Source organism: Pseudomonas sp. PSB18 (assembly GCF_014596565.1).
Taxonomy (GTDB): Bacteria; Pseudomonadota; Gammaproteobacteria; order Pseudomonadales; family Pseudomonadaceae; genus Aquipseudomonas.
Genome location: NZ_NOIN01000003.1, coordinates 1 through 56409 on the forward strand (window position 1 = coordinate 1; position 56409 = coordinate 56409).

General features: G+C 61.5%; 57 protein-coding genes. 20 read left to right on the forward strand and 37 right to left on the reverse strand.

Features of this window, described 5'->3' with window-relative positions; genetic code table 11:
• A partial coding sequence (locus CGA22_RS07655) for an OprD family outer membrane porin (RefSeq protein ID WP_188258534.1) occupies positions 1-593 on the forward strand: 593 nt, incomplete at its 5' end.
• Positions 594-652: 59 nt separating this feature from the next.
• Here the strand turns inward: CGA22_RS07655 and pcaC are convergent.
• From pcaC to pcaR, 11 genes are all read right to left on the reverse strand, one after another.
• Positions 653-1045: a 4-carboxymuconolactone decarboxylase gene (gene pcaC, locus CGA22_RS07660; RefSeq protein WP_041021408.1), complete on the reverse strand. Its 393-nt coding sequence runs from the start codon at positions 1043-1045 to the stop codon at positions 653-655.
• Positions 1046-1055: 10 nt separating this feature from the next.
• Complete coding sequence (pcaD, locus tag CGA22_RS07665) at positions 1056-1856, reverse strand: 3-oxoadipate enol-lactonase (protein ID WP_041021409.1); 801 nt, start codon at positions 1854-1856, stop codon at positions 1056-1058.
• A 12-nt stretch (positions 1857-1868) separates the two neighbouring features.
• Complete coding sequence (locus tag CGA22_RS07670; RefSeq protein WP_041021410.1) at positions 1869-3233, reverse strand: 3-carboxy-cis,cis-muconate cycloisomerase; 1365 nt, start codon at positions 3231-3233, stop codon at positions 1869-1871.
• Positions 3234-3292: 59 nt separating this feature from the next.
• Positions 3293-4588: an MFS family transporter gene (locus CGA22_RS07675; RefSeq protein WP_041021411.1), complete on the reverse strand. Its 1296-nt coding sequence runs from the start codon at positions 4586-4588 to the stop codon at positions 3293-3295.
• 185 nt (positions 4589-4773) lie between these two features.
• Complete coding sequence (gene pcaG / locus CGA22_RS07680) at positions 4774-5340, reverse strand: protocatechuate 3,4-dioxygenase subunit alpha (RefSeq protein ID WP_188258535.1); 567 nt, start codon at positions 5338-5340, stop codon at positions 4774-4776.
• Position 5341: 1 nt separating this feature from the next.
• Positions 5342-6046 carry a protocatechuate 3,4-dioxygenase subunit beta gene (gene pcaH, locus CGA22_RS07685; protein WP_041021413.1) on the reverse strand — a complete coding sequence of 235 codons (705 nt, stop codon included), beginning with the start codon at positions 6044-6046 and terminating at the stop codon, positions 5342-5344.
• Positions 6047-6083: 37 nt separating this feature from the next.
• Positions 6084-7289, reverse strand: a complete 1206-nt coding sequence (gene pcaF, locus CGA22_RS07690) for a 3-oxoadipyl-CoA thiolase (protein ID WP_174245331.1) — start codon at positions 7287-7289, stop codon at positions 6084-6086.
• Positions 7286-8065 carry a CoA-transferase subunit beta gene (locus tag CGA22_RS07695; protein ID WP_041021415.1) on the reverse strand — a complete coding sequence of 260 codons (780 nt, stop codon included), beginning with the start codon at positions 8063-8065 and terminating at the stop codon, positions 7286-7288. Before CGA22_RS07695 ends, pcaF begins: the two co-directional genes overlap by 4 nt.
• The gene (locus CGA22_RS07700) at positions 8062-8922 is read right to left on the reverse strand and encodes a CoA transferase subunit A (protein ID WP_041021416.1); all 861 of its coding nucleotides are present in this window, start codon (positions 8920-8922) and stop codon (positions 8062-8064) included. The genes CGA22_RS07695 and CGA22_RS07700 overlap by 4 nt, the downstream gene beginning before the upstream one ends.
• Before the next feature lie 284 nt (positions 8923-9206).
• Complete coding sequence (locus CGA22_RS07705) at positions 9207-10553, reverse strand: MFS transporter (protein ID WP_188258536.1); 1347 nt, start codon at positions 10551-10553, stop codon at positions 9207-9209.
• A gap of 115 nt (positions 10554-10668) precedes the next feature.
• Positions 10669-11511 (reverse strand): pca regulon transcriptional regulator PcaR, encoded by an 843-nt coding sequence (gene pcaR / locus CGA22_RS07710; RefSeq protein WP_024780244.1) that lies wholly within the window; start codon positions 11509-11511, stop codon positions 10669-10671.
• Between the two features lie 564 nt (positions 11512-12075).
• Here pcaR and CGA22_RS07715 point away from each other — a divergent pair.
• Both CGA22_RS07715 and CGA22_RS07720 read left to right on the forward strand, forming a co-directional pair.
• A complete protein-coding gene (locus CGA22_RS07715) occupies positions 12076-12276 on the forward strand; it encodes a hypothetical protein (protein WP_084213744.1) in 201 nt (66 codons plus the stop codon).
• Positions 12277-12630: 354 nt separating this feature from the next.
• On the forward strand, positions 12631-14106 hold the full coding sequence (locus tag CGA22_RS07720) for an inorganic phosphate transporter (RefSeq protein ID WP_041022120.1): 1476 nt from the start codon (positions 12631-12633) through the stop codon (positions 14104-14106).
• Positions 14107-14376: 270 nt separating this feature from the next.
• Here CGA22_RS07720 and ccoM read toward each other — a convergent pair whose 3' ends face one another.
• The 3 genes from ccoM to CGA22_RS07735 all read right to left on the reverse strand — a co-directional run bounded on the left by ccoM (position 14377) and on the right by CGA22_RS07735 (position 15240).
• A complete protein-coding gene (gene ccoM / locus CGA22_RS27285) occupies positions 14377-14493 on the reverse strand; it encodes a cytochrome c oxidase subunit CcoM (RefSeq protein WP_041020304.1) in 117 nt (38 codons plus the stop codon).
• A 148-nt stretch (positions 14494-14641) separates the two neighbouring features.
• Complete coding sequence (locus CGA22_RS07730) at positions 14642-14803, reverse strand: hypothetical protein (protein ID WP_003184513.1); 162 nt, start codon at positions 14801-14803, stop codon at positions 14642-14644.
• 95 nt (positions 14804-14898) lie between these two features.
• A complete protein-coding gene (locus CGA22_RS07735) occupies positions 14899-15240 on the reverse strand; it encodes a hypothetical protein (protein ID WP_041020305.1) in 342 nt (113 codons plus the stop codon).
• Between the two features lie 247 nt (positions 15241-15487).
• On the opposite strand from CGA22_RS07735, the gene rapA reads away from it, so the two are divergent.
• A complete protein-coding gene (gene rapA, locus CGA22_RS07740) occupies positions 15488-18334 on the forward strand; it encodes an RNA polymerase-associated protein RapA (protein WP_041020306.1) in 2847 nt (948 codons plus the stop codon).
• Positions 18335-18547: 213 nt separating this feature from the next.
• Here the strand turns inward: rapA and CGA22_RS07745 are convergent, their stop codons facing one another.
• From CGA22_RS07745 to CGA22_RS07755, 3 genes are all read right to left on the reverse strand, one after another.
• Positions 18548-19420, reverse strand: coding sequence for an ATPase (locus CGA22_RS07745; RefSeq protein ID WP_041023834.1), 873 nt, complete (start codon positions 19418-19420; stop codon positions 18548-18550).
• A gap of 107 nt (positions 19421-19527) precedes the next feature.
• Complete coding sequence (locus CGA22_RS07750) at positions 19528-20511, reverse strand: NAD-dependent epimerase/dehydratase family protein (protein WP_041023835.1); 984 nt, start codon at positions 20509-20511, stop codon at positions 19528-19530.
• Positions 20512-20589: 78 nt separating this feature from the next.
• Positions 20590-21495, reverse strand: a complete 906-nt coding sequence (locus tag CGA22_RS07755) for a LysR family transcriptional regulator ArgP (RefSeq protein ID WP_177329275.1) — start codon at positions 21493-21495, stop codon at positions 20590-20592.
• An 84-nt stretch (positions 21496-21579) separates the two neighbouring features.
• Here CGA22_RS07755 and CGA22_RS07760 point away from each other — a divergent pair, with 84 nt between their 5' ends.
• The 5 genes from CGA22_RS07760 to CGA22_RS07780 all read left to right on the forward strand — a co-directional run bounded on the left by CGA22_RS07760 (position 21580) and on the right by CGA22_RS07780 (position 27267).
• Positions 21580-21981 carry an ACT domain-containing protein gene (locus tag CGA22_RS07760; protein WP_041023837.1) on the forward strand — a complete coding sequence of 134 codons (402 nt, stop codon included), beginning with the start codon at positions 21580-21582 and terminating at the stop codon, positions 21979-21981.
• Between the two features lie 5 nt (positions 21982-21986).
• Complete coding sequence (locus CGA22_RS07765; protein ID WP_041023838.1) at positions 21987-22589, forward strand: LysE/ArgO family amino acid transporter; 603 nt, start codon at positions 21987-21989, stop codon at positions 22587-22589.
• Between the two features lie 174 nt (positions 22590-22763).
• Positions 22764-23360, forward strand: coding sequence for a superoxide dismutase (locus CGA22_RS07770; protein ID WP_024781210.1), 597 nt, complete (start codon positions 22764-22766; stop codon positions 23358-23360).
• Positions 23361-23669: 309 nt separating this feature from the next.
• The gene (locus tag CGA22_RS07775) at positions 23670-25721 is read left to right on the forward strand and encodes a putative bifunctional diguanylate cyclase/phosphodiesterase (RefSeq protein ID WP_041023840.1); all 2052 of its coding nucleotides are present in this window, start codon (positions 23670-23672) and stop codon (positions 25719-25721) included.
• A gap of 202 nt (positions 25722-25923) precedes the next feature.
• Positions 25924-27267: an imelysin family protein gene (locus CGA22_RS07780; RefSeq protein ID WP_041023841.1), complete on the forward strand. Its 1344-nt coding sequence runs from the start codon at positions 25924-25926 to the stop codon at positions 27265-27267.
• A gap of 226 nt (positions 27268-27493) precedes the next feature.
• On the opposite strand, the gene CGA22_RS07785 is transcribed toward CGA22_RS07780, so the two are convergent.
• The 4 genes from CGA22_RS07785 to CGA22_RS07800 all read right to left on the reverse strand — a co-directional run bounded on the left by CGA22_RS07785 (position 27494) and on the right by CGA22_RS07800 (position 30081).
• Positions 27494-28729, reverse strand: coding sequence for an RNA polymerase sigma factor (locus tag CGA22_RS07785; protein ID WP_041023842.1), 1236 nt, complete (start codon positions 28727-28729; stop codon positions 27494-27496).
• Complete coding sequence (locus CGA22_RS07790; protein ID WP_041023843.1) at positions 28729-29205, reverse strand: SRPBCC family protein; 477 nt, start codon at positions 29203-29205, stop codon at positions 28729-28731. Before CGA22_RS07790 ends, CGA22_RS07785 begins: the two co-directional genes overlap by 1 nt.
• Positions 29206-29234: 29 nt before the next feature.
• Positions 29235-29579 (reverse strand): YciI family protein, encoded by a 345-nt coding sequence (locus CGA22_RS07795; RefSeq protein WP_041023844.1) that lies wholly within the window; start codon positions 29577-29579, stop codon positions 29235-29237.
• A 67-nt stretch (positions 29580-29646) separates the two neighbouring features.
• Complete coding sequence (locus CGA22_RS07800) at positions 29647-30081, reverse strand: YybH family protein (RefSeq protein ID WP_041023845.1); 435 nt, start codon at positions 30079-30081, stop codon at positions 29647-29649.
• A gap of 141 nt (positions 30082-30222) precedes the next feature.
• On the opposite strand from CGA22_RS07800, the gene CGA22_RS07805 reads away from it, so the two are divergent.
• The gene (locus CGA22_RS07805; protein WP_041023846.1) at positions 30223-30726 is read left to right on the forward strand and encodes a GNAT family N-acetyltransferase; all 504 of its coding nucleotides are present in this window, start codon (positions 30223-30225) and stop codon (positions 30724-30726) included.
• Here the strand turns inward: CGA22_RS07805 and CGA22_RS07810 are convergent.
• Positions 30713-31201 carry a GyrI-like domain-containing protein gene (locus CGA22_RS07810; protein WP_041023847.1) on the reverse strand — a complete coding sequence of 163 codons (489 nt, stop codon included), beginning with the start codon at positions 31199-31201 and terminating at the stop codon, positions 30713-30715. The genes CGA22_RS07805 and CGA22_RS07810 overlap by 14 nt on opposite strands.
• Before the next feature lie 79 nt (positions 31202-31280).
• Entirely contained in the window at positions 31281-31943 is a 663-nt protein-coding gene (locus tag CGA22_RS07815; protein ID WP_041023848.1) for a LysE family translocator, read from the reverse strand.
• 198 nt (positions 31944-32141) lie between these two features.
• Between CGA22_RS07815 and alaC the strand changes: the two genes are divergently transcribed.
• Entirely contained in the window at positions 32142-33359 is a 1218-nt protein-coding gene (gene alaC, locus CGA22_RS07820; RefSeq protein WP_041023849.1) for an alanine transaminase, read from the forward strand.
• Positions 33360-33477: 118 nt separating this feature from the next.
• Here the strand turns inward: alaC and CGA22_RS07825 are convergent, their stop codons facing one another.
• Together CGA22_RS07825 and CGA22_RS07830 are read right to left on the reverse strand one after the other, a co-directional pair.
• Positions 33478-34830 (reverse strand): GntP family permease, encoded by a 1353-nt coding sequence (locus CGA22_RS07825; protein ID WP_041023850.1) that lies wholly within the window; start codon positions 34828-34830, stop codon positions 33478-33480.
• A gap of 91 nt (positions 34831-34921) precedes the next feature.
• Positions 34922-35455: a gluconokinase gene (locus CGA22_RS07830; protein ID WP_041023851.1), complete on the reverse strand. Its 534-nt coding sequence runs from the start codon at positions 35453-35455 to the stop codon at positions 34922-34924.
• Positions 35456-35669: 214 nt separating this feature from the next.
• Here CGA22_RS07830 and CGA22_RS07835 point away from each other — a divergent pair, with 214 nt between their 5' ends.
• The 3 genes from CGA22_RS07835 (at position 35670) to CGA22_RS07845 (ending at position 37968) form a co-directional block, all read left to right on the forward strand.
• Positions 35670-36701, forward strand: a complete 1032-nt coding sequence (locus CGA22_RS07835; protein WP_041023852.1) for a LacI family DNA-binding transcriptional regulator — start codon at positions 35670-35672, stop codon at positions 36699-36701.
• A gap of 166 nt (positions 36702-36867) precedes the next feature.
• Entirely contained in the window at positions 36868-37419 is a 552-nt protein-coding gene (locus CGA22_RS07840) for a hypothetical protein (RefSeq protein ID WP_041023853.1), read from the forward strand.
• Positions 37420-37545: 126 nt separating this feature from the next.
• Entirely contained in the window at positions 37546-37968 is a 423-nt protein-coding gene (locus tag CGA22_RS07845; RefSeq protein WP_041023854.1) for a GNAT family N-acetyltransferase, read from the forward strand.
• Positions 37969-38081: 113 nt separating this feature from the next.
• Here the strand turns inward: CGA22_RS07845 and def are convergent, their stop codons facing one another.
• Together def and CGA22_RS07855 are read right to left on the reverse strand one after the other, a co-directional pair.
• Positions 38082-38621, reverse strand: a complete 540-nt coding sequence (gene def / locus CGA22_RS07850; protein WP_024781194.1) for a peptide deformylase — start codon at positions 38619-38621, stop codon at positions 38082-38084.
• Positions 38618-39577: a YihY/virulence factor BrkB family protein gene (locus CGA22_RS07855; RefSeq protein WP_041023855.1), complete on the reverse strand. Its 960-nt coding sequence runs from the start codon at positions 39575-39577 to the stop codon at positions 38618-38620. Before CGA22_RS07855 ends, def begins: the two co-directional genes overlap by 4 nt.
• 236 nt (positions 39578-39813) lie before the next feature.
• On the opposite strand from CGA22_RS07855, the gene CGA22_RS07860 reads away from it, so the two are divergent.
• Entirely contained in the window at positions 39814-40191 is a 378-nt protein-coding gene (locus CGA22_RS07860; RefSeq protein ID WP_041023856.1) for a hypothetical protein, read from the forward strand.
• 201 nt (positions 40192-40392) lie between these two features.
• Here the strand turns inward: CGA22_RS07860 and fadD1 are convergent, their stop codons facing one another.
• The gene (fadD1, locus tag CGA22_RS07865; RefSeq protein ID WP_041023857.1) at positions 40393-42084 is read right to left on the reverse strand and encodes a long-chain-fatty-acid--CoA ligase FadD1; all 1692 of its coding nucleotides are present in this window, start codon (positions 42082-42084) and stop codon (positions 40393-40395) included.
• Between the two features lie 386 nt (positions 42085-42470).
• The gene (gene fadD2, locus CGA22_RS07870) at positions 42471-44159 is read right to left on the reverse strand and encodes a long-chain-fatty-acid--CoA ligase FadD2 (RefSeq protein WP_041023858.1); all 1689 of its coding nucleotides are present in this window, start codon (positions 44157-44159) and stop codon (positions 42471-42473) included.
• Positions 44160-44383: 224 nt separating this feature from the next.
• Here fadD2 and CGA22_RS07875 point away from each other — a divergent pair, with 224 nt between their 5' ends.
• Both CGA22_RS07875 and CGA22_RS07880 read left to right on the forward strand, forming a co-directional pair.
• On the forward strand, positions 44384-45328 hold the full coding sequence (locus tag CGA22_RS07875) for an alpha/beta hydrolase (RefSeq protein ID WP_041023859.1): 945 nt from the start codon (positions 44384-44386) through the stop codon (positions 45326-45328).
• Positions 45329-45372: 44 nt separating this feature from the next.
• Positions 45373-45843: a MaoC family dehydratase gene (locus CGA22_RS07880; protein ID WP_041023860.1), complete on the forward strand. Its 471-nt coding sequence runs from the start codon at positions 45373-45375 to the stop codon at positions 45841-45843.
• A gap of 127 nt (positions 45844-45970) precedes the next feature.
• On the opposite strand, the gene CGA22_RS07885 is transcribed toward CGA22_RS07880, so the two are convergent.
• From CGA22_RS07885 to CGA22_RS07900, 4 genes are all read right to left on the reverse strand, one after another.
• Positions 45971-46834, reverse strand: a complete 864-nt coding sequence (locus tag CGA22_RS07885) for an HlyD family secretion protein (protein ID WP_041023861.1) — start codon at positions 46832-46834, stop codon at positions 45971-45973.
• A gap of 10 nt (positions 46835-46844) precedes the next feature.
• A complete protein-coding gene (locus CGA22_RS07890) occupies positions 46845-47051 on the reverse strand; it encodes a DUF1656 domain-containing protein (protein ID WP_024781186.1) in 207 nt (68 codons plus the stop codon).
• Positions 47038-49038, reverse strand: a complete 2001-nt coding sequence (locus CGA22_RS07895; RefSeq protein ID WP_041023862.1) for an FUSC family protein — start codon at positions 49036-49038, stop codon at positions 47038-47040. The genes CGA22_RS07890 and CGA22_RS07895 overlap by 14 nt, the downstream gene beginning before the upstream one ends.
• Positions 49039-49233: 195 nt before the next feature.
• The gene (locus CGA22_RS07900) at positions 49234-49698 is read right to left on the reverse strand and encodes a ferritin-like domain-containing protein (protein WP_041023863.1); all 465 of its coding nucleotides are present in this window, start codon (positions 49696-49698) and stop codon (positions 49234-49236) included.
• A gap of 205 nt (positions 49699-49903) precedes the next feature.
• On the opposite strand from CGA22_RS07900, the gene CGA22_RS07905 reads away from it, so the two are divergent.
• On the forward strand, positions 49904-50140 hold the full coding sequence (locus CGA22_RS07905; RefSeq protein WP_041023864.1) for a DUF3820 family protein: 237 nt from the start codon (positions 49904-49906) through the stop codon (positions 50138-50140).
• 11 nt (positions 50141-50151) lie between these two features.
• Positions 50152-51339, forward strand: coding sequence for an aminotransferase class V-fold PLP-dependent enzyme (locus CGA22_RS07910; protein WP_041023865.1), 1188 nt, complete (start codon positions 50152-50154; stop codon positions 51337-51339).
• Positions 51340-51477: 138 nt separating this feature from the next.
• Here CGA22_RS07910 and CGA22_RS07915 read toward each other — a convergent pair whose 3' ends face one another.
• Genes CGA22_RS07915 through zwf form a run of 3 tightly spaced genes read right to left on the reverse strand, consistent with a single transcriptional unit; the run spans position 51478 to position 54330 of the window.
• Entirely contained in the window at positions 51478-52143 is a 666-nt protein-coding gene (locus CGA22_RS07915; RefSeq protein WP_041023866.1) for a bifunctional 4-hydroxy-2-oxoglutarate aldolase/2-dehydro-3-deoxy-phosphogluconate aldolase, read from the reverse strand.
• Positions 52144-52160: 17 nt separating this feature from the next.
• A complete protein-coding gene (gene pgl, locus CGA22_RS07920) occupies positions 52161-52874 on the reverse strand; it encodes a 6-phosphogluconolactonase (RefSeq protein WP_041023867.1) in 714 nt (237 codons plus the stop codon).
• Positions 52861-54330 carry a glucose-6-phosphate dehydrogenase gene (gene zwf / locus CGA22_RS07925; protein ID WP_041023868.1) on the reverse strand — a complete coding sequence of 490 codons (1470 nt, stop codon included), beginning with the start codon at positions 54328-54330 and terminating at the stop codon, positions 52861-52863. Before zwf ends, pgl begins: the two co-directional genes overlap by 14 nt.
• Before the next feature lie 196 nt (positions 54331-54526).
• Between zwf and CGA22_RS07930 the strand changes: the two genes are divergently transcribed.
• Positions 54527-55387, forward strand: a complete 861-nt coding sequence (locus CGA22_RS07930; protein ID WP_171057240.1) for a MurR/RpiR family transcriptional regulator — start codon at positions 54527-54529, stop codon at positions 55385-55387.
• Between the two features lie 154 nt (positions 55388-55541).
• On the opposite strand, the gene CGA22_RS07935 is transcribed toward CGA22_RS07930, so the two are convergent.
• The gene (locus tag CGA22_RS07935; RefSeq protein WP_041023869.1) at positions 55542-56396 is read right to left on the reverse strand and encodes a D-hexose-6-phosphate mutarotase; all 855 of its coding nucleotides are present in this window, start codon (positions 56394-56396) and stop codon (positions 55542-55544) included.
• Between the last annotated feature and the right edge of the window lie 13 nt (positions 56397-56409).

Genomic DNA, 56409 nt, shown 5'->3' on the forward strand with positions numbered 1-56409 from the left:
GCGTCTGGTACTCGGAACTGAGCGACATCTACCAGCAGCAGTATTTCAACCTGACCCACAGCCAGCCCATCGGCGACTGGACCCTGGGCGCCAACCTCGGCTACTTCATCGGCAAGGAAAACGGCAGCGCCCTGGCCGGCGACCTGGACAACAAGACCGCCTTCGCCATGCTCTCGGCCAAGTACGGTGGCAACACCTTCTACGTCGGCCTGCAGAAACTCAGCGGCGACGATGCCTGGATGCGCGTCAACGGCACCAGCGGCGGCACCCTGGCCAACGACAGCTATAACTCCAGCTACGACAACGCCAAGGAAAAATCCTGGCAAGTGCGCCATGACTTCAACTTCGCCGCCGTCGGCGTGCCGGGCCTGACCCTGATGAACCGCTACATCAGCGGCGACAACGTGCACACCGCCACGGTGGACGACGGCAAGGAATGGGGCCGTGAAAGCGAACTGGCGTACACCGTGCAGAGCGGTGCGCTGAAGAACCTCAATGTGAAATGGCGCAACTCGACGCTGCGGCGGGATTTCAGCACCAATGAGTTCGATGAGAACCGGTTGATTGTCAGCTATCCGATGAGCTTGTTGTAAGGCGGCTGGGGTGGGTCTGTCGTTCAGGTGGCGACTGACCCACCGGGATTACGGTGAGCCTACTCTCGGGACTCGACGCCCAACTCGTCCCACACCGACTCAGCCAGGTGGAACGTGGCGTTGGCGGCAGGAATGCCGCAATAGATCGCGCTCTGCATGATCACTTCCTTGATCTCGCCACGACTCACGCCATTGTTGGCCGCTGCGCGCAGGTGCAGCTTGAGTTCTTCGTTGCGGTTCATGCCGATCAGCATGGCGATGGTGATCAGGCTGCGGGTGTGGCGCGGCAGGCCCGGGCGGGTCCAGATGTCACCCCAGGCGTGACGGGTGATCATCTCCTGGAACTCGCTGTTGAATTCGGTCAGGGCATTGAGACTGCGATCCACATGGGCATCGCCCAGCACCGCGCGGCGGACTTGCATGCCTTCGTCGTAGCGTTGTTTCTCGTCCACAAAAAACTCCTCAGGCGCGACTGGAATCAAGCAGGAAATCCAACACCCGTTCGCTGAACGCAGCGCCGGCCTGGACGTTGGACAAGTGCGCGGCATGGAACTCGGCATACTGCGCCCCACTGACCCGCTCCTGGATAAAATGCCCGCCCGACGGCGGCGTCACCGCATCTTCGGTACCGGCCACCACCAACAACGGCACACGGATCGAGGACAATTGATCGCGAAAATCGGCATCGCGCACCGCGGCGCAGTTGGCGGCATACCCCTGAGGCGAGGTGGCGGCGAGCATGTCGGTGATTTTCCTCGCCGTGTCCGGGTTGGCCTGGGCAAAGTCCGGGGTGAACCAGCGGGCAATCGAAGCATCCCGCAGCGCCACCATGGCCGCCTTGCCGTCACGCAGCACGGTTTCGATGCGCGGGTTCCACATCGACGGATCACCGATCTTGGCAGCGGTGTTGCACACCACCAACTTGTGCAGTCGCTCACCCGCATTGATGCCCAGCCACTGCCCGATCAGGCCGCCCATGGACAGTCCGCAGAAGTGCACCTTGTCGATACCCAGCACATCGAGCATCGCCAGCACGTCGCCGCCCAGTTGCTCGATGCTGTAAGGGCCTTCGGTGACCAGCGACTGGCCGTGACCGCGGGTGTCGAAACGCAGTACGCGAAAGTGCTCGCTGAACGCTGCAACCTGCTCGTCCCACATGTGCAGGTCGGTCCCCAACGAATTGGAGAGCACCAACACCGGGGCGTCTTGCGGCCCGTCGAATCGATAGTTCAGTTCGCCGTCGGCGAGTTTGACGAATCCCACAACAATCTCCTTTCAGACCTTCAAGGCAAGGTGTTCGGCCACTGCCCGAGCGACCCAGGTCTGGGCCTGGCCGAGGTAATGGGCGGGGTTGAGCAAATGATCGAGTTCGGCGTCGGACAGGTGCGCGCACACCTGGGGCTCGTCCCCCAGCACGTCGCGCAGGTGACGTTGTTCGGTCACGGCACGCTTGCAGCACTGCTCCAGCAGATGGTGCGCGGTGTCCCGTCCGACACGCTGGGCCAGGACGATGCTCACCGCTTCGGCCAGCACCAGGCCCTGGGTCAATTCGAGGTTGCGGGCCATGCGCACCGCGTCCACCTCCAGCCCCTCCGCCAGCAGCCGCGCCTGTTGCAGGGCACCGGACACCAGGCAGCAGATCTCCGGCAGGGTTTCCCATTCGGCATGCCAGAGACCCAGGCTGCGCTCATGTTCCTGGGGCATCGCGCTGAACAACGTCGACACCAAACCAGGCACCCGCGTTGCCGCACCGATCAGTACCGCCGCGCCCACCGGGTTGCGCTTGTGGGGCATGGTCGACGAACCGCCCTTGCCCGGTGCCGACGGCTCGAACGCTTCGCCGGCCTCGGTCTGCATCAACAGGCTGATGTCACGGCCGAGTTTGCCCAGGCTACCGGCAATCAGGCCCAGCACCGAGCCGAACTCCACCAGTCGGTCGCGCTGGGTGTGCCAGGGTTGTTCCGGCAGGTCCAGTCGCAGCTCGGCGGCCAGGGCTTCGGCGACAGCCAGCGCCTGTTCACCCAATGCGGCGAGCGTTCCGGAAGCGCCGCCGAATTGCAGCACCAGCAAGCGCGGCTTGAGTTCCGACAGACGTTGGCGGCTGCGGGTGACCGCTCCCAGCCATCCGCCGATTTTCATGCCCAGGGTCACCGGTGTCGCATGCTGCAGCCAAGTGCGTCCGGCCAACGGCGTGGCGGCGTAGCGCTCGGCTTGTCGAGCCAGGATGGCGGCCAGTTGCGTCAGCTCGCTTTCGATCAGTTCCAGTGCCTGGCGCAGTTGCAGGACCAGGCCGCTGTCCATCACGTCCTGGCTGGTGGCGCCCAGGTGCACGTACCGCTCAGCCTCGGCGTGCTCGCTGGCAATGCGTTTGCCCAATGCCTTGACCAGCGGGATCGCCGAATTGCCGGCACTGGCAATCGCTTCGCCCAAAGCCGAAAAATCGTACAACTGGGCGCGACAGGCAGCCTCGATGGGAGCCACCGCGTCCTGTGGGATCAGCCCTACCCGCGCCTCGGCCCGGGCCAGTGCCGCCTCGACGTCGAGCATGGCCTGCACCCGCCCCGCATCGCAGAACACCTCGCGCATGTCGCGGGCGGTGAAATAGGCATCGAACAGCTGATTGCCCGGTCGTTCGCTCATAAACAGTCCTTGGGTGCGCCGGCCTCTCGGCCGGTCGCGGTTGGATCAAAGGAGTGGCTTCAAAGATCGTGGTGCAAATAAGTCGGTTGCTTCGGCAGGCGCAGGCTGAACAGGAACGCCACCACCATCATGACCGTGACGTACCAGTAAAAGGCGTTTTCCATGCCCTGGGCTTTCAGGCTCAAGGCAACGTACTCCGCCGAACCGCCAAAAATCGCATTCGCCACGGCGTAGGCCAACCCTACCCCCAGCGCACGCACTTCGGGTGGAAACATTTCTGCTTTTACCAGGCCACTGATGGAGGTGTAGAAGCTGACGATTGCCAGTGCCAGGGTGATCAGGACGAACGCCAGGAATGGGCTGCTGATGCTTTTTAGGGTCAGCAGGATCGGCACCGTGCACAAGGCACCCAACGCGCCGAACCAGAGCATGGAGTTACGGCGGCCGATCTTGTCGGCCAGCATGCCGAACAGCGGTTGCATGCACATGTAGAGGAACAGTGCGCCGGTCATGATGTAACTGGCGGTCTTGGCCTGCAGGCCTGCGGTGTTCACCAGGTATTTCTGCATGTAGGTGGTGAAGGTGTAGAAAATCAACGAACCGCCGGCGGTGTAACCCAGCACGGTGATGAACGCGGCCTTGTGGTCACGAAACAGCGCGGCGATGCTGCCGGCGTCCTTGTTCTCGCGCATTTCCTTGCTGCTGGTTTCCTTCAGGGAACGGCGCAGGAACAGGGAGATCAATGCCGCCACGGCGCCAACCACGAAGGGAATCCGCCAGCCATAGGCCCGCAGTTCGTCTTCATTGAGGAATTGTTGCAGGATCACCACCAGTGACACCGCCAGCAGTTGCCCACCTATCAACGTCACGTACTGGAACGACGCAAAAAAGCCGCGCTGGCCCTTGAGGGCGACTTCGCTCATGTAGGTGGCAGTGGTGCCGTATTCGCCCCCCACCGACAAACCTTGCAGCAAGCGGGCGAGCAACAGCAGCAGCGGTGCCCAGACGCCAATGTCTTTGTAGGTGGGCAGGCAGGCGATGAGCAACGAGCCGAAGCACATCATCAGCACCGAAATCATCATCGAGTTCTTGCGCCCATGACGGTCCGCCACCCGGCCGAAAATCCAGCCGCCAATCGGCCGCATCAGGAACCCGGCGGCGAAGACACCGGCGGTATTGACCAGTTGCACCGTGGGGTTGTCGGACGGGAAGAAAGCCGGCGCGAAATAGATCGCGCAGAACGCATAGACGTAGAAGTCGAACCATTCGACCAGGTTGCCGGAGGAAGCACCGACGATGGCGAAGATGCGCTTGCTGCGCTCTTCGCCGGTGTAGTGGCTGGTTGGGGTGGTCATGGGTTATTCACTCTTGGGGACTTAACAGAGTCTAGACACACTTCGTAACAGTCCCGTTCCACAGATCGTTCCCACGCTCTGCGTGGGAATGCAGCCGGGGACGCTCTGCGTCCCACAAGCCGAACGCGGAGCGTCCGTTGAGGCATTTCCACGCAGAGCGTGGGAACGATCAGTACAGGAGTTCTTCAGTAATCGAAAAACACCGTCTCGGCATCCGTCCCCTGCAGAATCACATTCCACTGGTACACGCCCGACGCATCGGGTTTGCTCACGATAGTGGCGCGACGCTCTTCAGGGACGCAGGCCAGCAACGGGTCGGCTTCGTTGGCCTGCTCACCGTCGAAGTAGATGCGCGTCAGCAGATGCTTGACCAAGCCACGGGCGAATACCAGTACCACCAGGTGCGGCGCCTGGGTCGTGCCACCCAGGCCCGGCACGGTGCCCGGTTTGATGGTGGTGAAGCGAAAACGCCCCTCGGCGTCCACCGGCACCCGACCGAAACCTTCGAAATTCGGATCCAGGGGTTTGTCCTGATCGTCTTCGGGATGGGCGTATCTGCCAGCGGCATTGGCCTGCCAGACTTCCAGCATCGCGTCGTTGACGAACTCGCCGTTGCCGTCGATCACCTGCCCGGTGATCGCCACGCGCTGGCCGAGGGTTTCGGCGACGGTCAGGTCTTCGCGGTTCAGCCAGGTCAGGCCGATGTGATAGTAAGGGCCAACGGTATGGGACGTGGTGGCGGTAAGCGTCATCTTATTTCTCCATCGGCGTGGCATCGCGGCCGCGCAAGACGATGTCCCAGCGATAACCGAGGGCGTAGTGAGGGATGGTTTTTTCCAGGTCGAAGCTGGCGATCAGGCGTTCCTTGGCACGGGTGTCCGGCACGCAGTTGTAGATCGGGTCGTATTCCAGCAGCGGGTCGCCAGGGAAATACATCTGCGTCACCAGGCGCGTCAGGATGCTGGGCCCGAACAGCGAGAAATGGATATGGGCCGGGCGCCAGGCGTTGTGGTGGTTGCCCCAGGGATAGGCACCGGGCTTGATGGTCTGGAACTGATACCAGCCGTCGGCGTCGGTGATGGCGCGACCGGTGCCGGTGAAGTTCGGGTCCAGCGGCGCATCGTGTTTGTCGCGGTCATGGTGATAGCGACCGGCGGCGTTGGCCTGCCAGATCTCCACCAGAATGCCCGGCACGGGATGGCCGTTCTCATCCAGCACACGCCCGTGAATGATGATCCGTTCCCCCAGTGGCTCGCCGGCATGCTGGGCGGTCAGGTCGTTGTCCTTCTCCTGGACACGGTCGGCGCCGATGGTCGGGCCGGTGATTTCCGACAGCGAGTGAGGCATATGCACCAACGGCTTGGACGGCGAGCGCAGGTTGGTGGACTGATACGGCGGGTGCAGGTACTCCGGCTGGGTGCCCGCTTGGGGGCGACGGTAACCAGGCTTGTCAGTCATGAAGCATTCCTCGGTTTCTTATAAGTAGTACGGCGCGTCAGACGCGCTCGATAGCCAATGCCAGGCCCTGGCCGACGCCGACACACATGGTCGCCAAGCCTTTCTTGCCGCCGGTCTTTTCCAGATGATGCAACGCCGTCAGCACCAGTCGCGCCCCGCTCATACCCAGTGGATGACCGAGCGCGATGGCGCCGCCGTTCGGATTGACCTGCGGCGCATCGTCCGCCAGCCCCAATTCGCGCAGCACCGCCAGGCCCTGGCTGGCAAACGCTTCATTGAGTTCGATCACGTCGAAATCGGCGACTGCCAGGCCCAGGCGTTCCGTCAACTTACGCACCGCCGGCACCGGGCCGATGCCCATCACCCGTGGCGCCACGCCGGCACTGGCCATGCCCAGCACTTTGCCGCGAGGGGTCAGGCCGTGTTTCTTCACCGCTTCAGCCGAGGCCAGGATCAGCGCCGCCGCGCCGTCATTCACACCCGAGGCGTTGCCGGCGGTGACAGTCTTGTCCGGGCCGTTGACTGGTTTGAGTTTGTTCAGGGCTTCCAGCGTAGTGTCGGCACGGGGATGCTCGTCCTGCTCGACCACGGTTTCGCCTTTCTTGTGGGCAATGCGCACCGGTACGATTTCTTCGGCGAAGAACCCTGCGGCCTGGGCCGCCGCCGTGCGTTGCTGGCTGCGCAAGGCAAATGCATCCTGATCGGCACGGGACACCGCGTAATCGTCCGCCACGTTATCGGCGGTCTGGGGCATCGCGTCCACGCCGTACTGGGCTTTCATCAAGGGGTTGATGAAGCGCCAGCCAATGGTGGTGTCTTCCAGTTTCATGTTGCGGGAAAACGCCGCGTCAGCCTTGCCCATCACAAACGGCGCGCGGGACATCGATTCCACGCCGCCGGCGATGGCCAGCTCCATTTCGCCACTGGCGATGGCGCGGAACGCCGTTCCGATGGCGTCCATGCCCGAAGCGCAGAGACGGTTGAGGGTCACGCCGGGAATGCTCTCCGGCAGGCCCGCCAGCAGCAGTGCCATGCGCGCCACGTTGCGATTGTCTTCGCCGGCCTGGTTGGCGCAACCGAGGAACACCTCGTCCACCGCGCTCCAGTCCACCGATGGGTTGCGCTCCATCAGCGCCTTGATCGGCACGGCCGCCAGGTCATCGGCGCGCACCGCGGCCAAGCCACCCCCGAAGCGGCCGATGGGGGTACGAATCGCATCACAGATATAGACGTCGCGCATCAAGCTTCTCCCGGTGCCTGGCCGTGGGCCGCTGCGGTGCGAGCTTCCAGGTCACGCAGAGCGCGCAGCTCCACCTCGGTCGGCTCGGCAGTGGTGTGCACCTGATCGGCGAAACGGATCGCCCAGCCGGTGGCCGCAATGACTTGCTCGCGGGTCACGCCGGGGTGCAGCGCAGTGACCACGAATTCATGGGTACCGGCTTCCGGCTCCATGATGCACAGGTCGGTGATGATACCCACCGGCCCCGCCCCCGGCAGGCCCAGGCGCTTGCGGGAATCGCCGCCTTCGCCGTGACCGACCGAGGTGATGAAGTCCAGCTTATCGACGAACGAACGCGCCGACTGCTTGAGGATGATCAACACGCTCTTGGCGGAACCGGCGATTTCCGGTGCACCGCCGGCGCCCGGCAGGCGGACTTTTGGCTGGTGGTAATTGCCCACCACCGTGGTGTTGATGTTGCCGAAACGGTCGACCTGGGCGGCGCCGAGGAAGCCGACGTCGATACGTCCACCCTGCAACCAATAGCGGAAAATCTCACCGGTCGGAACGACGGTGTCCGCCGTTTCTGCCAGCTCGCCGTCGCCAATGGACAGCGGCAACACGCTGGGTTTGGCACCGATCGGACCGGACTCGTAGATCAGCACGACATCCGGCGACGAGGTCAGCCGCGCCAGGTTCGCCGCTTTCGATGGCAGGCCGATGCCGACGAAGCACACGGCGTTGTTTTTCAACCGACGGGCCGCGGCAACGGTCATCATTTCGTTGGTGGAGTACGTCATTGTTTCGCCTCCGAAGCGGCTGCCAGTTTGGCCTGCAATTCACTGAAATCCCGGGTGCCATGGATGTATTCGTTGATCCATGCGGTAAACGTCTCACGGTCCCGGGCGATGGCGTCCCACGCCTGGTAGAAACGATTGTCACGCTCGGTGTAACCATGGGCGTAGGACGGATGAGCACCGCCGGGCACGTGGCAGACCGCGCTCAGAGCCCAGGTCGGCAGGACGCAAGCATTCATCGGCGCATTCAGGTCGTCGACGATTTCTTCGACGGTGACGATGCAACGCTTGGCGGCCAGCGCAGCTTCTTTCTGCACACCGAGGATGCCCCACAGCAGCACGTTGCCCTTGCGGTCGGCTTTCTGGGCGTGGATCACGGTAATGTCGGGACGCACCGAAGGCACCGCGGCCAGGACTTCACCGGTAAAGGGGCAGGTCACGCTTTTGATCAGCGGGCTGACCTTCGGCAGGTCGGAACCAGCGTAGGCCCGCAGCACGGCGAATGGCAGGCCGGAGGCCCCGGCGACGTAGGCGTTGGCCAGGTCGGCGTGGCTGTGCTCCTCGATTTCCAGGGGCTGCGGCCATTGTTTCTCGACGGCATCGCGCAGCCGGTGCAAGGAGCCCACGCCTGGGTTGCCGCCCCAGGAGAAAATCAATTTGCGAGCACAGCCTGCGCCGATCAGCTGGTCATAGATCAGGTCCGGGGTCATTCGCACCAGGGTCAGGTCTTTCTTGCCCTGACGGATGATTTCATGACCCGCCGCCGTCGGAATCAAGTGGGTGAAGCCTTCGAGGGCGACGGTATCGCCGTCGTTGACGAACTGCTTCACCGCGTCGTGCAGCGAAAGGATTTCAGCCATGGGCAGGCTCCCGTTTTCCAGTGGACCGACATGAAGAAAAAGGCGCGAGGTTCAGCGCCGGAGTGACTGAAGATTAAGCTGCGGGAAAAAGCCAAACAATCCGATAATCGACTGAGTGTTCGTTTATCGAACAGATTGTTGTTTGGCTATCGATTTACTTGGCAAATGAATTCCGGGTGGGAGCGAGTCTGCTCGCGATGGCGGCGTATCAGGCAGTAAGTTCGCTACTGATAGATCGCTATCGCGAGCAGGCTCGCTCTCACAGGAGGCCGCTCAGGCTCGAGTCAGGTTGCATCCGCATGGCTGACCACGCCTTTGATCACCACCGCCGCGGTCGCCAACGCGGCAGGAATGACCAGGGCGGTCAGCACCTGTTCGAAGTTCCAGCCGAGGCCTAGCAAGGTCGCCCCCATCCAGGCCCCGAGTATCGCGCCGAAACGACCGACGCCAAGCATCCACGACACCCCGGTGGCCCGGCCCTGGGTCGGGTAGAAGCGTGCCGCCAAGGAAGGCATCGCCGATTGCGCGCCGTTGACGCACATGCCGGCCACCAACACCAGCGTCGCAAGCAGGGTGATGTGGCCCAGGCTCTGCCCTACTGCATAGGCAAATATCCCGGCCATCAGGTAGAACAGGCCGATGACCTTGTGCGGGTTGAACCGGTCCATCGCCCAGCCCACGCCGACCGCGCTCAGCACCCCGCCGAACTGGAACAGCGCGCCGATGAAAGCGGCCTGCTCCATACTTGCACCGCTGTCGCGCATCAGCGTCGGCAGCCAACTGGTCAACAGGTAAACGATCACCAGGCCCATGAAATAGGTCAGCCACAGCAGCAGCGTACCGGCGCTGTAGGTGCCGGAGAAAATCACCGCAAGGACATTCCGGGCCTTCACGGTTTTCTGCTCGGGCACACTGAAACTGGCCGCCTGGGCAATGGTGGCCGGGTCGATCGGCGCCAGGGCCTTGCGTACCTTATCGGTGCCACGATTGCGCACAAGCAGGTAGCGCGCCGACTCCGGCAGCCAGAACAGCAGCACCACCGCCAGGATCAATGGCAGGATCCCGCCGATCAGCAGCAAGCTGTGCCAGCCGAATGTCGGGATCAATTTGGCCGAAATGAAGCCGCCGCCGGCCATCCCCAGGTTGAATCCGCAGAACATGCTGGTCACCAGCAGGGATTTCTTGCGCTCCGGAGTGTATTCCGACAACAAGGTGGTGGCGTTCGGCATCCCCGCGCCCAATCCCAGGCCCGTCAGGAAGCGCAGCACCAGCAATTGCTCGACATTGGCGCTATAGGCCGATGCCAGGCTGAACGCACCGAACAGCACGACCGCGCCCACCAGCACGACTTTTCGCCCGAAGCGGTCAGCCAGCGGACCGGAGCCCAGCGCGCCGAAGACCATGCCGATCAGCGCGGCGCTCATGACCGGGCCGAGGCTGGCGCGATCGATACCCCAATCCTGGGACAGGGCCGGGGCGATGAAGCCCATGGCCGCTGTGTCGAGGCCATCGAGGAAGACAATCAGGAAACAGAGGATCACCACCCGCCACTGATAGCGCGAAATGGGTTGCCCATTGATGAAGGACTGTACGTCGAGGCAATGGCCTACGGAGGTCTGGGGCTGGTTCATCGTCTCTCTCATTATTATTGTGCCGATCACGCCGGATGACGCTGCCGCGACATTAATGAGGCCAGATAAATACCGTCAATTCACCCGAGACGTCTCTGTGCGTTTATCGAACAGCTTAAGCGAACAACTGCGCGCTCAGGTCCCGGCTGGCCCCCAACAGGCTGGGCAGGAACCGCTGCTCCAGCTCACTGCGGCTGACACGTCCGGCATGGGTACTGACGTTCAGCGCCGCAACCACTTGACCGGAAGCATCGTAGACCGGAACGGCAATGGCCCGCAGGCCCTGCTCCAACTCCTGGTCGACGATGCACCAGCCCTGCAGTCGCACCTGCTGCAGGCATTCGAGCAGCGCCTCGGGGGTGTGCAACGTCCGGCTGGTCTTGGCCTGCAGGTCGGCATGGTCGAGGTAATCACGCAGCGAAGCGTCATCCAGGGCCGCCAGGAGAATCCTGCCCATGGAAGTGCAATAGGCCGGCAAGCGTCCACCGACGGACAGGTCCACGGAAATCAGCCGCTGGGTGGTGGCTGACCGGGCGATATAGAGAATGTCGTCCCCTTCGAGCGTCGCCATGTTGCAGGCCTCGTGCAACTGTTCGCTCATGCGATCCAGGTACGGCTGGGCAGAAACCGCCAGGGGCGTCGACGACAGATAGGCATGGCCGAGGGTCAACACCTTGGGCAACAGCGAATAGGTGCGCCCGTCGGTGGTGGCGTAGCCGAGCTTGATCAACGTGTGCAGGCAGCGCCTGACAGCGGCACGAGGGATTTCGGTGCGATGGCTGATCTGCGCGATGGTCAGGTGCCGTTTGCGCTCCTGGAAGGCCTGGACCACGGCCAATCCGCGGGCCAGGGACGTCATGAAGTCCGGGTCGCCGGTCAAGGCCTGGATCCGCTTGGCCGGTGAGGCGACAATCGGTGGCGCGACTGAAGAGAAGGCGTTGCGCAATTGGTCGTTCATGTCTGGTACTTCCCCGGCAGTGACGGTTATTACAAACGGCGGCCCGAGGGACAACAAGGGCTGGCCCTCAGAAGCGTTCGATTATCGAACCCCCGGCCGATAATCGCAATCGACGAAACAAGCTCCGGAAATCGCCCGGCCGCTCGACGGATCCGAGAATAAGTTTGAAGAGCGGCGTCAGGCACATTTGACTTTGAACAACGAGATTGCAATATTGAACTTGTCGCCTTGAACGGCGCGAGGGTATCGGCACGGATGGTATTGCTTGAAACGTAATTGCCATAAGTTGCACATGCAAACATGGGTACACACAACAATCCGCCCTTTAAATATTTCCCGATAGTGTTCTTCGGGTGGACCGCTATAATGCAACTCAGCGACGGTAAGGCCCATCGGCCTGTTTCGTCCTCAGGTGCCTGAAGCCCCCCATGGCCGCTTCCCCTGTATCGGCAACAACACGAAGCCCTGATGCTACGTCAGCTGTCAGCTCTGGTGCCGTGGCCGTCTGCGTGGATACATGCAGTGCGTATCACCAGATTCAATTTCACTTTGCTAGGTAATACTGTGACGAAAGACGAACTGCGCGCGGAACTTGAGCGCCAGGAACAACGTTACAAGGAAGTTTACGGCGGGGAAATCACCACCTACGCCGCTCAACCTGAACCGGAACGCAAACCCTGGCGTAAACGCGCCACTGTTCAGGACCAGGCCTTTTCCCAGGAACTTCAGAAAATGGAAAAGGAACTCAGGCCCGAAGAGCGATAACACGCTTTCCTTGGAAACGGTATCCGGTCGCCACCCAGGCCGGACACCGCGGCTGGACGCCCGTCATGAGCGGGCCGCCCTCTCCTTCTACCCTCGTGTGGAGGAACCCTGTCTGACTTTCTTTTCAGATATTTCATACAACTGCCTGGGGTCTCTGCTCCGCCTCGGCGTCCCTTGCTCGCCTGGCTTTTGACCCCGGAATCAATGGGTTGCGCGGCCCTTAGAAAACCTGCTCCCGGAGGGTTTCCTACACATTATTTCGTTGAAGAATGTTACCGATGAGCAGGCAATGCATCGATCAACGAGGTTTTCTGGCATAATCGCGCCCCCTTATGACCGGGTCAGAAAACCTTCATGATCGATTTATTCAGCGGACTGGATGCTTGGGTGCTTGTGAGCCTCTTGCTCGCCCTGGCTTTTGTCCTCGCCTTCGAGTTCATCAACGGCTTTCATGACACCGCTAACGCGGTTGCCACTGTTATCTACACCAAAGCGATGCCGCCGCACCTGGCGGTGTTCTTTTCCGGGGTGTTCAACTTCCTCGGCGTGCTGCTGGGCGGCGTGGGCGTGGCGTACGCCATCGTCCACCTGTTGCCCGTGGAGCTGCTGATCAATGTGAACACCGGACACGGGCTGGCGATGGTGTTTTCGCTGCTCGCAGCGGCCATCACCTGGAACCTGGGCACCTGGTACTTCGGTATCCCGGCATCCAGCTCCCATACGTTGATCGGTTCGATCCTCGGCGTGGGCCTGGCCAACGCGCTGATCAACGATATCCCGCTGGGCGACGGAGTGAACTGGCAGAAGGCGATCGATATCGGCGCCTCCCTGGTGTTCTCGCCCATGGCCGGCTTCCTGGTTGCGGCCCTGGTGCTGATTGGCCTGAAATGGTGGCGTCCGCTGTCGAAGATGCACAAGACACCGGAACAGCGTCGCAAGATCGACGACAAGAAGCATCCTCCGTTCTGGAACCGCCTCGTGCTGGTGATTTCGGCCATGGCCGTCAGCTTCGTCCACGGTTCCAACGATGGTCAGAAAGGCATCGGTCTCATCATGCTGGTGCTGATCGGTATCGTGCCGGCGCAATTCGTACTCGACCTGAGCAGCACCACCTACCAGATCGAGCGCACCCGTGACGCGACCCTGCACCTGAGCCAGTTCTACCAGCGCAACGGCGAATCCCTGGGTGAATACCTGGCGCTGGGCAAAAGCGTGCCGGGCGATCTGCCGGAGAAATTCCGTTGCAACCCGCAGCAGACCGAACCCACCATCAATGCGCTGCTCGACACCCTCAAAGGCGTGGCCGACTACCACTCGCTGCCGCCGGAAAGCCGCATAGAGATTCGTCGCTACCTGCTCTGCCTGGACGACACGGCCAAGAAGGTCGGCAAGTTGCCAAACCTGGCGGCCCGTGAAAAAGACGATCTGAACAAACTGCGCAAGGACCTGACCGCCACCACCGAATACGCCCCGTTCTGGGTGATCCTGGCCGTCGCCCTGGCGCTGGGCCTGGGCACCATGGTGGGCTGGAAGCGTGTGGTGCTGACCATCGGCGAGAAAATCGGCAAGCAGGGCATGACCTACGCCCAGGGCATGTCGGCGCAGATCACTACGGCATGCATGATCGGCCTGGCAAACGTCTTCAGCCTGCCGGTATCCACTACCCACGTGCTGTCTTCCGGCGTGGCCGGTACCATGATCGCCAACAAGAGCGGCCTGCAAGGCGGCACGGTACGCAACATCCTGCTGGCCTGGGTGCTGACCCTGCCGGCGACAGTGGCGCTATCGGCCGGGTTGTTCTGGCTGGCTTCCAAGGCCCTGGGCAGCTGATTCCAGCGGCTCACAAAAAAGGTGCGACCCTTGTGGATCGCACCTTTTTTATGCCCGGAACACGGGCCCTGTGGGAGCGAGCCTGTGGGAGCAAAGCTTGCTCGCGACGAAGGCACCTCGATTTACAGACCGTGTTTCAATTCATCGCGAGCAAGCTTTGCTCCCACAGGCTCGAACAGGGCTTTGGTGTGTGGGCAAGAATCTGGCACAAAAAAAAGGGCGACCGAAGTCGCCCAAAATGCCTTGCGTGCTCGTTACAGCTGGAAAAACTTACGGTTTTCTGCGCTTGTGGGCGTCTTTCCAGATGAATAATCCAAAAACAGCGAAAAATACGAACATGAAGCCGACCGTCAACATTCCGGCAAACACCACATTATCGAAAAACATGATTGGCCTCCTTGGTCCTGCTCCTGTTGTGTTGGAGCCACGTTAACCAATCGAGCAGGGATGAACATTGACCGGGGTCAATAACGCTCGCGACCGAGCGCAAAGGGAGGGATACAACTAAGCTGCATCAATGGATCGGGGGGGGACGTCAACGCTTCTTCGGTTTGTTCTTCGGCTTTTTCTTGGGCTTGCCCAGAGGCATGGCCTGCTCGAAAGCCTGGCGGACTTCATTGAGGCGCTTTTCGTTGAGGTCGTGAACACGCTTGGCGCGTTCAGCGCTGAGGTCAATCAGTTTGTCATCTTGGCTCATGGCGTGTCGGCATCATGCAGTGAAGTGCGAATGTGCCCATGATGGCGGCTGTTGGCTGCGTTGACCAGCCTGCGTGCGTGGGCAAATACCGGAAATCAGATCTGGATATCGACCCACAGGCCCTGGCGCGCCTCATCGTCTATCAGGGGTTTCACCGGCACGGTGTTGTCGGCGTTGAGTTCGGTCCCCGGTATGGCCAGGTGCTCCTCGGGGTCTTCATCGGCTTCGCGACGGCGCCTCTCGCGCTCCTGCTGGCGACGCTGTTCCTCGCGCAGCAACAGTGCAGCCTCTTCGGGATCGCGCTTTTGCAAGTCGATGGTGCTTTCGCTGGAGGTTTGTTGCACCGGGACCACGGGCGGGATGTCCGGTCGCTGGCGGACTGGATCCTGTTGTGCAGTGATGGGTACGGCGCTCAAGGGGAGCGTGGGTAGCAACATAAAAATCTCCTGTCATCAGGCTATCGGCTGCGGCGCAGGAGGCTTGAACCGCTGGTCCGAAACTTGTGACCCGGTTGGCATTAATGCAAGGCAGGTACAAGCCTGTTTGATCGCGAAACCCGTTGAAGTTCCCTCGGATCGGTCGAAGGATTGGCTGCAATAACAGCCTGTTGCGTGCGTAATTTCTTTGGTCTGGGGGATCATTCCGTTAAGATAATCGGCTTTTTCAAGGCGGGAGTCAGGCAGCATGGCGCAGCAGTATCAACCGGGGCAACGCTGGATCAGTGACAGCGAAGCCGAGCTGGGTTTAGGCACCGTTCTGGCACAGGACGGCCGCTTGTTGACCGTGCTCTATCCGGCCACTGGCGACACCCGCCAGTACGCGCTACGGAATGCGCCTCTGACACGTGTACGGTTTTCGCCGGGCGACGTGATCACTCACTTCGAAGGTTGGAAAATGACCGTGCGCGAAGTCGACGATGTCGACGGGCTGCTGGTCTATCACGGCCTCAACGGGCAGAACGAAGTGGTCACCCTGCCGGAAACCCAGCTGTCGAACTTCATCCAGTTCCGCCTGGCCAGCGACCGTCTGTTCGCCGGCCAGATCGACCCGCTGGCCTGGTTCTCCCTGCGTTACCACACCCTGGAACACACCAGCCGCCAGTTGCAGTCCTCGCTCTGGGGCCTGGGTGGTGTCCGGGCCCAGCCCATCGCCCACCAATTGCACATTGCCCGGGAAGTGGCCGATCGCATTGCACCGCGGGTATTGCTGGCAGACGAAGTGGGGTTGGGCAAGACCATCGAAGCCGGCCTGGTCATCCACCGCCAGCTGTTGTCCGGACGCGCCAGTCGCATATTGATCCTGGTCCCGGAAAACCTTCAGCACCAATGGCTGGTGGAAATGCGCCGGCGCTTCAACCTGCAAGTCGCTCTGTTCGATGAGGAACGCTTCATCGAAAGCGATGCGAGCAACCCGTTCGAAGACACCCAACTGGCGCTGGTGGCGCTGGAATGGCTGGTGGACGACGAGAAGGCCCAGGACGCGCTGTTCGCCGCCGGCTGGGACCTGATGGTGGTCGACGAAGCCCATCACCTGGTGTGGCACGAAGATCAGGTCAGCCCGCAATACGCGCTGGTCGAACAGCTTGCCGAGACGATCCCGGGCGTACTGCTGTTGACCGCGACCCCGGAACAGCTGGGCCAGGACAGCCACTTCGCCCGCCTGCGCCTGCTGGACCCGAACCGCTTCCACGACCTCAAGGCCTTCCGCGCCGAGAGCGAAAACTACCGCCCGGTGGCCGAGGCCGTGCAGGAGCTGCTGGACAAGGGCCGCCTCTCGCCCGAAGCCCACAAGACCATTCACGGCTTCCTGGGCAACGAAGGCGAAGCGCTGCTGACCGCCGTCAACGATGGCGACAGCGAAGCCAGCGCCCGCTTGGTCCGCGAGCTGCTGGACCGCCACGGCACCGGCCGCGTGCTGTTTCGCAATACCCGCGCCGCCGTACAGGGCTTCCCGGAACGCAAACTGCACGCCTATCCGCTGCCGTGCCCGGACGAATACCTCGAACTGCCCCTGGGCGATCACGCCGAGTTGTACCCGGAAGTCAGTTTCCAGGCCCAGCCGGACGCCAGCGAAGAAGAACGCTGGTGGAAATTCGACCCCCGCGTCGAATGGCTGATCGACCAACTGAAAATGCTCAAGCGCACCAAGGTATTGGTGATCTGTGCCCATGCCGAAACCGCCATGGACCTGGAGGATGCCTTGCGCGTGCGCTCGGGTATCCCGGCCACGGTGTTCCACGAAGGCATGAACATCCTTGAGCGCGACCGTGCCGCCGCGTACTTCGCCGACGAAGAGTTTGGCGCACAGGTGTTGATCTGCTCGGAAATCGGCAGCGAAGGGCGCAACTTCCAGTTCGCCCATCACCTGGTGCTGTTCGACCTGCCCTCTCACCCGGACCTGCTGGAACAGCGGATCGGCCGCCTGGACCGGATCGGCCAGAAGCACACCATCGAGTTGCACGTGCCGTACCTGGAAACCAGCCCGCAAGAGCGGCTGTACCAGTGGTACCACGAGGCGTTGAACGCCTTCCTCAACACCTGCCCGACCGGCAACGCCTTGCAGCATCAGTTCGGCCCGCGCCTGTTGCCCTTACTGGAGGAGGCCGACGATGGCCAATGGCAAGCGCTGATCGACGAAGCCCGCGCCGAACGCGAGCGCCTGGAAACCGAGCTGCACACCGGTCGCGACCGTTTGCTGGAGCTCAACTCCGGCGGCGCCGGTGAAGGCGACGCACTGGTGGAAGCCATTCTTGAGCAAGACGATCAGTTCGCCCTGCCGATCTACATGGAAACCCTGTTCGACGCGTTCGGTATCGACAGCGAGGACCATTCGGACAACGCGCTGATTCTCAAGCCGAGCGAAAAAATGCTCGATGCCAGCTTCCCGCTGGGGGATGACGAAGGCGTGACCATCACCTACGACCGCAACCAGGCGCTGTCCCGCGAAGACATGCAGTTCATCACCTGGGAACACCCGATGGTGCAAGGCGGCATGGACCTCGTGCTGTCCGGTTCCATGGGCAACACGGCCGTGGCGCTGATCAAGAACAAGGCCCTCAAGCCCGGCACTGTGCTGCTGGAACTGCTTTACGTCAGTGAAGTGGTTGCACCGCGCTCGTTGCAACTGGGCCGTTACCTGCCACCGGCCGCCCTGCGCTGCCTGCTGGACGCCAACGGTAACGACCTGGCGGCCCGGGTTTCGTTCGAGACCCTGAACGACCAGCTCGAAAGTGTGCCTCGGGCCAGCGCCAACAAGTTCATCCAGGCCCAGCGAGACCAGCTCACGCCGCGCATCAATGCCGGTGAAGAGAAGATCGCCCCACGGCACGCCGAGCGCGTGGCCGAGGCCCAACGCCGCCTGGCGGCCGATACTGACGAAGAGCTGGCCCGCCTGACCGCCCTGCAAGCCGTCAACCCGACCGTGCGCGACAGCGAGCTGGTGGCCCTGCGCCAACAGCGCGAACAAGGCCTGGCGATGCTGGAAAAAGCTGCGCTGCGCCTGGAAGCGATCCGGGTGTTGGTGGCGGGCTGATCAGCCCTGGCAACACAAAAAAAGGCCCGCAGCGATGCGGGCCTTTTTTTGTGCGCCGAGCACACCTTTCACAAACATCCCCGAAACTCTGTGGGAGCGAGCCTGCTCGCGATAGCGGTGGGTCAGGACTGACGCCATCGCGAGCAGGCTCGCTCCCACAGGGATTGCGGCGTATACAAATGCTGCTTATCCCGCAAGCACCCAAAAAACCCGTTACTGCCCCCGAGCGCTGAGCTGCTGTTGCAGGTGCTGGATCTGCGCTTGCAGGGTATTGATGTTGCGGGTGACCTGGCCGCGGAAGGCGTCGAACTCGGCGGTGTTGCCGTTATCCTGCTGGCTCTTGAGCACTATCATGTCCTGCTCCAGACGCTCGATGGCAGGGTTCTGGTTGTTCCTTTTCAGGGCGGTGATATCGGCGCCGATGCTTTTGAGCTGGGCATCCAGGGCACCACCCTCGCCTTGGTTCTTCAGGGCGGTCACTTCCGCCGCCAGTGTCTTGACCTGGGCCTGGAGCTCCTTGTTGGCCGCTTGCAGCTGGGTGCTGACGTTCTGCTGTTCAGTGTCATGGGCAATGAGCAGGGCCAGTTCCTTGTCGAGGTCGGCGGACGGACCAAAGGTGGCTTGCTGCTGTTTGTACTGTTCCTGCAGCTTGCTATCGAATTGCCGGCCCTGCTCCTGCAGCTTGTTGTCCAGCTGTTTGATCTGCAGCTTCAAGGCTTCGCTGTCGCTCATGACATTGGATTGACCGGCCACCACCTTGCCGGAAATGTCCTGCAAGCGCCCCGCTGCGTCCTCACTGATTCGCGCGAAACTCTCTTGGGTCGCCACCAACTGCTGCTCCATCAGGGAAATCTGTTGGAAGCTCCACCAGGCCAGGAAACCGAACGCACACAGCAACGCGCCGACCAGCGCCCACAGCGGCCCGGTGCTGGGTCCCTTGACCTTGGCCGCCGCAACGGGTGTCGGGCGCGCTTGCACATGAGGCTGACGGTTGGGCAGGAAGTCATCGTCATCGGGGACGTCGGCACGCATCCGCAGGCTCGGTACATCATCGAAGTCGTCGTGTTCATCATTACGCGTGGGCATGGATTCAACCTTTGAGAAACCAGTAATGGCTCGATGCGGCGAGTATAACCCCCTCGCCCGCCGCACCGATTGACCCCGAACCCGGCACTCGGTTCATGACGGGCCGATCAGCGGGCTTTCCACCAGGTGCAGAATTCATCGAGGGCGGTCCATAGGCTGACCTGCGGATCGTAATCGAGATAATGCCGGGCCCGGCTGATGTCGAGGGTGAAATTTTTGTTCATGACCTGCATGCCCAGGCGCGACAGCGTCGGCTCGGGACGACCCGGCCACAATTTGCAGGCCCCTTCGTTCAACGCGGCCATGCTGTAGGCCAGCCCGTAGGAACGGTAACGCCTGACCTGTGGGACGTCCATCTGCCGCATCACATAGTTGACCACGTCCCACAGCGGAATCGGCGCTCCATTGCTGATGTTGTAGGCCTTGCCCAAGGCTGAACCGGTGGCCAGCAGACTGCTGAGCAGTACCTCGTTGAGGTTGTGCACACTGGTGAAATCCACCTTGTTCAAACCGTTGCCAATAATCGCCAGGCGCCCCTTGCGCTGCATGTTCAACAGGCGCGGGAAGATGCTCATGTCGCCAGCACCGGTCACGAAGCGCGGCCGCAGGGCCAGCACTTCAAGGCCGAACTCCTGGGCGCCGAAGACTTTCTGCTCGGCCAGGTATTTGGTGGCGGCATAGGGATGCCCGAAGCGCTTGGGCACTTGCTCCTCGGTCAGCCCGAGGTGGTCACGGCCATCGAAATAGATCGAGGGTGACGACAGGTGCACCAGGCGCCGGACCTTTTGCTTGAGGCAGGCCTCGACAACGTTTTCCGTGAGCTGGACGTTGCCCTGGTGAAAATCCTGATAGCGCCCCCACAACCCCACGGAGCCGGCGCAATGCACCACCGCCTCGACGTCCAGGCACAGATCACGGGCCAACAGCGGATCGCTCAGATCCCCCGGGACGAATTGCGCACCGCGACGCACCAGGTGTTCCACGCTCTCGGCCCGGCGTCCGTTGACCCTTACATCCAGGCCCTGCTCCAGGGCGAAACGCGCAAAGCGCCCGCCGATGAAGCCGCTTGCGCCGGTAACCAGAATTTTCATGAATGCTCCCAACCCGTGCAGTGGCGAGCCTTGAGCCGCCACGGCCAATTAATCTGTGCGCCGCTTGCGGCTTGACGCTTATTGCGGCTCCCAAGGCACCAGCCAGCGCTTTGAGAAGTGAATCAATTGATCGGTCAACAGCCCGAGCAATTGCCCACCATTGCGCCAATGATGCCAGTACAACGGCACATCGATTGTTTTATCTGCCAGCAACTCCACCAACACCCCACGCGCCAGCTGTTCACGCATTTGCAGTTCCGGCACCAGCCCCCAGCCAAGCCCCGCTTCGGCGAGGCGGATGAAACCTTCTGAAGAAGGACACAAATGGTGTTCGAAACCGCCTTCGACGCCGAGGGAAGCGAGGTAGCGGTGCTGCAGGAAATCATCCGGGCCGAACACCAGGGCCGGCGTGCGAGCCAATTGCTCGGCACGCACGCCGTCGGGGAAGTGCCGGGCGATGAAGGCCGGGCTCGCCAGCGCACGATAGCGCATGGCGCCCAGCAATACGCTGCGGGCCCCGGCCACCGGGCGCTCGTTGGCGCAGACACACGCTGCCACCTCGCCGGCGCGCATGCGTTTGAGACCGACGGTCTGGTCCTCGACCACCAAGTCCATCAACAGGTGATGCTCGGCGCAGAAATCGCCCACGGCCGCCGCCCACCAGGTCGCCAGGCTGTCGGCATTCAGGGCGATGCGCAGGCGTTCGGGCAGGCCCTCTTCATCCAGTGCTGGCACCAGGCTTTGCAGATCGCGCTCCAGCAAACGCACCTGTTGGACATGGTTGAGCAAGCGACGACCGATCTCGGTGGGGGCCGGTGGCGTGGCGCGCACCAGCACAGGCTGGCCGACTCGCGCCTCCAGCAGCTTGATCCGTTGGGAAACAGCCGATTGCGACAACCCCAGCACTTGGGCGGCGCGCTCGAAGCCGGCCTGCTCCACTACCGCAGCCAGGGCTGCCAGCAATTTGTAATCGAACATCAGTATTCCTAATGAGCAATCAGCAAGATTTGTTTTTCTTATACAGCTTCCGACCGGAAAATGACCAGCATTCACTTGGAGGAGCGAGCCATGTCTGGCGAAACATCATTGAACACCCTGCTGCGCAGCATGAGCCCGCAACTCAATCCGGGCGAATACGTGTTCTGTAGCCTGCCCGACGGCCGGGTCCCGGCGGACATCACGATCGTCGGCAGCTTCCTTGAGCGCGAGGGCCTGACGGTGATCCTGGAAAAATCCCAGGCGCAAAAGGCTGGCCTGAGCTTCGACTATGTCGCCGCGTGGATCACCCTCAACGTGCACTCGGCCCTGCAGGCCGTGGGACTGACCGCAGCCTTCGCCACGGCGCTTGGCGATGCCGGCATCAGTTGCAACGTGATCGCCGGTTACTACCACGACCATCTGTTCGTCGGTCACGACGATGCTGAGCAGGCCATGGCTGTGCTCAAGCAATTGGCCGCGAACGGGGAGTAATGTCTATGTGGCAAAGCTATGTGAACGGGCTGCTGGTGGCCCTCGGGCTGATCATGGCCATCGGCGCCCAGAACGCGTTTGTGCTGGCCCAGAGCCTGCGTCGCGAACATCATTTGCCCGTGGCCGCGCTATGCGTCACCTGCGACGCGCTGCTGGTCATGGCCGGCGTGTTCGGGCTGGCTACGTTGCTGGCGCAGAGCCCGTTGTTGCTATCGATCGCCCGCTGGGGTGGTGCGGCGTTCCTGCTCTGGTACGCCAGCCTCGCCTTGCGCCGGGCCTGTTCGAAGCAGAGCCTGCAACAGGGCGAAAACCAGGCCGTGCGCTCACTGCGGGCGGTGTTGCTCAGCGCGCTGGCCGTGACGCTGCTCAACCCCCACGTCTACCTCGATACCGTGCTGCTGATCGGCTCCCTCGGTGCCCAGCAGAGCGTGCCCGGGGCCTATGTCGTGGGCGCCGCCAGTGCCTCGCTGCTGTGGTTCTTCACCCTGGCCATCGGCGCCGCATGGCTGGCTCCCTGGCTGGCTCGCCCGAGCACCTGGCGGATCCTCGACCTGCTGGTGGCGGTGATGATGTTCGCCGTGGCGGGGCAGTTGATCGTCATGGGCTGATTATTCGAAACCGCTCTGGAACCTCTATCCCACACAGTTGTTGCGTGGTTATGCCGCACCCCCGGTGCTATGATCCGACCCTGCGCCGCAAAGAGTACAAACTCCCCGGCGCTAGTCCGGCCGCCCGTGATCGGCCTTGCGCTCACCGCAACTGACCTGATTAGGAGAATCACCATGGCTTTCGAATTGCCGCCGCTGCCCTACGCACACGATGCACTGCAGCCGCACATCTCCAAAGAGACTCTGGAATTCCACCACGACAAGCACCACAACACCTACGTCGTGAACCTGAACAACCTGGTGCCTGGCACCGAGTTCGAAGGCAAGACCCTGGAAGAAATCGTCAAGACTTCCTCGGGCGGCATCTTCAACAACGCCGCTCAGGTCTGGAACCACACCTTTTACTGGAACTGCCTGGCACCCAACGCCGGCGGTCAACCTACCGGCGCACTGGCTGAAGCCATCAACAAGGCCTTCGGTTCGTTCGACAAGTTCAAGGAAGAGTTCAGCAAGACGTCCATCGGCACCTTCGGTTCCGGCTGGGGCTGGCTGGTGAAAAAGGCTGACGGTTCCCTGGCCCTGGCCAGCACCATCGGCGCCGGCAACCCGCTGACCAGCGGCGACACCCCACTGCTGACCTGCGACGTCTGGGAGCACGCCTACTACATCGACTACCGTAACCTTCGCCCGAAATACGTCGAAGCGTTCTGGAACCTGGTCAACTGGAAATTCGTGGCCGAACAGTTCGAAGGCAAGGCTTTCACCGCCTAAGCTTCGATCCCATGCCCGACAAAAAAACCCGGCACCTTGCCGGGTTTTTTTTGCCCGGTATAAATGCCCGCCCCCGGTTTCGAGCGGATGACCTCACGTCCGAATCCCAACAAAAATTCCTTCGAGGCCTCAAGTTGCGGGCCTCTGCAACCGACACAATGACCGTAGAGCAATCACTCTGGAAGAACCGCATATCGGCCATGTTCCAGGCAAAATCCCTTGTGTTTGATTGTCCCTTTGACTGACATCACAGGATTGCCAATACTCATGGCAACTTGACGCTACCCGCACGGTACAAGGAATCCCTCTTTGAAGCTGGAACTCAAGAACAGCTTGTCTGTGAAGTTGCTCCGGGTCGTGCTCCTTTCGGCATTGATCGTTGGCATGATTTTGAGCTGCGCTCAGATCGTGTTCGATGCCTATAAAACCAACCGGGCCGTCGCCAGCGATGCCCAGCGCATTCTCGATATGTTTCGCGATCCCTCGACCCAGGCCGTCTACAGCCTCGACCGGGAAATGGGTATGCAAGTGATCGAAGGGCTGTTCCAGGACGAAGCCGTCCGCATGGCCTCCATCGGTCACCCTCACGAAACCATGCTCGCCGAAAAGACCCGGCCCTTGCAGTATTCCGAAAGCCGTTGGCTGACCGACCTGATCCTGGGCAAGGAACGCACCTTCACCACGCAATTGGTCGGCCGCGGCCCCTACAGCGAATATTACGGCGACCTGAGCATCACCCTGGACACCGCCACCTATGGCCAGGGTTTCATCATCAGCTCCGTGATCATTTTCGTCTCGGGCATGTTGCGGGCCCTGGCAATGGGCCTGGTGTTGTACCTGGTCTATCACTGGCTGCTGACCAAGCCGCTGTCACGGATCATCGAACACCTGACGGAGATCAATCCCGATCGCCCCAGCGCCCACAAGATTCCGCAGCTTCGCGGCCACGAGCAGAACGAGCTGGGCCTGTGGATCAACACGGCCAACCAATTGCTCGCCTCCATCGAACGCAATACACACCTGCGCCACGAAGCGGAAAACAGTCTGCTGCGGATGGCCCAGTACGACTTCCTCACCGGCCTGCCCAACCGCCAGCAGCTCCAGCAGCAACTGGACAAGATCCTGGTGGATGCCGGCCGCCTGCAACGCCGGGTGGCGGTGCTGTGCGTGGGGCTGGATGACTTCAAGAGCATCAACGAACAGTTCAGCTACCAGACCGGCGACCAACTGCTGCTGGCCCTGGCCGATCGACTGCGGGCCCACAGCGGCCGCCTGGGTGCGCTGGCACGACTGGGAGGCGACCAGTTCGCCCTGGTGCAGGCCGACATCGAGCAGCCTTACGAAGCCGCCGAGCTGTCGCAAAGCATCCTCGACGACCTGGAGGCCCCCTTCGCCCTTGACGATCAGGAAATCCGCCTGCGCGCCACCATTGGCATCACGCTATTCCCCGAGGACGGTGACAGCACCGAGAAGCTGTTGCAGAAAGCCGAGCAGACCATGACCCTGGCCAAGACCCGCTCGCGCAACCGCTACCAGTTCTACATCGCCAGCGTCGACAGCGAAATGCGCCGCCGTCGCGAGTTGGAGAAAGATTTGCGCGAGGCCCTGGTGCGCGACCAGTTCACCCTGGTCTACCAACCGCAGATCAGCTACCGCGACTTGCGGGTGGTGGGCACCGAGGCACTGATCCGCTGGCACCATCCCGAACACGGTTTCGTGCCGCCGGATCTGTTCATCCCACTGGCCGAGCAGAACGGCACCATCATTGCCATCGGCGAATGGGTCCTGGACCAGGCTTGCAAGCAACTGCGCGAATGGCACGACCAGGGTTTCGTCGACATGCGCATGGCGGTGAACCTGTCCACCGTGCAATTGCACCACGCCGAACTGCCCCGGGTGGTGAACAACTTCCTGCAGATGTACCGGTTGCCGCCTCGCAGCCTGGAGCTCGAAGTCACCGAAACCGGCCTGATGGAAGACATCACCACCGCTGCCCAGCACTTGCTGAGCCTGCGCCGCTCCGGCGCGTTGATTGCCATCGACGACTTCGGGACCGGCTATTCGTCGCTGAGTTACCTCAAGAGCCTGCCGCTGGACAAGATCAAGATCGACAAGAGCTTCGTCCAGGACCTGCTCGATGACGAAGACGACGCGACCATCGTCCGCGCCATCATCCAGTTGGGTAAAAGCCTCGGGATGCAGGTGATCGCCGAAGGCGTCGAGACGATCGAGCAGGAAGCCTACATCATCGCCGAAGGCTGCCATGAAGGTCAGGGCTACTACTACAGCAAACCCCTGCCGGCACGGGAGCTGGGTATTTATCTGAAACAGGCGCAGCGCAGCAAGGCCTCCGTTCTCTGACGCTCTAAAGATCGCAGGCTTGGCCGGCTCCTACAGAGGAATCGTATTTTTCTGTAGGAACTGACCAAGCCTGCGATCTGCGTACATTAAATAAGAAATATTTACAGGCGCAGCTCTTTACACATAATGCAAATCTTTCGCATTATGTTGCAGCTTTTGCGCACCCTCGCGTCCCCTCCATTTTCGAAGCAGGATGTTTGCCATGATTCGTATGCCCCTGGCTACCGCCAGTCTGCTGGCTATCGCCATTTCCCTCGCCGGCTGCGGCGAAGGCAAGGACAAGGCTGCCGCGCCGCAAGCGCCAACGCCTGCCGCCAGCACTGCGGCACCGGCCGCCCCCGCTGCCGCCGGCAAACTCGACGAAGCCGCCGCCAAGGCCGTCGTCGCGCACTATGCCGATATGGTCTATGCCGTCTACAGCGATGCCGAATCTACCGCAAAAACCCTGCAAACCGCCGTCGACGCGTTCCTGGCCAAGCCGAACGCCGACACCCTGAAAGCCGCCCGGGCTGCCTGGGTCGCCGCACGCGTGCCTTACCTGCAGAGCGAAGTGTTCCGCTTCGGCAACACCATCATCGACGACTGGGAAGGCCAGGTGAACGCCTGGCCCCTGGACGAAGGCCTGATCGACTACGTCGACAAATCCTACGAGCACGCACTGGGTAACCCGGGCGCCACCGCCAATATCATCGCCAACACCGAAGTCCAGGTGGGTGAGGACAAGGTCGATGTGAAAGACATCACCCCGGAAAAACTCGCCAGCCTGAATGAGCTGGGTGGTTCCGAGGCCAACGTCGCCACCGGCTACCACGCCATCGAATTCCTGCTGTGGGGCCAGGACCTCAACGGCACCGGCCCGGGTGCCGGCAATCGCCCGGCTTCCGACTACCTGGAAGGCGCCGGCGCCACTGGCGGCCATAACGACCGTCGTCGTGCCTACCTCAAGTCCGTGACCCAATTGCTGGTCAGCGACCTGGAGGAAATGGTCGGCAACTGGAAGCCGAACGTGGCCGACAACTACCGCGCCACCTTGGAAGCGGAACCTGCCGAAAGCGGCCTGCGCAAGATGCTGTTCGGCATGGGCAGCCTGTCCCTCGGTGAACTGGCGGGCGAGCGCATGAAAGTATCCCTGGAAGCCAACTCGCCAGAAGACGAGCAGGACTGCTTCAGCGACAACACCCACAACTCGCACTTCTACGACGCCAAGGGCGTGCGTAACGTGTACCTGGGCGAATACACCCGCGTCGACGGTACCAAGATGACCGGCGCCAGCCTGTCGTCCCTGGTGGCCAAGGCCGACCCGGCCGCGGACACCGCGCTCAAGGCGGACCTGGCCGACACCGAAGCCAAGATCCAGGTCATGGTCGATCACGCCAACAAGGGTGAGCACTACGACCAGTTGATCGCCGCCGGCAACACCGCCGGCAACCAGATCGTCCGCGATGCCATCGCCGCCCTGGTCAAGCAGACCGGTTCGATCGAACAGGCTGCCGGCAAACTGGGCATCAGCGACCTGAACCCGGACAACGCCGATCACGAGTTCTGATCAGCGCTGGCTGACTGAAAAAGGCGACCTCAGGGTCGCCTTTTTCATTGGCGCCACCGAAAAGCCGAACACTGTCTTGTGGCGAGGGGATTTATCCCCGCTGGGCTGCGAAGCAGACCTAAAAAAGCAAGGGCCGCTCCGCGCCCCAGCGGGGATAAATCCCCTCGCCACAAATAAATTCTCTCGCCACAAATAGATCCCCTCGCCGCGGGTCTTTGAGATCACATCACGCCAACGCCGCCAACCGCCCCTCAAGAAACCGTCGCTCCGGCAGTTGCTGCGTCAACTCAAGCGCACGTCGATAAGCCGCTCGCGCCTCCTCCAGCCGCCCCAATTGCCGACAGAATTCTGCCCGTGCCGAATGGGCCAGGTGATAGTCGAGCAAATCGCCCCGCCCCAGAATCGCCTCGATCAGGAGCAATCCCGCCTCCGGCCCGTCGCGCTTGGCCAGGGCGACGGCGCGATTGAGTTCGATCACCGGTGACGGCATGACCCGCAGCAGCACGTCATACAGCCCGACGATTTGTGGCCAGTCGGTCTCCTGCGCGGTAGGCGCTTCGGCGTGAACGGCGGCAATCGCCGCTTGCAGGCAATAAGGCCCGAACCGGCGGGTATTCAACGCCGCTTCCACCAGTGCGCAGCCTTCGGCAATCAGCTGCGCATTCCACAAGGAGCGGTCCTGTTCATCCAGCAACACCAGCTCACCGGTATCCGATGTGCGCGCCGTCCGCCGGGATTCGTGCAGCAGCATCAGCGCCAGCAACCCCATGACCTCGGCTTCAGGCAACAGCTCCATCAACAGCCGTGCAAGGCGAATGGCTTCGCGGGTCAGGTCTTCTCGGGTCAATTCGGCGCCCATCGAAGCCGAGTAACCTTCGTTGAACACCAGGTAGATCACCCGCAACACACTGTCCAAGCGCTCGGGCAACTCCGCTCGGGACGGGACCTGGTAGGGAATTTTCGCATCGCGAATCTTCGCCTTGGCCCGCACGATACGTTGGGCAATGGCCGCGGGTGCAGCGAGGAAGGCGCGGGCGATTTCCTCGGTGGTCAGGTCGCAGACTTCCCGCAGCGTCAACGGCACCTGGGCATCAGCCGCCAGGGCTGGGTGGCAACAGGTGAAGATCAGCCGCAGACGATCGTCTTCCACGTCTTCGTCGCTCCAGTCGGACTGCTCGAGCGCTTCGAGCTGGGCGATCAGCATGGGCTGGGACGCCGCGAAGCGCGCTCGCCTGCGCAAACTGTCGATGGCCTTGAAGCGCCCGGCGGACACCAGCCAGGCCCTCGGGTTGTCCGGCACGCCGTCACGCTGCCAACGCTCGACCGCAATGAAAAAGGCTTCGTGCAGGGCTTCTTCCGCCAGGTCGAAATCCCCCAGCAAGCGAATCAGCGTCGCCAGGATCCGCCGCGAGTCTTGCCGATAGACCTGCTCGACCCGCGCCTTGACCACATCGGCCGACATCAGTCGGGCATGCCTTGGGTGACCAACGCTTCTAGCCGGTCCAGGCTCTGCCCCCAGCCGTCATGAAACCCCATGGCTTCGTGGGCCTGCCGGTCCTCTTCGCTCCAGTGCAAGGCACGGGCGGTGTAGCGGGTTTTGCCGCCCTCCTCTTCAAGCACCACCTCAGCGGTCATGAAGGCCTTGCCGGAGGGCACCCAGCCGGGCACGAACGCATCGGTGAATACCAGCCGCCGGGGGGCGACGATTTCCAGGAACACGCCCATGGTCGGGTACTCGCTGCCGTCGGGCGCACGCATCAAAGTGCGAAACTGACCGCCGACCCACAGGTCCATTTCGCATTCCGGCGTGGTCATGCCATGGGGGCCCCACCACTGGACCAACAGGGCCGGCTCGGTCCAGGCACGGAAGATTTTCTGGCGCGGGGCATCGATCAGTCGGCTGATGGACAACTCGAAAGCAGCAGGTGTGAGGTTCATGAATCGAATCCTGTTTTTGTGATTGTTGTTCAGGGGTTCAATTGGCGCACTGGTCGGACTTCGACGCAACCGACCCGGGCCGCCGGGATGTTGCCGGCGACCTGGATGGCCTCGTTCAAGTCCTTGGCATCGATCAGGTAGAAACCCGCCAGTTGCTCCTTGGTTTCGGCGAACGGCCCGTCGGTGATCGACAGCTTGCCGCCGCGCATGCGCACGGTGGTCGCGGTCTGCACCGACTCCAGGGCCTCGGCGGCGATCATCCGCCCACTGCCCTGGATCGACTCGGCATAGGCCATGCACTCGGCGTCCTCCGGGCTGTCGGGCGAGCTGTGCAGCGTTTGTTCGTTGCTATACACCAGGCATAAGTACTTCATGGAAAACTCCGGGATCGAACGGATCAACTATGACGGCAGAAGGATGCGGTGGCGAAAAAACCGACGATCAGGGCTGAAGATCGAATATCGCCGTGCCCGCCATCGGATCGAACGGCGCCGACCAATGTTCATGGACGATCTTCCATTGTCCCGCCACACGTTGGTAGCAGGCCGTCACGCGCATCCAGCAGGCCTGTTCTTCGCCCTTGTCGTTGGTACCGCCGCAATAGGCCAGCCAATGAGCGAAAGCGATGCTGTCCGCCGCGTTGATCTTGACCTGGTGGAAATCGAACTTGTGCGGGCCGGGGCACATTTCCATGCAGGCCTGCCAATGGGCGCGATAGGCGACCTTGCCCTTGAATTGCAGGGCCTGGATGGCGTCGAACGAGACGATGTCGTCGGCATAGAGCGCCATGACTTTTTCAACGTCCTTGGCCATGACCGCTTGGCGATAGGTGTCGATCAGGGCCTGGATTTCGGTTTCGGTGGCTTGGGTATTCATGGTGATTCTCCACAGGTTTTTGTTGAAGACACCCTTTGTCGTCTGGGGAAACGGCGAATCGACATCCCGGATAAAAATAATTGAAGAAAGAAAATTCGCTAGAATCCAACCTCATCCTGCCGGCAGACAACGAACGTGACTGTGACAGCTCAACTTGTCGCCTATGAACATCTGAACGCTGTCCAGCGCCAACAGGTGGAGGCCATAGAGCTCCTTCCCGAACAGGTCCGGTTCGCCGGTGATATCCACGGCGCACTGCACATGCTGCTGTCCCGGCCCTGCCCGGGGGTCAAGGGTTTCGCCTTGCTGGTCGACGGCGCGCCGGTGGCGTTCCTGTTGCTCAAGCGTCCGCCCGTGCTGCCTGCCTGGGCCGACGAACATAGCGCGACCCTGCATGCCCTGCAGGTCGATCACCGGGCCCAGGGCAAAGGCCACGGCAGGGCCTGCCTGCAAGCGCTGCCCGCTGTGGCGCGTGCGGCCTGGCCGGAAATCAGGGGGTTGGAGCTCTCGGTCGATGCCGGTAACGAATCGGCCATCGGCCTGTATACCCAAATGGGCTGGGTCGACTATGGCGAGGCCTATAAGGGCCGCATTGGTTATGAGCGGCGGATGGGCTTGATGCTCCAGGGCTCTACCGACTTTTGAGCGGTATCCAGATCTCCAGCGTGCCCTCGCTGGTCCTGGGGTTGAAGTCTTCGCTGTAGCGTTCGAACTCCGGAGCGTCCGCGGCTTCATGACCCGATTGAGGCAACCAGACATTCCAGATGTAGTGAAAGGTGTCCGGCAGGGTCTTCAAGGGCCCACGGTGTTCGAACACCGCATAGTGGGCGGGCTGGATTTCGATCCAGCGGTACTGTTCCGGCAGATCGTCGAGTCGGCTGATCTCCACGCCGGCGATGTATTCGAACCCGCCCTTCCCGTCCGGGTTGCAACACACACCGTAGGTGACTTCGCTTTTCTGCCCTGGCACGTTACCGAGCCAGGGCAGGAACTTTTCCCAGAGCAGGGGGATGCCCTGGGCGGTTTCCTGGGTGAAACGACCGCCAAAACCGGCGATAAGATGAAAATTTCCGTGTTCGAAGCGTGGCTCGGCTGTGTAATCGCGTTGGGGCTTTTCCATGCGTCAACACTCCGCAAAACATGAGGTCGGGTTTGGCAGTATAGAAGCCAAACCATGAATGCCAGGGCCGTTTCGCTTATCAGGCCGCGGAAACCAGCGTCGCTACAGAGGCCCCTACAAACTCGTTGTAGCCAGAAACGATCACGTAAACAGCGAAATAACAGAAGATCGCAGCGGATGCCCAATAGGAATAACGCAGCAATTTATCCCCCAATAATTTTCCACCCTGGGTCGCCGCCAGACACAGGCCGGCACTCCACAGCAACCCGGCGCAGAGGAAACCGCCAAGGAAAAGCACCGAGCTGAGCACGGTGCCACCCCCGGAACGGGCGATGAGCGTACCGCCCACAGCCGCGAACCAGAGAATGGCGCTGGGGGATGACATGGCCAGGAAAATCCCGCGCAGGAATTCCTGGCCAGAGGAGTTGCCCCGCACCTCACCCGCCTGCTCCAGCACCGCGCCATGATAAATCGCCGAATGGACCATCTTCGCCGCAAAGTACAGCAACAGCACCGAACCGCCGATCCACAACACCCAGCGCACCGCTTCGTACTGCAGCAGCACCGTCATGCCGGCCAGGGCCAGCACCGCATAGACCAGGTCACCCACGCAGGTACCCAGGCCGAGGGCGAAACCCTGGAAATATCCACGTTGCATGGCGAGCGTGATCATCGCGATATTGGCGATGCCGATGTCCAGGCACAGGGAGAGACTCAGCAAGAAGCCGCTGGAAAATTCCATCATCATTCCGTTCGGGTTGGGGTATGGCGAATTGAACAGTCCGCACGCATGCCACGAGCGGGTCGACAGTGTCGTCGAAAATAGTTGTCGGCCGCCACTGGACAAACGGCCATGGCGGCCATTATCTTGCGCCGCAGGCCACCGCAGTGGCCAACGTCGCTCGGACGGTTCCGGGCGCTCACGTATCTCGAGGCAACAATGGCCGAACAAGGTTCGCCGCGCCGCTTTGCGCGCATCGATCGACTCCCCCCTTACGTATTCAATATCACTGCCGAGCTGAAGATGGCTGCGCGTCGGCGCGGCGAAGACATCATCGACTTGAGCATGGGTAACCCCGACGGCGCCACCCCTCCGCACATCGTGGAAAAACTGGTCACCGTCGCCCAGCGTGAAGACACCCACGGCTATTCCACCTCCAAAGGCATCCCGCGCCTGCGCCGCGCCATTTCGCGTTGGTACAAGGACCGCTACGAGGTGGACATCGACCCTGAAAGCGAAGCCATCGTCACCATCGGCTCCAAGGAGGGCCTGGCGCACCTGATGCTGGCGACCCTGGACCAGGGCGACACGGTACTGGTGCCCAACCCCAGCTACCCGATCCACATCTACGGCGCGGTGATCGCCGGCGCCCAGGTGCGCTCGGTGCCACTGGTGCCAGGCGTGGATTTTTTCGATGAACTGGAGCGGGCCATTCGCGGTTCGATTCCCAAGCCGAAGATGATGATCCTGGGCTTCCCGTCCAACCCCACTGCCCAGTGCGTGGAGCTGGACTTCTTCGAGCGGGTCATCGCCCTGGCCAAACAGTACGATGTGCTGGTGATCCACGACCTGGCCTACGCCGACATCGTCTATGACGGCTGGAAAGCGCCATCGATCATGCAGGTGCCCGGCGCGAAAGACATTGCGGTGGAATTCTTCACCCTGTCCAAGAGCTACAACATGGCCGGCTGGCGCATCGGTTTCATGGTCGGTAACCCGGAACTGGTCAGCGCCCTGGCACGGATCAAGAGCTACCACGACTACGGCACCTTCACCCCCTTGCAGGTGGCCGCCATCGCCGCATTGGAAGGCGACCAACAATGCGTGCGCGACATCGCCGAGCAATACCGCCAACGCCGCAATGTGCTGGTCAAGGGCCTGCATGAGCTGGGTTGGATGGTGGAGAATCCCAAGGCGTCGATGTACGTCTGGGCCAAGATTCCCGAGGCCTATGCCCACCTGGGCTCGCTGGAGTTTGCCAAGAAGCTGCTGGCCGAAGCCAAGGTCTGCGTCTCGCCGGGCGTGGGCTTCGGCGAGTATGGGGATGATCATGTGCGCTTTGCGCTGATCGAGAACCAGGACCGGATCCGCCAGGCTGTACGCGGGATCCGGGCGATGTTCCGGGCGGATGGATTGGCCGGCAAGACCAACGCCTGACACAAAACCCAATGTGGGAGCGAGCCTGCTCGCGATAGCGGTGGGTCAGTTGCATGGATGCTTCTGACATACCGCCATCGCGAGCAGGCTCGCTCCCACAGTTGTTTGTGCTGGACCTTCAGACCACCAGCGACAGCAACAGGATGAAGCCCAACCCCACCACCGACAGGATGGTCTCCATCGCCGTCCAGGTCTTGAAGGTTTCGGCCACGGTCATGTTGAAGTACTGCTTGACCAGCCAGAAGCCCGCATCGTTGACGTGAGACAGAATCAACGAACCGGCACCGGTCGCCAGCACCAGCAGCTCACGGTTCACGCCTGGAATCATCCCCACCACAGGTACCACGATGCCTGCGCCGGTGATGGTGGCGACGGTGGCCGAGCCGGTGGCGATACGAATCACCGCCGCGACCAGCCAGGCCAGCAGGATCGGCGAAATCTGCGCACTCACGGCCATATGGCCAATCACGTCACCCACGCCGCTGGTCACCAGCATCTGCTTGAAACCACCACCCGCACCGATGATCAGGATGATCGCGGCAGTCGGCGCCAGGCTCGCGTCGAGCAACTTCAGGATCTGGTTGGAACCGATGCCCTGGCGATGGCCGAAGGTGTACAGCGACAGCAGCAAGGCCAGCAGCAGCGCCGAGATCGGGTGGCCGATCAGGTCCATGAAGGTGCGGAAGATGTTGCCATCCGGCAGCACCACGTCGGCAAAGGTCTTGAGCAGCATCAGGAACACCGGCAGCAGCACGGTGACCAGGGTAATGCCGAAGCTCGGCAGTTCCTTGGCCTCGGGCTCACGGGCCAGTTGATCGACCAGCTCCTGATTGGCGTGGCCGGGGATGTGCTTGGCGATGAACGTACCGAAAATCGGACCGGCAATGATGGCGGTCGGCAACGCGACGATCAGGCCATAGAGAATGGTCTTGCCGATGTCGGCACCGAACACGCCGATGGCCAGCAGCGGGCCCGGGTGTGGCGGCACCAGGCCGTGCACCGCCGACAGACCGGCGAGCAGCGGGATACCGATCTTGATGATCGACACGCCGGTGCGACGCGCCACGATGAACACCAGCGGGATCAGCAGTACGAAACCGATTTCGAAGAACAGCGGGATGCCCACCAGGAACGCGGCGAACATCATGGCCCACTGCACCTTGTCCTTGCCGAAGGCGCGGATCAGGGTCTGGGCGATCTGATCGGCCCCGCCCGACTCGGCCATCATTTTACCGAGCATGGTGCCCAGGGCCAGGATGATCCCGACAAAACCCAGCACGCCGCCAAAACCATCCTGGAAGGCCTTGATGATGGTGCCGATGGGCATGCCCGACGTCAGGCCGAGAAATGCGGCCGCGATGGTCAGGGCAATGAAGGGGTGAAATTTGAACTGGGTGATGAGGAGGATAAGTCCGATCACCGTGACCACTGCATCGAGCAGTAGGAACGTCTCGTGGGACATGCCGAACATGAGGGGTGTCTCCTGATTTGTTGTTGTTATTGAAGCAGTTATTTGTAAGCCGTCGGGACAGCGCTATCTTTCTGACGCAAAATGATTGGATTCAACTGGCCAGCTTCAAACCGTGCTCCACCCACCAGGTATAAGCCTGGCGAGCCAGCTCATCGACGCCGTGGCTGGACGCATCCAGGGCCAGGACCAGAGGTTCGCCGACGGGAGATTCAAGGGTGGCGAACTGACTGTCGATCAATGTCGACGGCATGAAATGGCCGGGGCGATGGGACACACGGTCGGCCGCCACTTCGGGCGTCAGCTCCAGGAACACGAAACCCAGGCCAGGCAAGGCGCTGCGCAGACGCTCGCGATAACTGTGCTTGAGGGCCGAGCAAGTCAACACCGGGCGCTCGCCCTTGGCGTCGATGCGGCGCAACTCGTCGCACAGGCTGTCGAGCCAGCCGGCACGGTCGTCGTCGTTCAGGGGAATACCGGCGCTCATCTTCTGGATGTTGGCCGCAGGGTGGAACGTGTCGCCTTCGATGGCGGTGGCGCCGCTCAGTTGGCACAGGGCCTGGCTGACGCAAGTCTTGCCGCAACCGGCAACGCCCATGATGACCAGGGCGGTGATGGGATTGTTCATGTAACACCTCAGCGCGCAGACAGCGCTACCTTTGCCAGTTATGACACCGCAGCAAAAGCAGAAGTTGCCGACGCCTTCTTGTCATTTTTGTGGTTGCAGCATTTTCGTTCACGACACCAACGGATGGGATTCAGGCAAACCCCACTCGCGCATTTGCAGCCGCGTCGAGACAGCGCTACCTTAGTGCCTTGATTTTTGTTTGGCAAGCCACCTGATGACCGTCCCCAAGAACGATAAGAATACCCGCACCACCGGTCGCCCCACGCTCAACGAAGTCGCACGCCTGGCCGGTGTCAGCCCCATCACCGCCTCCCGTGCCCTGCGCGGCGTCAGCACCGTGGCCACCGATCTGGTGGAAAAAGTCCGACAGGCGGCCCAGGAACTCAATTATGTCGTCAATCCCGCCGCCCGCGCCCTGGCTTCGGCCCAGAGCCATTCGGTGGTGGTGTTGGTGCCGTCGCTGTCCAACCTGTTGTTCATCGACACCCTCGAAGCCATTCATCGTGTCTTGAGGCCCAAGGGCTTCGAAGTGGTGATCGGCAACTATCACTACTCCCGCGACGAAGAAGAAGACCTGCTGCGCAACTACATGGCCTATCAGCCCCGGGGACTGCTGCTGACCGGTTTCGACCGTACCGAAAGCGCCCGCCGCATGATCGAGGCCAGCAACATTCCGTGTGTCTACATGATGGAGCTGGACCCCGGGGCGGGGCTCAACTGCGTCGGCTTTTCCCAGCTCAAGGCCGGCGAGACGGCGGCCGAGCACCTGATCTCCCGCGGTCGTAAACGCCTGGCCTACATCGGCGCCCAACTGGACCAGCGCACCTTGTTACGCGGCGAAGGCTTTCGCCGGGCCCTGCAACAGGCCGGGCTGTACGACCCGGACCTGGAGCTGCTGACGCCGCGCCCGTCATCGGTGGGCCTGGGCGGCGAGTTGTTCCTGCAACTGCTGGCCAGCCACCCGGATGTCGACGCGATTTTCTTCGGCAACGACGACCTCGCCCATGGGGCCCTGTTCGAAGCCTTGCGCTGCGGCATCAGGATTCCCGAACAGATCTCGGTGCTCGGCTTCAACGACCTGCCCGCCTCGGCCCACATGGTGCCGCGCCTGAGCAGCATCAGCACACCACGGGAGGCCATCGGCCGCCGTGCCGCCGAACAGATGCTGACGTTGATGGCAGGCAACCGCATCGCCCAACCCGTGGTGGACATGGGCTTCGAACTCAAGATTCGCGAAAGCACCTGATCCCCGTACAGCGACGCCGAAGCGGTCGATCCCTGCCGGTCAACGGCAAGGGCTGGCCGTTTCGCCTCGCCTCGTGCCCCTACAGCCCTTGAAACCCGAGGGTCCGGGCGGTCGGCATGGGAATTGCTCCTGCCCATCGCTCAGCCATTACCTACAGGTATCCATCATGTTGGTCAGTGCCAAACAGCAAGCGATGATTCTGCCGCTCAAGCGTCCGGGCGAGGACCCGACCGCCGACGCTGCCAGCGGCCTGCAAAGCGCCGCGTTACAGGCGTTGCGCGATAACGTCCAGGCCCAGGCCAACCAAGGCAATGCCCAGGTCCGGGAGTCCGCCACCCAACAGGCCACGCAGCAGGTCAATGCCGCCACCGCCATCAGCGACAACATCGATGAGGCGTTCGCCAAGACCCGCGTACAGTTGCAGACCGCTGCTTCCCAGGATGCCCCGACGAGCCAGACCGACAGTTCGGCACTGAAGGATTTCAAGGACTACATGAGCAAGACGCCAGAAGAACGCCTGCGTGATTCCATTCTCGCGGAGATGGGCATCAGCGAAGAAGAATACGAGGCCATGCCACCCGAGAAGCAATTGGCGGTCGGCCAGGAAATTGCCCAGCGCATGCAAGACAAGTCCGCCATGGCGCAGATGGAAAAAGCCCAGGAGCACCGCAACACCGGCGATAAGGATCCGGCCGCGACACTCCTCGCGTCGCTCTGAGCTTGCCGGCGGCCAGCAGATGAGGCGCCGGAGTGCAAAACCTGTGGGGAGCAAAGCTTGCTCCCCACAGGTTTATCGAAACGTGTTCCTTTATAATCTGCCCTCCTCCCCCTCCACGACGTTGCCATGTCCGAAATCCGCTATGCGCTGCTCGATGAACCGCTGTGGCCGCTGATGAACAAGTTTTACCGCGCCCATCAATCTTCGATGAAAGCCGTGCGGGACGCGCAGCTGTGGGTGGCGAAGCGGGATGACATCGTCGCGGCCCTTTGCTTGCGATCGGTGTCGGGTGGGCACTGGTTGACGGGGTTGTTTGTCGACCCGGCACACCGCGGCAAAGGTATTGCAGCGGGATTGATCAGCGAAGCGGTGAAAGCCGTGGACGCACCGGTGTGGCTGTTCTGCCACCCGGAACTGCGCGGGTTCTATGAGCGGCACGGCTTCACGTTCGATCCCGCCCTGCCCTATGCGATGGCCGAGCGCCTGAGCCGGTATGCCCGCAGCAAGCCGATGATTGCGATGGGGTTGGAGCCGGGAACCGGATCCTGATGCCCTGTGGAAGCGAGCCTGCTCGCGAAGGCGGCAGGACATTCCACAACGATGCAAGCTGCCCCACCGCTATCGCGAGCAGGCTCGCTCCCACAAGGGATGGAGGTGAATGTTCAGTCGTCGGCCGTCGGATCCAGATCCGGGAACATCACTTCGGTAAACCCGAACTTGCTGAAGTCGGTGATCCGCGACGGGTACAAGCGCCCGATCAGGTGGTCGCATTCATGCTGCACCACCCGCGCATGGAAGCCCGAGGCGGTCCGCACGATCGGCTCGCCCTTGGGATCGAAGCCTTCGTAACGGATGTGCTGGTAACGATCGACCGCCCCGCGCAGACCAGGCACCGACAGACAACCTTCGAAGCCTTCTTCCATCAGTGGGCTCAGCGGCGTGATCAGCGGGTTGATCAGGATGGTCTGGGGCACGGCCTCCGCATCGGGGTAACGCTCGCTGTGTTCGAAGCCGAAAATCACCAGCTGCAGGTCCACACCGATCTGCGGCGCCGCCAGGCCGACGCCACCGACGCTTTCCATGGTCTGGAACATGTCGTCGATCAATTGCCACAGCTCCGGGGTATCGAACATCTGCGGCGGAACCGGCGGAGCGATACGCAGCAGGCGCGCATCGCCCATCTTGAGTATTTCTCGAATCATGGTCGGGCTTCTTCTGCGTTCGGATCGGTGTCCGGTTTGATGGAGTGGTCGCGCGCCAGCCCCGAGACATGCTGTTTCCAGTGCTCGTCCGGCACCTTCTCACCAGGGTCCTTGCCTTCGGCGGACATGTGTTCGATCACCGCGTTCATCTCCGCCCCCAGCAGCAGCACCGCCGCCGAGATATAGAAGTACAGCAGCAACACGATGATCGCGCCGATACTGCCATACATGGCGTTGTAGTTGGCAAAGGTCTTGACGTAAAAAGCGAAGCCCAGGGAGGCGATGATCCAAACCACCACGGCCAGCACCGAGCCCGGCGTGATGAAGCGGAACTCTTGCTTCACGTCAGGCATCACGTAGTAGATCAACGCCACCGCCACCATCAACAGGATCACGATCACCGGCCAGCGCACGATCGTCCAGAGCGTGACGATGAACTCCTCCAACCCGACCTGGGCCGCAATCCATTCCATCACCTGCGGCCCGAGGACCATCAGTGCCGCCGCGATGAGCAGCATGCCGGCGATGCCGACGGTGTAGAAGATCGACAGCGGAAAGCGCTTCCAGGCCGGACGCCCCTCGACCACGTCGTAGGCGGCATTCATGGCGCTCATCATCAGCCGCACCCCGGCCGAGGCGGTCCACAACGCAACCACGATACCCACCGACAGCAGCCCGCCCTTGGATTGCTGGAGCTGGTCGATCACCGGGTTGACCTGCTCCAGCGCCTGGGGCGGCAACACCAGCTCCGACTGCAGGCGCAGCCACGAGAAGAAATCCGGCAGATGCAGGAAGCCGATCAGCGCGATCAGGAAGAGGATGAAAGGAAACAGGGAAAACAGCATCTGGTAGGCCAGTGCCGAGGCATAGGTCGACATCTCGTCGTCGAGAAACTCGGTCACCGTACGCATCATCACGCGATGCAAAGGCAAGCCTTTCATGTCCGGAAATATCATGAGCGTCTCCTTTCGCCGCAAAAAAGGGGTCGCGTGGCGACTCAAGGGGCGTTTTTTACCTCAAAGTAGCCTGTTTGGCGACTTTGGGACAATCTCATCCCGACGCTGAATTGACCAATGCCCCACAGCGCAAGTTTCATTCTTCGCACCGGCAGGGCTTTATGTTTGCCCGGCAACCGTCGAGAATGCCTCACGTATTCAGGCCCGGCCCGAAGCTTTAATCCCGTAGGAACGTTATGAAACTCGATAAGAAGCAGGCCATCGCCCGCAGAAACCAGGAATTGGGCGGCGCCGTCCTGGGTGTCAATAACTGCCATTTCAGCGAATTGAACCGCAACCGCAACATCTTCTGGTTCAACATCCCGGTGACCCGCCTGGCGGTCGGCCAGTACGAATGGATTCATCTGCTGCTGCACACCCCCGCCACCGACGAGTTGCTGCACCTGAAAGTGCCGACCGTGTTCCTGCGGGAAAAGCTGGAAGGCCTGGAAGTGCGCAACCAGGGCAAGCGCAAGGCCGCCCTGAGCCTGGAGCTGAGCGCCGACAAGGACTCGTACCTGCAGGACATGCGACCGGGTGGCACCAACCTGGATTTTGCGCAGTTCAGGTTGTAACCCCGGCCGCCGACGTATGCAGCTTGGGATTATGTGGGAGCAAGGCTTGCCCGCGATGAAGGCACCACGACGCTAAGCGGACCGAATCAACCTCATCGCGGGCAAGCCTTGCTCCCACAGTTCACTCCCACACGGCGTCGCTTCAAGTAGCCACCCAACAAAAAGCCCCGCTTCAGCGGGGCTTTTTGTTTACACGCAATACTACTTCTTCAAGCCCAACTTCCTGAGCTCTTCATCCCGCAATTCACGCCGCAGGATCTTGCCCACATTGGTGGTCGGCAACGCATCGCGGAACTCGACCGCCTTGGGCACCTTGTAGCCGGTAACGTTGGCGCGCATGTGCTCCATCACTTGCTCCTTGGTCAGCGTGGCGCCTGGCCGGACGACGATGAAGATCTTGATCGCCTCGCCGGATTTCTCGTCCGGCACACCGATGGCGGCGCACTGCAGCACGCCCGGCAGGGTCGCCAGCACGTCCTCCAGTTCGTTGGGGTACACGTTGAAGCCAGAGATCAGGATCATGTCTTTCTTGCGATCGACAATGCGCATGTAGCCGTCCGGCTGGATCAACGCGATGTCGCCGGTCTTGAGCCAGCCTTCGCTGTCGAGGATTTCGTCGGTGGCCTCCTGGCGCTGCCAGTAGCCCTTCATCACCTGCGGACCTTTCACACACAGCTCGCCGACTTCGCCCAGGGGCAGTTCGACGCCTGCATCGTTGATGACCTTGCACAGCGTCGACGGTACCGGAATGCCGATGGTGCCGACCTGGATGTTCTGGATCGGGTTGACCGTGGCCACCGGGCTGGTTTCAGTCATGCCATAGCCTTCGCAGATCGGGCAACCGGTGACCGCTTTCCAGCGCTCGGCAGCGGCCAGTTGCAGGGCCATGCCGCCGGACAAGGTGACTTTCAACGCGGAGAAATCCAGCTTGCGGAAACCTTCGTTGTTGCACAACGCCACGAACAGGGTATTGAGGCCGACGAAACCGCTGAACTTCCACTTCGACAGTTCCTTGACCATCGCCGGAAGGTCGCGCGGGTTGCTGATCAGGATGTTGTGGTTGCCGATCAGCATCATCGCCATGCAATGGAAGGTGAAGGCATAGATGTGGTACAGCGGCAGCGGCGTGATCAGCACTTCGCAGCCTTCATTGAGGTTGGAGCCCATCAGCGCCTTGCATTGCAGCATGTTCGCCACCAGGTTGCGGTGGCTCAGCATCGCTCCCTTGGCCACGCCGGTGGTGCCACCGGTGTACTGCAACACGGCCACTTCATCACTGCCCGGGTTGGCTTCGGTCACTGGCCGGCCGTGGCCCTTGCTCAACACGTCGTTGAACTTGACGGCCTTGGGCAGGTGATACGCCGGGACCATCTTCTTGACGTACTTGATCACGCTGTTGATCAACAGCCGCTTGAGCGGCGGCAACAGGTCGGCCACCTCGGTGACGATGACGTGCTTGACGCCGGTCTTCGGCACCACGGTCTCGGCCAGGTGCGCCATGTTCGCCAGGCACACCAGTGCCTTGGCGCCGGAGTCGTTGAACTGATGCTCCATTTCCCGCGCGGTGTACAGCGGGTTGGTATTGACCACGATAAGGCCGGCGCGAATCGCCCCGAACACCGCCACCGGGTATTGCAGAACGTTAGGCAATTGCACGGCGATTCGATCGCCCGGCTGCAAATCGGTATGCTGTTGCAGATAGGCGGCAAAGGCACCGGACAATTCGTACAGTTCACCGTAGGTGATTGTCTTGCCGAGGTTGCTGAATGCCGGCTTGTCGGCGAAGCGTTGGCAGGACTGCTTCAACACCGCCTGAATATTCGGATACTCGTCTGGATTGATGTCGGCAGCAATCCCAGCTGGGTACTTATCCTTCCAAAAGTCTTCAATCATGGAAGCCCACTCCTCAGCAACGCGAATTCTCACCGCATTTGATGCGATTATTATTGGTGTGTTTGTTGGTGAATCTGGCTTGGATGAAGGCCGAGAAGTCACAAAAGCGCGCCGAGAGTAGCAGCTTTGCCCAGGGTCGACTAGAGCCAAAAGTGGCCGACATGGTCACTAATCCGACTCAAGAATATGCAATGGTCACTTTTAGAGTAAAAATTCTACGGACTTGTAGGAACGCTCTGAAACCGGCCGTCTTTTCTGTTTAAACCCCAAAACCAATGTGGGAGCGAGCCTGCTCGCGATAGCGGTGTGTCAGCCAATACTCACATGACTGATCCACCGTTATCGCGAGCAGGCTCGCTCCCACAAAGGTTCGCGTTTGGTCTACATCAAGCGATATCGCGAAGTTCCCTGCGCAGGATCTTGCCCACCGGCGTCATCGGCAGCGAATCCCGCAACACGATGTGCTTGGGAATCTTGTAGCCGGTGAAGTTCTCCTTGCAGTAGGCCTTGAGTTCTTCGAGGCTGACGCCGGTCTCCCGCGCCACCACGAACAGTTTCACCGCCTCCCCCGAGCGCTCGTCCGGCACGCCGATCACCGCGCAATTGGCGACCTTCGGGTGGGCCATCACCACATCTTCGATTTCGTTGGGGTAAACGTTGAAACCCGAGACAATGATCATGTCCTTCTTGCGGTCGACGATCCGCACAAAACCGTCCGGGTCGATCACCGCGATGTCACCGGACTTGAACCAGCCCTCGCTGTCCAGCACTTCGGCAGTGGCCTCAGGCTTGTTCCAGTAGCCTTTCATGATCTGCGGCCCCTTGATGCACAGTTCGCCGCGCTCACCCAGGGGCTGTTCGATGCCGTCGTCGCTGATCACTTTCATGAGCGTGCCCGGCACGGGCATCCCCACCGTGCCCAGCCGGGATTTACCGCCATAGGGATTGGCACTCGCCACCGGTGAGGTTTCGGTCAGCCCATACCCTTCGGTAATGCCGCAACCGGTGATCTGTTGCCAGCGCTCGGCGGTGGCCTTGATCAACGCGGTGCCGCCGGAATTGGTGACCTTGAGGTGGGAAAAATCCAGGGTCTTGAAATCCGGGTGGTCCATCAGCGCCACGAACAGCGTGTTGAGCCCCAGCAATAACGAGAAACGCCAGTTCTTCAGCTCCTTGATGAAGCCCGCGATGTCCCGTGGATTGGTGATCAGCACGTTGTGGTTGCCGGTCACCATCATGCACATGCAGTTCGCCGTGAAAGCGTAGATATGGTACAGCGGCAGCGGCGCGATCATGACCTCCTGGCCTTCGCGCAGCAGCGGCTGGCCGTCATCGCCGAGCTGTCCCAGGCAGGCCCGGGCCTGCTGCATGTTGGCCACCAGGTTGCCGTGGGTCAGCATCGCGCCCTTCGCCAACCCGGTGGTGCCGCCGGTGTATTGCAGCACCGCGATGTCGTCGAGGCTGACCTTCAATGGCTTGATGGCCTGGCCACGCCCCAGACGCAAGGCGCTCTTGAAGGAAATGGCCTGGGGCAGCGAATACGCCGGGACCATCTTCTTGACCTTGTTCACCACGGTGTTGACCAGCCAGCCCTTGGCGGTGGGCATCAGGTCGCCCATTTTCGCTTCGATCAGGTACTGCAGGTCCGTGTCGGGCATCACTTCCTGGACCTTGCTTCCGAACAGGTTCATGTACACCAGCGCCCGGGCACCGGAATCCTTGAACTGGTGGCGCATTTCCCGCGGGGTGTACAGCGGGTTGGTGTTGACCACGATCAATCCGGCGCGCAAGGCACCGAAGACAGCAATCGGATATTGCAGGACATTGGGCATCTGCACCGCGATACGGTCACCAGGAACCAGATCGGTATGGGTTTGCAGGTAACCGGCAAAGGCTGCGCTATAGCGCTCGAGCTCGGCATACGTGAGGGTCACGCCCATGTTGCTGAACGCCGGGCGGTCGGCGAATTTCTTGCAGGAACGCTCGAACACCTCGATGACCGACTTATAGGCCCCGAGGTCGACATCCAGGGGCACGCCGGCCGGGCGTTTGTCATTCCAGAAATCAGGCTGCATTGTTTTTATCCTCTTTACCTGAACCTATCCCGGGCCGCTTCTCTACGACTCGCAGAAGCGGAGCTCTTGGGACACTAGCAGCTCTGGCCAATCAGGCAAATACGGCAATTTGTGTCATAGATTGTGTGAATCTTGCCGCCTACGTGTGGCCTGATCAGGCGAGACGCAACGGATGCGCTATACAATGGAGCAACATCGCGCCTGCGCCCATGTAAAGGATCGTCATGATTCATCAAACGTTCTGGCTGACCGCAACCGACCACAGCCGCCTGTTCGTCAATCAGTGGTTGCCGGAAACCACGCCCAGGGCGGTAATCATGCTGGCCCACGGCATGGCCGAGCACAGCGGCCGCTATGAGCGCCTGGCCCAGGCCCTGTGCGACGAAGGCTACGGCGTTTACGCAGCGGACCTGCGCGGCCATGGCAAGACCGGCGAAGGGGCGATCCTGGGCCACTATGCCGACGAAGAGGGCTGGGCGAAGGTGGTCGGCGACCTGGCCAGCCTCAACCATTACATCGGCCAGCAACATCCCGACACGCCAATCGTGCTGCTGGGCCACAGCATGGGCAGCTACATTGCCCAAGCGTACCTGCTGCATCACAGCGCGAGCCTGCATGGGGCGATTCTCAGCGGGTCCAATTTCCAACCGGTGGCGCTGTATCGCGCCGCCCGCCTGATTGCCCGCTTCGAACGCTGGCGCCAGGGCGCCACCGGGCGCAGCGCCTTGATCGACTGGCTGTCGTTCGGCAGTTTCAATCAGAAATTCAAACCGACCCGCACGCCCTTCGACTGGCTCAGCCGCGACCCGGCCGAGGTGGACAAGTACGTCCACGACCCACTGTGCGGCTTTCGTTGCAGCAATCAGCTGTGGGTCGACCTGCTTGGTGGCTTGCAGCAAATCAGCAAAGCGTCCAATCTCGCCCAGATCGATCCGGACCTGCCGTTGCTGGTCATTGGCGGTGAATGTGATCCGGTAAGCGACGGCAAGCGTCTCAAGGATCTGGCCGACGCCCTGCGCGCCGCCGGCAGCCAGCACTTGCAGTTGACGATTTATCCACAGGCCCGGCACGAATTGTTCAACGAAACCAACCGCGATGAAGTGACGGCCGATGTGCTGGCCTGGATCGCCCAGGCCCTGAACCACAAGCGCCCGCCACGCAGCGAATAGCTTTCCAGCGTTTTTTCCATTACCCGCCATAGGATCGGAAACAGATGACCCAGGTTACCAACACACCTTACGAAGCCCTCGAAGTCGGCCAGACCGCCAGCTATAGCAAATCCGTCGAAGAGCGTGATATCCAGCTGTTCGCCGCCATGTCGGGCGATCACAACCCGGTGCACCTGGACGCCGAATTCGCCGCGGCGAGCATGTTCAAGGAGCGCATCGCCCATGGCATGTTCAGCGGTGCGCTGATCAGCGCGGCGGTAGCCTGCGAGCTGCCTGGGCCTGGCACCATCTATATCGGCCAGCAGATGAGCTTCCAGAAACCGGTAAAGATCGGCGACACCTTGACCGTGCGCCTGGAGATCCTGGAAAAACTGCCGAAGTTTCGCGTACGCATCGCCACTCGCGTGTTCAACCAGCGCGATGAACTGGTGGTGGATGGCGAGGCCGAGATCCTCGCGCCACGCAAACAGCAGACCGTGACCCTGCCGACGTTGCCGGCGATCAGCATCGGCTGATGATCGCAAGGGAATTCATCCCTTCTGTGGGAGCAAGGCTTGCCCGCGATCAGGGCACCTCGATTTCAAGGTAGACCGCATTCACTTCATCGCGGGCAAGCCTTGCTCCCACAGGTACTGCGACAAGTTATTGATCGTGCTCCTGCACCTGCACACTCGCCGTCATCCCCGCACTCAGGTTCACCCCTTCCGGCACCTTGTCCAGCTTGATCCGCACCGGAATCCGCTGGGCCAGGCGCACCCAGTTGAAAGTCGGTTCTACTTCCGCCAGCAACTGCGCGTCCGGGTTGGTATTGCGATCGGTGATGCCGCGGCTGACGCTTTCGACGTGACCTTCCAGGGCGTGACCGGCGCTCATCAGCCAGACCTTGACCGGATCACCCACGCGGATCCTCGGCAGTTTGGTTTCTTCGAAATAGGCCTGTACATAGAACGTCGAATCGTCGATCAACGCCATGACCGGCTGCCCGGCGTTGACGTAGTTGCCTTCGGCCAGCCGCAGGTTGGTGATGTGACCGCTACGGGGCGCCAGGACCTGGCTGCGGGCGAGGTTGAGCTCAGCGACCTTGGCCTCGGCCTGGGCTTCGCGCAGTTCGCCCCGGGCGATGCCGGCGTTGATCTGGGCATTTTCCCGCAGCTCGGCACTGATGGCCTGGGGCCCCAGGGCGGCACGGCGACTGGCTTCGTGCTCGCGCAGGCTCAGTTGCTGCTGGCGGGTCTGGACCACTGCTCTGGCCTTCTCTACGGCGGCTTCGAAGCGCTCACGGTCGATACTCAGCAATAGATCGCCGGCCTTGACCTGCTGGTTATCCACCGCCTTGAGTTCACGCACCCAGCCCGACACATCGGGAGCGATCACCACCACGTCGGCACGAATCCGCGCATCCCGGGTCCAGGGCGTGAGCATGTAGTACTGCCACAGGTGAAACCCGGCGAAAATCGCCAATGCCACCACACCCAGCGTAATGGCGACACGTACGGAGGTACGCATGTTCAACTCCTTATAACGGCCCGAGGACCAGGGTAATCACTGTCAGGACACAGACATACAGGGCGCAGTCGAACAAGGCTTCGTGCCAGATCCAACGCCCGGCCGGCACCAGGCTGAGCAACAGGCGCAGTGCACCGGTCACCAGCAAGGCCAGCACCACATAAATCAGGAACGGGCTGAGCAACACCCCGCCAATCGACCATTCACGCAAGCCCATGGCTGTGCTCCCGTCGTTCCGGTTCGTGCTGGCGGCACCAGGCGCGCCAACTGTTCTGCAATTGCACCACCGCGCCCTGCGCCAACTTCAACGCATCGCCGGGGGACTCTGTGGATAACACCTTCAGGAACTCGGCGCTGGCCGGGGCCAACGCATCGGCCTGCTCACCGGACGGGCCGCGTTCGAGCACCTGCTCCAGCGCTTCGAAATAGCGGCGTTGCGCCCGGCTGTCGGACACCTGGGCGACAGCTAGGCTCAGACGCAGGTGCAACAGCTCATCGCCGATATCCAGGCCGAGCAAGCCATCGTCCCAACGGCTGCGCGACGGGACCGGCAGTTCGGGGTAATGCCGCGCCAGTTGCAACAGCCGGTCGGCCATGCGTCCGCCGAACCAGCTCTCGGCGCCACTCAGGTTGCGCCGGGTCAAGCGCACCAAGTCATCCAGGGTCGCAGCCAGCAGGCGACGGCCGTGCCAGGCCGGATCGCGCAGAATCAGCAGATTGAACGCCAATACCGCCGCCCCCACACCGATCATCATCGCCTGAGCGCTATTGAAGAATGTCGCCACGTCGTACTTCATGGCGTTGAGCGGTGACACCAGCACCACAAAATGCAGACAGAACGACGTGGCCGTGGCAAAGATCGGCGGCTTAGCCATGCCCAGCGCGCCGAAGAACAGCGGCACGCCCATGGCCATGCAGAGCATGGCGAAGCTGCTCCACTGCGGCAGCAGGATCTCACCGACCACGAACGCCGTCGGCACGGCGAGGAGGATGCCTCGCAGGAAACTCAGGCCGATCTGCGCACCGTTTTCACGGCTGGCAAACAGGCTGCACACGACACACGTCAACACCAATGCGCCCCCGGCGGCGGGCCAGGCCGTTGCCAGCCAGAAGCAGGAAACCGCCAGAAAGGCCAAGGCGCTACGGGCACCGAATACCATGGCCAGGGACACGTCGCGATGGGGCGTCAAGGTGCGCGGCGGATCCGATGCCTCCCTGCCCTCCCGCACCGCCGTCAGCGCCGCGCAAGCGGCCAGCGCGGTGTCGAGCAACAAGGCGAAACGCGCCAGGCAGTAACTTTGCGCCGAGCTGATCAAAGGATCGTGAGAGGCGTCCAGTACCCGTGGTCGCAAGGCTTGCAGCGTTGCAGTGTCGGCATCGAGGGCTTGCTGAACCTCGTTCATCCAGGGTTGGAGGGCCTCGGCTTCTGCGGGTTCGAGTTGCTTCCATTGCCGGCGCACCGAACGGGCAATGCGCAGCAGCATCAGCAGTTTCTGGCTCAAGCCGCTGATGGCCCGGGCGCGCTGGCGACCCAGGCTACCCTCGAACCAGGCATGTTCGCGCTGGGCATCCACCGCGACGATCCGGCCAAGAATCTCCAGCAAGCCCTTGCGTGCCTGGGCGTCGCCGGCCAGGGTCGCGCGGGCCGCCTGCATGCCGCTCTGCCAGGCAGCATGGGCCTGGCCCGCCAACTGCCGCTCGACCCGCAACGGCCAGAGCAAGGCACTGGCGGCCGTTGCGCAGACAATGCCCAGGCTGATCTCGGTGCAGCGCGCCACCGCCTGATCGAACACCCCCAACGGGTGGGAAATGGCCGGCAAGGCGATGATCGCTACCGTGTACCCGGCCAACACGAACGAATAGGACCAGGCACTTCGCAGCAGCGTCGAACAGGCCGTGCACAGCCCCAGCCAGAAGGCCAGCGCCAACAGGAACAACCAGGGGGTCTGCGCGAACAACCCCATGAAGACCACCGACATGACGGTCCCCACCAGGGTACCGAGCAGCCGCGCCAACCCCTTTTGCACCACCATCCCCGACAGCGGCTGCGCCACGATGAACGCGGTCATCAATGCCCATGACGGCTGCTCCAACCCCCAGCGCAATGCCAGCCATAGCGCCAGACCACCACCGAGCACGGTCTTGATGGCGAACTGCACAGCGAGGCGGTCGGGGGCGAACAAGGCCTGGAAGGTAATGGGCACGCAGAAAACTCTTTCAGGAGGTTGCAGTAACGATAGTTGCAATGATGGGGAATGGGGCAGGCGCAATTATTAGCTAGCTACCTATTTGAGTCCAGAGCTGATTACCCGTGGATTCGACAAGACACTTTTTCCGAATCTGTGGTCGCACAAAAAAACGCCAGACAAGGCTGGCGTTTTTTCGATCAAGCGCGTGTATCAGCTGGCGCGTGCCTGGTTACGCAGCGCCTTGACCTGATCATGGTTGCGTTGCACGCCATGGTATTGGCGTTCAACCAGATCACGGATGCCGACCAGATTGTGCTTGGTGATCTTCTCCATGGCTTCCTTATAGGCCTTCAGCGCATGGTCTTCGCCACGCTCGGCTTCGTTGAGCACCGCTTCCTCGTCCTTGCCGGTGAACATGGACTTCACATCCACCCAACGGCGGTGCAGGTCACCAGAGACACTGGTGGAGGTTTCCGGATCGCCACCCATCGAGCGAACGGCGGCCTGCAGTTCGGATGCAGCGGTGGCACAATCAGCGGAACGTTGCACGAACAGGGCCTTGAGTTGCGGATGCTTGATGTCTTCGGCGCAGGTCTTGAAGCCTTCCTGACCATCCTTGCTGGTCTGGATCAGGTCGTTCAGGACGGCGATGGCTTCTTTGTTCATATCGGTCATTTTTCAATTCCTTTGCTGGTGAATAAAAAACCTGCAAGGAATATTGCATCGGCCATGCCAGCTCCGAAGTTAAAAAATAGACCTTTTAAATCAATAACTTAATGAAACTCGAGAAATCTGTATCCGCGTTATTTGCATGATCTGTCATTTGGCCTGCATGCAGAATGCCTGTATTTTCAAACCTGTTTGATCCAAGACATTTGCCATGAACCCCGAAACCCTCGAACTGCTGGTCACGCGCCAGATGCCCTTCGGTAAATACAAAGGCCGAATCCTGGCCGACCTGCCCGGCCAATACCTGAACTGGTTCGCCCGCGAAGGTTTTCCCCACGGAGAGTTGGGCGGTTTGCTGGCGTTGATGCAGGAGATCGACCACAACGGTCTGTCAGACCTGCTCGATCCATTGCGCGCCAAGCACGGCAAACCCAAGCCCCGCCCCTGATTGAGACCCCCATGCCCGAGAACACCCTGCGTGCCCACGATGAAGCTTTCTGGCAGACCTTTGTCGACCGCTACGACGTCGCCGCCGATGGACCGCTGAACCTGGAAAACGGTTACTTCGGGCGGATGTCGCGGACCGTGGTCGAGGAGTACCAGCGCAACATCGACTTCATCAACCGCAGCAACTCGGTGTACGTGCGCCAGCATTTCGACCGTGAACAGGGCGAGGCGATTCGCCGCCAGGTCGCGGAGTTGATCAAGGCGCCTGCGCAAACCGTGGCATTGACCCGCAGCGCCGTGGACTCCCTGCAATCGTTGATTCGCAACTACAACGGCCTGAAGCCTGGCGACCAGGTGCTGATCTGTGATCTGGAATATCAGTCGGTCAAGAACGCGATGCGTTGGCTGGCCCGCCAGCGTGGCGTGGAGCTGATCGAACTGGTCCACCAGCATCCGGCCAGTTTCGAGAGCCTGATGGGGACTTACCGGGAAGCGTTCATTCGCTACCCGCGCTTGAAACTGATGACGCTGACTTACGTCAACCACCTCACCGGGCTGGTGATGCCGGTACAGGCCATTGCCGAAGCGGCTCGGGAGTTCGACGTCGACATCATCCTCGACGGCGCCCACGCCCTGGGCCAGATCGATTTCGACCTGGCAAAAATGGGTATCCCGTTCGCCGGATTCAATCTGCAGAAATGGATCGGCGGGCCCCTGGCCCTGGGCTTCCTTTACATAGATCCGCAACGCCTGGCCGACATCGACCCGGACATGGACGACAGTCATTACCCGGCGAACGACGTCCGCTCACGCACGCCCCACAGCACGCCGAATATCCCGGCGCTGCTGACCCTGCCCCTGGTGCTCGAAGAACACCGCGCCCTGGGCGGCGCCCTGGCCAAAGGCGCGCGACTCTGCTACTTGCGCGACCTCTGGGTCAAGGCAGTGCGCGATCTGCCGGGCATCGAAGTCATGACCCCGGATGATCGGCGACTCTACTGCGGCATCACCTCGATGCGCTTTACCGCTCAGGCGGATCAGCAGGCGATGGCCGATCGATTGCTCAACGACTATGGGATCTTCACCGTGGTGCGCGACACCAGCGTGGGTCCCTGCATCCGCATCACGCCAGGGTTGATCACTCTGGCAAGTGATATCGAGCGGCTTACCCGGGCCTTGATCGAACTGAGCCGCACATAGCCTGTACAGCCCCCTCGCCACAGAATAGGTGCTCCCAACACCAATCAGTGTTCGGCCAAAAACCAGGCAAAAAAAAACGGCGCGCCGACCAAGCGCACCGTAAAGCCGTAGAACACCCAACGAAGTTCGGTAAAACAATCAGTCCAGCAGCGCCAGTGCCTCGGCGGTGCATTCCTGGATGCGGGCCCAGTCGCCGTTCTTGATCCACTCCGGATCGAGCATCCAGCTACCGCCCACGCACATCACGTTTTTCAACGCCATGTAGCTCTTGATGTTGGCCGGGCCGACGCCGCCGGTCGGGCAGAATTTCACTTCGCCGAACGGCCCGCCCAGGGCCTTGATGGCGGCGACACCGCCACTGACTTCAGCCGGGAACAACTTGAAGCGGCGATAGCCCAGGCTGTAGCCTTCCATGATGCCGGACGCGTTGCTGATACCCGGTAGCAACGGAATCGGGCTATCGACACTGGCTTCGAGCAGGTCACGGGTGATGCCCGGCGTCACGATGAATTGCGAACCGGCCGCCTCGGCAGCCGCCAGCATCTGGCGGTCGAGCACCGTGCCGGCACCGGTCACCAGTTCCGGACGCTGTTCGCGCAACACCTGGATGGCCTTGAGGCCGAACTGGGAACGCAAGGTCACTTCCAGCGCCGTCAGGCCACCGGCCGCCAGGGCATCAGCCAGCGGCAGGATGTCCTGTTCGCGGGCGATGGTGATGACCGGCAGGATCCGCGCCTTGGCGCACAGGTCATCGATCAGGGTAACTTTGTCCGCCATGGAAACGGTCGGGGGTAGGTTTGTCATAGCGGCTGATCCTTGGTTCATGGGCACCAGTAAATCTCTAACGTAGGTTGCAAAAACGCACGGATCGGCATTTCGGCGACGTTGTCACCGGCCACCGCAGCGTTCAGGGTGGTCAATTTCGATTGACCGGAAATCGACAGCACTTTGTGTTTCGCCGAGGCCAACAAGGCGCGGCTCATGGTCAGGCGCTGGTGCGGCACGGTTGGCGCCAGCATTGGCCAGCAACGACGAGTCCCCTGGGGGTCCAAGGCTGCGGCCAGGTTCGGGCTGTCGGGGAACAACGAGGCGGTGTGCCCGTCATCGCCCATGCCCAATACCAGCACATCGATGGGCGGCAGCTCGGCCAGCAGGCGATCCGCCTGCTCGGCGGCGGCCTCAAGATTGGCACTGGCGCTGTAGAGGCTCAGGAACTGGGCCTTGGCCGCCGCGCCTTGCAACAGGTAACGCTTGAGCAGACCGGCATTGCTGTCGGCATGTTCAACCGGTACCCAGCGCTCGTCCGCCAGGCTCACCACCACCTTCGACCAATCCAGCGCCTGCTTGGCCAGGCTCTGGAAAAATGCCACCGGACTGCGACCGCCGGACACCACCAGAACCGCCGTGCCACGCGCGCCGATCGCCTCGCGCAGTTGCTCGGCCACGTTCAATGCCAGGCCTTCAGCCAATAGCACCGGGCTCTTGAATGCCTGGGCACTGACGCCCTGGGGCAGTTTCACTTCAGATATCGCCATACCATGACCTCCCATCCCGCGTGATCAGTGCGATGGAGCTCATCGGCCCCCAGGACCCGGCCGCGTACGGCTTGGGCGCATCACCGGACTTTTTCCATCCGGCGATCAACTGGTCACACCACGTCCACGCGGCTTCGATTTCATCTTTACGGACAAACAGGTTCTGATTGCCGTTCATGACTTCCAGCAACAACCGCTCGTAGGCATCGGGAATCCGCGCGCTACGCCAGGTGTCGGAAAAGTTGAGTTGCAAAGGACCGCTGCGCAATTGCATGCCCTTGTCCAGGCCTTGCTCCTTGGTCATCACCCGCAGGGAAATCCCTTCGTCCGGTTGCAGGCGGATGATCAGTTTGTTGCTGATCTGCAAGCGCTGCTCGGGAGCGAAGATGTAGTGGGACGGTTCCTTGAAGTGAATGACGATCTGCGACAGCTTCTGCGGCATGCGTTTGCCGGTGCGCAGGTAGAACGGAACCCCGGCCCAACGCCAGTTGCGAATGTCGGCGCGCAGGGCGACGAAGGTTTCGGTGTCGCTCTGGGTATTGGAGTTGGGCTCTTCCAGGTAGCCCGGCACCGCCTTGCCCTCGCTGTGGCCGGCGATGTACTGGCCGCGCACCACTTGGGTAGTCAGGCCTTCGGGGCTGATCGGCGCCAATGCCTTGAGCACCTTGACCTTCTCGTCACGGATGCTGTCGGCGGACAGTTCGGCCGGCGGATCCATGGCGATCAGGCACAGCAGCTGCAACAGGTGGTTCTGGATCATGTCCCGCAGCTGTCCGGCCTTGTCGAAATAGCCCCAGCGGCCTTCGATGCCGACCTTCTCGGCCACGGTGATTTCCACGTGGGAAATGTAATGCTGGTTCCACTGGGTTTCGAACAGGCTGTTGGCGAACCGCAGCGCGATCAGGTTCTGGACCGTCTCTTTACCCAGGTAGTGGTCGATACGATAGGTGCGGTTCTCCGGGAAGAACTGCGCCACGGCGTCGTTGACCTTGCGCGAGGATTCCAGGTCCGAGCCAATGGGTTTCTCCAACACGACACGGGTGTTTTCGCTCAAGCCGACCTTCGCCAGGTTCTCGCAGATCGATCCGTACACCGCCGCTGGCGTAGCGAAATAGGCAATGACCTGCTGGGCCGCACCGACCTGTTCGGCCAGGGCGACATAATCGTCGGCCTTGAGGAAATCCACATGCAGGTAAGTCAGCCGCGCCATGAAGCGCTCGACCACGCTTTCGTTCAGGTCCTTGTCGCCCACATAGCGGCGCAGTTCAGTGGCGATGAACGCCAGGTGCTGCTGCTCGCTGCCGGGTTCACGGGCCAGCGCGATAATTCGCGTATCCTCGTGCAACAGGCCGGCGCCATCGAGTTGATACAGGGCAGGAAACAGCTTGCGCAGGGCCAGATCGCCCAGCGCGCCGAACAAGGCAAAGGTGCACGGTTCAACCGTTATCGAAGGCATGATGTTTGTTCTTTTATCAAGTTAAGCTACAAATACCTTTTTTCAAGGCATCACTCAAGGAAAAATGTAGTAATAACCACAACATTTTCCGAAAATACCGATTCCGAGTGGTGGTCCGTCGGAGCCATCAGTAGGATAGGCCACCGCAAAGGGTCGTATCAAAGACCCGTCTTTCTAGGAATCCTCTATGGACCGCGTGCGAAATTTACTGGAGCAGATCCAGAGTCGCCTTGAAGACCTGAACAAGGCAGAACGCAAGGTGGCCGAGGTGATCCTGCTCAACCCACAGCAGGCCACCCGTTTCAGCATCGCCGCCCTCGCCCAGGCCGCGTCGGTCAGCGAGCCCACGGTCAACCGCTTCTGCCGTTCGTTCGGCGTCAGCGGCTACCCGGAACTCAAGCTGCAACTGGCTCAGAGTCTGGCCAGCGGCGCCGCTTACGTCAGCCGAGCAGTAGAGGCCGACGACAACCCGGAAGCCTACACCCAGAAAATCTTTGGCAGCGCCATTGCTTCGTTGGACAGTGCCTGCCAGGCACTTGATCCAAATTTGATCAGCCGTGCCGTGGACCTGCTGATCCAGGCCCGCCAGATCCACTTCTTCGGCCTCGGCGCCTCGGCCCCGGTGGCGCTGGACGCCCAACACAAGTTTTTCCGCTTCAATCTGGCAGTGACCGCCCATGCCGACGTTCTGATGCAGCGCATGATCGCGTCGGTGGCCCATACCGGTGAGCTGTTCGTGATCATTTCCTACACCGGCCGCACCCGCGAACTGGTGGAAGTGGCCCGCATCGCCCGGGAAAACGGCGCCTCGGTACTGGGCCTCACCGCTGAAAACTCCCCCCTGGCCAAGGCCAGTACCCTGAGCCTGAATATTCCGCTCCCCGAAGACACCGACATCTACATGCCGATGACCTCGCGGATCATCCAGCTCACGGTGCTGGATGTGCTCGCCACCGGCATGACCCTGCGCCGGGGCGTGGACTTCCAGCCGCACCTGCGCAAGATCAAGGAAAGCCTGAATGCCAGCCGGTATCCGGTGGGGGATGAGTTCAATTGATCGAGCTCAAGGGCTTCGTTGCCTGACAGGCCGTCATCGCGAGCGGGCTCGCTCCCACAATGGACCGCGCAACACAAACCCACTGTGGGAGCGAGCCTGCTCGCGATGACGGCGATCCGACGATAGGGCCAGTCGCCGCACCCTGTATCCAGAACTATGCCCCCACCCGCGCCTGCAGACTCAGGTGCGCCCGCTCCCCCGGTGCCAGGCACAGGCTGTCGGTGCCGCCGCTGGCCGCTTCGACGCAGACGAACTCGCTGACTTCATCCCAGCTCACTCCCAGCAACGGCCGGGTACCGGGATGCCATACCACCGTGTCGGCGCTGTTGCCGGTATCGATGCACAACGCTCGCTGCCAGGCATGGTCCTTGAGCTGCAACTCCCCTTCGTGCTGGAACACCCGCTGACAGCCGCCTTCGACCCGCAACTCGCCTTCCTGCTGGCAAACCGCACGGTTCAGATGGTCGTAACCCTGTGCGCCTTCCAGCCCAGACAGCGCTACCTCACCGACGTCACCAATACGCCAATAGGCATGCAAAGCCTGGCTCAACTGGCACGGCAGGCTGTCTTGGTGCTCGGTGCTCAAGCGCAGTTCCATGCGCTCGCCAAGATCCGCATGCAGGTCCACCTGCCAATCGCACAGTTGCAATTGCCAGTGCAGATGCACACCGTCCTCATCGCTGCGGCTATCCAGCAGTTTCCAGTCGATCAGCCGCGCCCAGCCATGGGACGGCCAGGCGTTTTCGCTTGGATGGCGGCCATACCATGGCCAGCACACCGGCACCCCACCCCGTATCGCCCCGACCTGGGGCCATTTCGCCGCGCACCACAACCAGGGTTTCTGCCCACGGGGCTGGAAGTGCAACAACTGCGCGCCCTGGCGACTGAACACCGCTTGGCACAGTGGATGATCGATCACCAGCACATCGCGCTGCCGATAGCGCTCCCACGCAAACACCGGGCGCTCGCGCAAGGATCTGAAAAAGCGTTGCAGTGGATGCTCATGCATGGGCCGCGGTCCT

Excerpts from the sequence above, each read along its gene's own strand:
- pcaG (WP_188258535.1), bottom strand. The coding sequence starts at position 5,340 with ATGACGCTTACCGCCACCACGTCCCATACCGTTGGCCCTTACTATCAC.
- def (WP_024781194.1), bottom strand. The coding sequence starts at position 38,621 with ATGATTCGAGAAATACTCAAGATGGGCGATGCGCGCCTGCTGCGTATC.
- CGA22_RS07875 (WP_041023859.1), top strand. The coding sequence starts at position 44,384 with ATGATTCATCAAACGTTCTGGCTGACCGCAACCGACCACAGCCGCCTG.
- CGA22_RS07790 (WP_041023843.1), bottom strand. The coding sequence starts at position 29,205 with ATGAACCTCACACCTGCTGCTTTCGAGTTGTCCATCAGCCGACTGATC.
- CGA22_RS07840 (WP_041023853.1), top strand. The coding sequence starts at position 36,868 with ATGTTGGTCAGTGCCAAACAGCAAGCGATGATTCTGCCGCTCAAGCGT.
- CGA22_RS07825 (WP_041023850.1), bottom strand. The coding sequence starts at position 34,830 with ATGTTCGGCATGTCCCACGAGACGTTCCTACTGCTCGATGCAGTGGTC.
- zwf (WP_041023868.1), bottom strand. The coding sequence starts at position 54,330 with ATGCCTTCGATAACGGTTGAACCGTGCACCTTTGCCTTGTTCGGCGCG.
- CGA22_RS07815 (WP_041023848.1), bottom strand. The coding sequence starts at position 31,943 with ATGGAATTTTCCAGCGGCTTCTTGCTGAGTCTCTCCCTGTGCCTGGAC.
- CGA22_RS07810 (WP_041023847.1), bottom strand. The coding sequence starts at position 31,201 with ATGGAAAAGCCCCAACGCGATTACACAGCCGAGCCACGCTTCGAACAC.
- fadD2 (WP_041023858.1), bottom strand. The coding sequence starts at position 44,159 with ATGCAGCCTGATTTCTGGAATGACAAACGCCCGGCCGGCGTGCCCCTG.
- CGA22_RS07745 (WP_041023834.1), bottom strand. The coding sequence starts at position 19,420 with ATGCCCACGCGTAATGATGAACACGACGACTTCGATGATGTACCGAGC.
- CGA22_RS07890 (WP_024781186.1), bottom strand. The coding sequence starts at position 47,051 with ATGGGCTTGCGTGAATGGTCGATTGGCGGGGTGTTGCTCAGCCCGTTC.
- CGA22_RS07935 (WP_041023869.1), bottom strand. The coding sequence starts at position 56,396 with ATGCATGAGCATCCACTGCAACGCTTTTTCAGATCCTTGCGCGAGCGC.
- CGA22_RS07765 (WP_041023838.1), top strand. The coding sequence starts at position 21,987 with ATGTGGCAAAGCTATGTGAACGGGCTGCTGGTGGCCCTCGGGCTGATC.
- CGA22_RS07735 (WP_041020305.1), bottom strand. The coding sequence starts at position 15,240 with ATGTTGCTACCCACGCTCCCCTTGAGCGCCGTACCCATCACTGCACAA.
- CGA22_RS07885 (WP_041023861.1), bottom strand. The coding sequence starts at position 46,834 with ATGCGTACCTCCGTACGTGTCGCCATTACGCTGGGTGTGGTGGCATTG.
- CGA22_RS07835 (WP_041023852.1), top strand. The coding sequence starts at position 35,670 with ATGACCGTCCCCAAGAACGATAAGAATACCCGCACCACCGGTCGCCCC.
- pcaH (WP_041021413.1), bottom strand. The coding sequence starts at position 6,046 with ATGACTGACAAGCCTGGTTACCGTCGCCCCCAAGCGGGCACCCAGCCG.
- CGA22_RS07905 (WP_041023864.1), top strand. The coding sequence starts at position 49,904 with ATGAACCCCGAAACCCTCGAACTGCTGGTCACGCGCCAGATGCCCTTC.
- CGA22_RS07700 (WP_041021416.1), bottom strand. The coding sequence starts at position 8,922 with ATGGCTGAAATCCTTTCGCTGCACGACGCGGTGAAGCAGTTCGTCAAC.
- rapA (WP_041020306.1), top strand. The coding sequence starts at position 15,488 with ATGGCGCAGCAGTATCAACCGGGGCAACGCTGGATCAGTGACAGCGAA.
- CGA22_RS07800 (WP_041023845.1), bottom strand. The coding sequence starts at position 30,081 with ATGAATACCCAAGCCACCGAAACCGAAATCCAGGCCCTGATCGACACC.
- CGA22_RS07880 (WP_041023860.1), top strand. The coding sequence starts at position 45,373 with ATGACCCAGGTTACCAACACACCTTACGAAGCCCTCGAAGTCGGCCAG.
- pcaR (WP_024780244.1), bottom strand. The coding sequence starts at position 11,511 with ATGAACGACCAATTGCGCAACGCCTTCTCTTCAGTCGCGCCACCGATT.
- CGA22_RS07860 (WP_041023856.1), top strand. The coding sequence starts at position 39,814 with ATGAAACTCGATAAGAAGCAGGCCATCGCCCGCAGAAACCAGGAATTG.
- CGA22_RS07695 (WP_041021415.1), bottom strand. The coding sequence starts at position 8,065 with ATGACGTACTCCACCAACGAAATGATGACCGTTGCCGCGGCCCGTCGG.
- CGA22_RS07730 (WP_003184513.1), bottom strand. The coding sequence starts at position 14,803 with ATGAGCCAAGATGACAAACTGATTGACCTCAGCGCTGAACGCGCCAAG.
- CGA22_RS07910 (WP_041023865.1), top strand. The coding sequence starts at position 50,152 with ATGCCCGAGAACACCCTGCGTGCCCACGATGAAGCTTTCTGGCAGACC.
- CGA22_RS07785 (WP_041023842.1), bottom strand. The coding sequence starts at position 28,729 with ATGTCGGCCGATGTGGTCAAGGCGCGGGTCGAGCAGGTCTATCGGCAA.
- CGA22_RS07670 (WP_041021410.1), bottom strand. The coding sequence starts at position 3,233 with ATGAGCGAACGACCGGGCAATCAGCTGTTCGATGCCTATTTCACCGCC.
- CGA22_RS07760 (WP_041023837.1), top strand. The coding sequence starts at position 21,580 with ATGTCTGGCGAAACATCATTGAACACCCTGCTGCGCAGCATGAGCCCG.
- CGA22_RS07720 (WP_041022120.1), top strand. The coding sequence starts at position 12,631 with ATGATCGATTTATTCAGCGGACTGGATGCTTGGGTGCTTGTGAGCCTC.
- CGA22_RS07830 (WP_041023851.1), bottom strand. The coding sequence starts at position 35,455 with ATGAACAATCCCATCACCGCCCTGGTCATCATGGGCGTTGCCGGTTGC.
- CGA22_RS07855 (WP_041023855.1), bottom strand. The coding sequence starts at position 39,577 with ATGATATTTCCGGACATGAAAGGCTTGCCTTTGCATCGCGTGATGATG.
- CGA22_RS07900 (WP_041023863.1), bottom strand. The coding sequence starts at position 49,698 with ATGACCGATATGAACAAAGAAGCCATCGCCGTCCTGAACGACCTGATC.
- ccoM (WP_041020304.1), bottom strand. The coding sequence starts at position 14,493 with ATGTTTTTCGATAATGTGGTGTTTGCCGGAATGTTGACGGTCGGCTTC.
- pgl (WP_041023867.1), bottom strand. The coding sequence starts at position 52,874 with ATGGCGATATCTGAAGTGAAACTGCCCCAGGGCGTCAGTGCCCAGGCA.
- CGA22_RS07780 (WP_041023841.1), top strand. The coding sequence starts at position 25,924 with ATGATTCGTATGCCCCTGGCTACCGCCAGTCTGCTGGCTATCGCCATT.
- alaC (WP_041023849.1), top strand. The coding sequence starts at position 32,142 with ATGGCCGAACAAGGTTCGCCGCGCCGCTTTGCGCGCATCGATCGACTC.
- CGA22_RS07845 (WP_041023854.1), top strand. The coding sequence starts at position 37,546 with ATGTCCGAAATCCGCTATGCGCTGCTCGATGAACCGCTGTGGCCGCTG.
- CGA22_RS07795 (WP_041023844.1), bottom strand. The coding sequence starts at position 29,579 with ATGAAGTACTTATGCCTGGTGTATAGCAACGAACAAACGCTGCACAGC.
- CGA22_RS07750 (WP_041023835.1), bottom strand. The coding sequence starts at position 20,511 with ATGAAAATTCTGGTTACCGGCGCAAGCGGCTTCATCGGCGGGCGCTTT.
- CGA22_RS07675 (WP_041021411.1), bottom strand. The coding sequence starts at position 4,588 with ATGACCACCCCAACCAGCCACTACACCGGCGAAGAGCGCAGCAAGCGC.
- CGA22_RS07770 (WP_024781210.1), top strand. The coding sequence starts at position 22,764 with ATGGCTTTCGAATTGCCGCCGCTGCCCTACGCACACGATGCACTGCAG.
- fadD1 (WP_041023857.1), bottom strand. The coding sequence starts at position 42,084 with ATGATTGAAGACTTTTGGAAGGATAAGTACCCAGCTGGGATTGCTGCC.
- CGA22_RS07915 (WP_041023866.1), bottom strand. The coding sequence starts at position 52,143 with ATGACAAACCTACCCCCGACCGTTTCCATGGCGGACAAAGTTACCCTG.
- CGA22_RS07705 (WP_188258536.1), bottom strand. The coding sequence starts at position 10,553 with ATGAACCAGCCCCAGACCTCCGTAGGCCATTGCCTCGACGTACAGTCC.